Genomic DNA, 57,671 nt, shown 5'->3' on the forward strand with positions numbered 1-57,671 from the left:
CAGTATTAATGTTTCGTTTCTATTTGTAATTTATTCTGTCTGTTCTAAGTCAATGCTCCTCTAGTTAAGGTATATAAAATCAAATTCAAGATGCTTATGCACGAATTCAAGTATAGACAGTGCATATTCAAATATACTTCAATAATCATATCGAATAGCTTTAGTTTTGAATCGAAATTAAATTTAAAACTTAAATTATGACATTCAAGATGAGAAGCTTAGTGGTTATTTGTGTATTGTGTCTTTCTGCTGCGTTTGCATCAGCACAAGAATCAAAATTTATGGCCGGTGGTGGTTTAACTTACGCCACAGAAATTAAAAATGTAGGTATTAATGTAAAAGGATTATATCTATTTAATGATAAATGGGAAGCGGATGGAGGATTTACTTACTTCTTTAAAAAAGACTATACTACTTGGTCGGCACTTGATTTTAATGGACATTATGTTTTAGCTAGCGCTGAAGGTAAAACCTTATATGCCTTAGCTGGTTTAAATATGACTTTTTATAAGATTGATCTGGATGATGCTGTTGGTGACGCATTGGGTAGTTTAGGTGAAGAGTTGGACGGAATGATGGAAGAATATGGAAGTGAGTATAACCCTTATGGAGATTCGTATAGTTCAATGGGAGGTTTCGATGATTCTGGTAGCGAAATCGGTATTAATATTGGTATTGGAGGTAGAATGCCTATTTCATCTAAGCTTAACTTAACTGGAGAACTAAAATACACTTTAGGAGGTGCTGATTATTTAAGCCTCGCGGTAGGTGTAATGTATGCTTTTTAATATTTGTAGATAGCGAAAATAAGTGATTTGAGACAAGCGATTACCCTCGGGTTAAATAATGATGATTAAGGTTAGGGTAATTTTGGCTTCCTCTTTTTTAAGAGGAAGCTTTTTATTTTCAACCAAATGAGGCTAATATCTGAACACAAATAATTAATAAAACCATGGCTACTGGATAAACCGTAGCATAAGCAATGGAGGGAGCATTAGTTTCAGTCATAGGGTCAACGGCTGCTAATCCTGGAGTACTAGTCATTGAGCCCGTTAAAGCTCCTAACATAGAAAGTACATTCACCTTAAATATCCAACGCGCTACAGCTGCTCCTAAAATCATTGGAATTAAAGTTAAACATCCGCCAACTAAAAATAGAGTAAAGCCATATTCGTTAAAAGTACTTACAATGTGCGCTCCTGCTTTTGTACCTACACCAGCTAAAAAGAACATTAACCCTAAAGTTCGTAGTAATTGGTTGGCACCACCTGACATAGACCAAATAATAGGTCCTGTTTTACCAATTCTACTTAAAATCATAGCAACAGTTAAAACGCCTCCTGTTAAACCTAAAGAAAAGGTAAAAGAATGACCAAAGTTGAGTGAGAATTTACCCAAGAAAAATCCTAATACAATACCTGCTGCAATAGGGAAAAAGTTAGTATCAGAAAGCTTCTTACTATTTCCACCAAAAATCTTGGTCACCATTTGCATATGTGCTTTGCTACATGAAATTTTTATTTTATCACCCATCTGTAATCGTAAGTTTGGAGTAGGTGTAATATCTATACCCGAACGTCTTACTCTGGTGATAGTGACATTATATGTGGCTGTCCATTGATAAATTTCCTTAATGGTCTTATTCATCACATTGGCATTAGAAACTAAGATAGATTGTATCTCATAACCTTCCTTTAAAGGAATTTCTTCCTTTGTTTCGCTTCCTATTAATAGTTCTACTTTATTTAAAGCATCCTCTGTTCCTACTGCCTTAATAATATCGCCTTGATTAAGCACGGTATTGGAAGAAGGAACCTGAGGTTCTCCTTTGGTTTTAACGCGTGAAATAACACCCTGTGTCATGGTTCTAACCCTAAGTTCTCCAATAGTTTTGCCTGCAACATTATCGTTTTCTACCACAAAGTGTTTAAAGGAAATTTCAGGAAAACTTTCTTCTGATGATTTTTCGTACTCCTCTTCTGCTTTTTTCAGATTAATTCGTGTAAACTTTGGGTATAATCGTACAAATAGAATAACACCAATAACACCAAAAGGGTAGGCAATACCATAACCAATAGAAACACCAGTAGAGCCAGTGCTCTCAATGGCTGCAGCTAGACCTGGTGTACTAGTGAGAGCTCCTGTTAGTAAACCAATGGCTACTGGTACTTCAATGTTAAAAAGTACAATAGCTAAATAGGTTAAGATGGATGCCGATATAATAACAACAGTTGCCATTACTACTAAAGTACGTCCCTGCTTTTTAAAGGAGTCAAAAAATCCAGGACCAGCCTGAATACCAATTGTATATACGAATAAAATTAAGCCAATTTTTTCAATGATAGAAGGCATAACCACGCCATAATGACCAAATACTAAAGCCACAAATATAATAGCCGAAATATCTAGGGATATTCCTTTTATTTTAGCATTTCCGATGATGTATCCCAAACATATTATAACAAATAAAGCGAAGTAACCTTGTTGTAAGTATTCCATGAGTATTTTAGATTAGGCTTGCAAATATAACTATTTATCAGGCTTTTATAATTGATGAAATGAAATTGTAGTGTTTATTAACATTAGTTAAAAGTTGAACATTGTAACATTTGAAACTATGTGCATATGTTGCATACGTTTGTAATAAATAATCATTCAGTAAGTTGAGCTGCTTGCAATGTCTCATATTTACAATTCTACGTGTTAGGGGTGCTTACGGCAATTGCTAATTAATGTTAATAATTTGATGGTGCGATAACACTTAGGAGCTTTACGCCTTACATTTGCCGCATATTGTAAGAAACACCTATAATCTAGTTACAAAATGAACTTCTTAAAATTAATGACGCTATGTTTAGCGTTAGTTTTTGGTGCCGAAATGTCGGCACAGCATGAGGATGTACAACATCATGAACATGGCTCATCGAATCATCACGCTATAGAAAAACACGAACATGGCAAGCACAAGCTGGCTTTTTATTCGGGTTTTACACATGTTGCAGCGGCTTTTTATGAGCACGAAACACATGAAGAAAGCACCGGAAAATGGATTCCGACTTTGGGAGCAGAGTATTATTATACGCTATCTAAAAAGTTTGATATTGGTTTAATTGCTGATATTGAGCTGGATGAATATTATATTCGTGAAAAGAATGAGGATGAGTTATTAAGAAATAATATTGTTATTGCAGCTGCAGTAGCTAGATATAAACCTATACCTAGATTGGGTATTTTTGCAGGGCCTGGATTTGAAACTGAATTTATTGAGAATGAAGATTCTAAATCCTTTATGGTTATTAAAGTAGGAATTGACTATGAGGTAGAGATAGAAAATGGATGGGAACTTACACCTATATTCTCTTACGATTGTAAAGAGGAGTATTCCTCATATTCCTTTGGTATTTCTATAGGGAAGAGATTTTAAAACACAATATTACAAGATAATCACAAAAAGCATCCTAAATATCTAAGGGTGCTTTTTTTAATTCAACAAATCGGCTTATTTCTTCGGTTTCGAAACCAAAGGATTTAATCCAATGAAGAGCTTCGTTTTCCGATTTAAAAACTCTTGTGTTTACATGAATATTGCGCAGATAAAATGAAAAGACATAGGCTTTCATAACATCAAAAAACTTTGAATTAACTACAATAGCATTACACTTATAATTAACCGTGTTAGCAATACGTTTTATGGTTTTATTAATCTCAAAGGCAGCCTGATGCTCTGATAATACCATTTCTTTAAAGTTGCACAAAGTAGCAAATTGAGAATGGTTATATTCGTTCAGCATTTGTTTAGCAATGTTATCAAAATAAAGTGCTTCCTCTTTACCATGATGCCCCATGGTTTTAAAGTATGCTAAATCATGATACATACGTATGCAAAAGTGTGAGTTGTCAATCTCAATAGTCATAGGCCTGATTTTAAAAATTGAACTTATTCCTCAAGTTCGGAAAAAGAATTCAATTATTTAATAATTAAGCCAATAAAATTTCAGAAGTGGTGTTTTAAGTTATCCTCGGTATTTCTTTTGCAGACCAAAACAAAATTTTCTAAGTATTTGGTCTTTACAAACTCTAAATTTATCCTGCGTTGGTTTTCTGAAGAAGGCGCTTAATTCACCTTTACTAATGCTAAAGTCTGCCAAGGCAAGAATATTAATAATATCCTCATCTTTAAGCTGCAAAGCAATTTTTAGTTTACGTAGTATAATGTTGTTGTTCAAACGCTTTTCATTAACAGGAGGCTCACCTTCTTTTACACCTCTTTTGTGTGCGATAAATCCGTTTAAGAAAGCAGAAAAATATTGGTCTACAATGGTTTTGTAAGCATCATCATCTTCTTTTTTTAACCAGTTGCTCACCTCTTCTCGCGTAACTTTTACTTGAGCCAAAGAAAACAACTTGATCATAGCGCTGTCATTCAAATCAAAGGTATATCGTATGTTTCTTAAAACGTCGTTATTGTTCATTTTATATGTACTTTGTTAATGGACGGCAAGATAAAACAAAACCTCCAATATAAAGCTGATATTGGAGGTTTAAAATATTTTTACGACTAAGGATGTTTAGCTATTGGCCAGTTCAATTAGTTGTTTTTTAATCACTTCTTCCGATGATGGTCTGTCTGCGTTTGCATTTACTAAGTTTCCATTTTTATCGATTAAGATAAAACGAGGAATGCCTTTAATGGCGTAGTTTGTGATGATGTCAGATTTCCATTCGCCTTCTGCAAAAAGTTGATACCCTTTCAGTTCTTTTTTGGCTACCATCTTTTCCCAAGCGTCTTTGTCGCCATCAATAGAAATGCTTACAAAGGCAATGTCTTTATTATGAAGTTCTTCTTCCAAAGCTTTAAGATGAGGAATCTCTCTCATGCATGGTCCGCACCAAGTAGCCCAAACGTCAATGTATATAACTTTACCTTTTAAATCTTCCGAGTTAATTAATTCTCCATTAATGTCTGTGTAAGCAAAAGTAGGTGCTTTGTTTCCTGGTTTTAAGGCGTCAAGCTTTGCTAATAAAGTTTTAAATTCAGCAATATATTCTTCGTTTTTAATCAATTCTGCATATCTACTCTCATAAACCTCTTTAACTTCGTCGTTAGCGTAAGTGTATGACGAGATCATTTGATTTCCTAATTCATCTTTTATTTCTTGCGTTGCGGCAAGCGCTGTTAAATAGTCAAACTTTTTATTAGCAGCTGCTGCGGATTCTACATCTAATTCTTCATCCTCAATAGCTTGATTTATTTTAGCATCATACTTTTTAAGCACAAAATACTTATAGGTGTTCAGTTCTTTATATAAAGCTTCGTTATCTAAAGCAATATCATCACCCACTGTTTTAAAACTCGCTGGAATAGGTAAAGAGTCTTGAGGTGCTAAGCGCTTATGATACATGGTGTAATACATGTATTTTTCGCTTTTTTCAATATTTTTGATTAGTTCAATCCTGTCAAAAAAGTGTTGGTCTGCAACGCCAGTTTGTTTAAATGAATCAATAGAACTAATTATACTTGTATGGTAGGTATTAATCAGGTTTTCAAAACTATCAGAAGGAAGCATGAGGGTATTTCTAAAGTCTTTCATGATAGCACTGTGCTTTTCATTTAACGAAAGCGCAAATTTGCTCTCTTCAAATTCTTTACCGCTTAATTCAAGGCTTGTATAGTTACCTTGTTTTAGCTGATCAATATCAAAGTTAATAGTGATATCGGCACCTGGCTTTAGGTAAAGCATAAATCCAAATTTACCATTTTTAAGGTAATAGGTACCTGCTTGTTCAACTGTTAAGCTAGCAATAAAGGCTCCGTCGGTAATTTTTAAAGTATCTGATGAATCTAATAGTTGATTTGATATAACGATTTCATCAGCTGCCTGATTCTGAATTGTTCCACTTATTTTTGCAATAGGTTGGGGGTTACATGCAAAAAGTAAAACGGCAATTCCTAAATAAATAAAGTTTTTCATTTTTGTAATTGGTTTATATTTAAAAACATAGCGAATATAAATAAATGTCGTAATTATTTCCTCAAAACGCATATTAATTAATTTCTCACAATTTATTGTAGGCTATCTAAAACAATTATTAAAAGGGTATTATGCATTTGTTCTTTTTTCTATCTTTATGGCCAATTATATCATGAAAAAGAAAGATAGTCAACAAACACAACGGCAGCTCCGTAACTCCTATTTTACTACTGTAATTAGTATTGCATTGGTATTATTTTTACTGGGAGCAGTAGGTTATTTAATGCTAAACGCCCAACGCCTATCCAATTATGTGAAGGAAAACATAGGATTTAATATTGTTTTAAAGGACAATGTTAGAGAGGTAGAGGTGCGTCGATTACAAAAATATTTAGATGCATCCTCTTATGTAAAGGCTACCGAATACATTGATAAAGATAGAGCTGCCAAAGAACTTCAGGAAGAGTTGGGAGAGGATTTTGTTGATTTTTTAGGTTATAACCCATTGTTATCGTCTATTGAGGTAAAGCTCTTCGCTGAATATGCTAATCCAGATAGCATTAAAAATGTTGAAGAGATATTTAATTCTTTTCCGCAAGTTAAAGAGGTTTTCTATCAAAAAAATCTCATTCAAAAAGTAAATGAAAACGTGAATAAAATTAGTTTGGTTTTACTAACGTTTACCTTTTTGCTTTTAATGATTGCTACTGCATTAATAAATAATACCATAAGACTTTCTATATATTCTAAACGATTTTTAATTAACACCATGCAGTTGGTTGGAGCTACCAAAGGTTTTATACGACAGCCATTTGTAAGCACCAGCATTATACATGGTTTGCTGGGTGCATTATTGGCCAACGGAATGTTAGCTGGAGGCATTTATGTTTTGCACCATGAACTGGGAGGTTTTATTGGTTTTGATAATATTGAATTGATTGGAGTTTTATTTATTTTGGTGGTAGTACTAGGAATATTTCTTTCGTTAGTGTCCACCTTTTTTGCAGTAAATAAATATTTAAGGTTAAAAACAGATCAGTTATACTTTTAACGTAACGCTATGTCGAGTAACAAACAAGAAAAGAAATTTGAATTCGCCCTTTCTAAAGAAAACTACATATTAATGGCTATTGGTTTTGCCATCGTAATTCTAGGTTTTATACTCATGATTGGAGGAAGAAGTGAAGATCCTAATGTGTTTAATGAAGAAATTTACGGATTTCAACGCATTACATTAGCGCCAATGTTGGTGTTAGTCGGTTTTGCTTTTGAGGTTTATGCCATTATGAAAAAGCCAAAAGAGAAGAAATAAAACTTAAAATATCTAAATCAATATTTCGTTTTAGTGAGTTAGAGCTTACATTGATTTTGCCTGTCAAACTAATGACTGAAGACTAACGAGCTATTAAACATTATCCTAATTTATTATGAGTGTAATTGAAGCTTTAATTCTTGGAATTATTCAGGGATTAACGGAATTTTTGCCTGTGAGTAGTAGTGGGCATCTTGAAATTGGAAAACATTTATTGGGAGTGGAGGCTACTGATAATTTAACTTTTACAGTAGTAGTGCATGGTGCTACAGTGTTAAGTACCATTGTTGTTTTCAGAAAGGATATTGCCCATCTTATTAAGGGTTTGTTCGCTTTTAAATGGAATGAGGAAACACAGTATCTTTTTAAAATTGCCGTTAGTATGATACCGATTGGTATTGTGGGAGTATTCTTTAAAGATTACGTTGAAGAGTTATTTAATACAGAAAAAATTATGCTGCTGGTTGGGTGTATGCTACTAATCACAGCTACGTTATTAGCCTTTACATTTTATGCTAAGTCTAAAGATAAAGAAGTTTCTTTTAAGGATGCATTTATCATCGGTATAGCCCAAACTATAGCAGTTCTGCCAGGTATTTCAAGATCTGGTTCAACCATTGCAACAGGTTTATTACTGGGTAATAAAAGAGAGGCTGTAGCTCGATTTTCGTTTTTAATGGTTTTGATACCTATACTAGGCGAAAATGTTCTTAGTTTTTTAAAGGATGACTTTACCGCTTCTGGTTCTATTGGAGCTATGCCCTTGTTGGTAGGTTTTATAGGGGCGTTTGTTGCAGGTTTGTTGGCTTGTAAGGCCATGATCAGTTTAGTTAAAAAAGGTAAGTTAATATACTTTGCTATCTACTGTGCCGCAGCAGGTGCAATTGCAATTATCTTTGCTTAAAGAGATATAAACTAATAAAATACGATTGCCAAGGGATATCTTTCTCTTGGCAATTGTTTGTATATAATAGATTTGAAAATGGAAGTTGAAAACATTAAACCCGGTGGGTATGACTTTAAAGAAGGAGAAGTTTTATTGTTTGATAAACCATATGAGTGGACCTCCTTTGATGTAGTGAATAAGGTGCGTTGGTTAGTACGTAGAGCCTTGGGGGTAAAAAAAATAAAAGTTGGTCATGCGGGTACTTTAGATCCTTTGGCTACTGGCTTGCTTATTATTTGCACAGGAAAAGCAACTAAAACCATAGATAATTACCAAGCGGAAGAAAAAGAGTATGTAGCCACACTAAAGTTAGGAGCTACAACGCCATCATTCGATTTAGAATCAGAAATTGATGAAACATTTCCGACCGACCATATTGATAGAAAATTAATAGATGAAACCTTAAAGGATTTTATCGGAGAACTAGAGCAGATACCTCCAGCATTTTCCGCTGTATGGGTAGATGGTAAAAGAGCCTATGAATTGGCACGACAAGGAAAAGACCCGAAGCTAAAGGCTAAGAAGCTAGTTATTACAGAAATTGAAGTAATAGATTTTAAAAATGATGAACTTGTTTTAAGAATTGTGTGCAGCAAAGGAACATATATTCGTGGATTAGCCAGAGATATTGGGAAAGCATTAAATAGTGGGGCTCATTTAATGGCCCTAAAAAGAACGCGTATCGGCCAGTATATCAATGAAAATAGCATGAATATCGAAACGTTTGAAAAAAAGTTAAAATAATTTGCAACCTTTGCAAAAACCTTACGTATAAGGTTGCTCTTGTACACACATACGCTAAGTTACACAATTACAATTACATAAATTAAATTTAAGCTGTTTGGGCTAATGTAAAATTATCATTGGTGTGAACTTAATGTGTACATACCGAGTTTATTAGTGAGAATATTTCAGTAGTTGATAAAATATAAAGTAAACGCAAAATGAAGTTATCAAAGTTTAAGTACAACCTTCCTGAAGAATTAATAGCCTTACATCCAACGCATAATCGCGATGAATCAAGATTACTTGTTTTGGATAAAAAAACAGGTGCTATTGAGCATAAAATCTTCAAGGATGTGGTTGATTATTTTACTGATCAAGATGTTATGGTCTTCAATAATACCAAGGTTTTTCCTGCCAGATTGTATGGTAATAAAGAAAAAACGGGTGCAGAAATTGAAGTATTTTTGTTACGCGAGCTTAATCACGAACAAAAATTGTGGGATGTTTTGGTAGATCCTGCTCGTAAAATTAGAATTGGTAATAAACTTTACTTTGGCGAGAACGATGAGATGGTGGCTGAGGTGATTGATAATACTACTTCAAGAGGAAGAACTTTACGATTCTTATATGATGGTCCTTACGATGAGTTTAAAAAAGCTTTATTTGCATTAGGAGAAACTCCGCTTCCAAAAATCATCGATCGTAAGGTTGAGCCAGAAGATAGAGAGAGATTTCAAACTATTTATGCTAAGCACGAAGGAGCAGTTGCTGCACCTACAGCAGGTATGCATTTTAGCCGTGAGTTAATGAAACGTTTAGAAATCAATGGAATTAACTTTGCAGAAGTTACGTTACATGTTGGTTTGGGTAACTTCCGCTCGGTGGATGTGGAGGACTTAACCAAGCATAAAATGGATTCTGAGCAGATTTACATTACAGATGAAGCTTGTAATATCATTAATAAAGGTAAAGAGGAGCGTAGACGTATTTGTGGAGTAGGAACAACAGTGATGAGAACCATCGAAACTTCGGTTTCTACATTTGGTCATGTAAAACCTTTTGAAGGATGGACTAATAAATTTATTTTCCCTCCATACGAATTTAAGGTGGCAGATTCAATGATCTCAAACTTTCACCTACCATTATCTACTTTAATGATGATGTCAGCGGCATTTGCAGGTTATGATAACTTAATGAATGCTTATGATGTAGCCGTTAAAGAAAAATACCGTTTTGGTACTTATGGTGATGCTATGTTAATTATCTAATTAAGGATATTCTAAAAATATATAATGCCGTATACTTTATAGTGTACGGCATTTTTTATTTGATAATAGCCGTTTTGTAAGTCGAAATAGCTCTTTCTCTGGCCGTTTTATGATCTACCATTGGTTTGGGGTATTGATTTGTTCCATATTCGGGTATCCACTTTTTAATATATTCAAAAGTAGGGTCAAATCTTTTTTGCTGTAATTCTGGATTAAATATTCTGAAATAAGGAACTGCATCGCAACCAGTACTGGCTGCCCATTGCCAATTGCCAATATTGGATGAAAGTTCATAATCCAATAACTTAGATGCAAAATAAGTTTCGCCCCAACGCCAGTCGATAAGTAAATGCTTGCATAAGAAGGACGCAGTTATCATACGAACTCTATTGTGCATATATCCCGTTGAGTTCAATTGGCGCATTCCAGCGTCAACCATTGGGAAACCCGTTTTTCCTTCGCACCAAAGCTTAAAATCATTCTCGTTATTATGCCAAGGAATAAATTTATATTGAGGTTTAAAGCTTTCGGTAATGCTATGTGGAAAATGAAACATGATTTGCATAAAGAATTCACGCCAGATAAGCTCGTTTAAAAATATTTTGCTGTGCTCAGAAGCAGCTTTGGCTATTTGCCTAATGCTAACGGTCCCAAATCGCAGATGAGGTCCAATATAGCTACCAATGTCTTTTATAGGGTAGTCTCGCTGTTCTTCATAGACCCCTAAACAATCTAAATTGTAATCTTTCACCAAATGTCTTCCAGCTTTAAAACCTAAAGAGGTCAAACTTGGAAAATGAAAATTTTCATTTATATATTCCGCCTTAATATCGTATTCTTCGTCTAGAATTTGTACTTCAAAATTATTTAACCATTGATTTTTGTATGGTGTATAAACCGTATAAGGAGATTGGTCTTTCTTTACTATTTCAGACTTAGCGAATATTACTTGATCCTTGAATAGATGCAGTTTCGAATTAAAAGAAATTGATAATTCACTTATCTCATTATCTCTTTTAATGGCATAGGGTTCGTAATCTTCGTTCGCAAAAATAGAAGGTACATTGTATTCCTGCAGTAAACAGCTGATGATATCTAAAGGATTCCCTTTTTTAATAAGTAGTGATCTATTCTGTGATCTTAGTTCTAAATGAATTCTTTCTAGTTGTTGGTAGATAAAACTAATCCTGCTGTCATTTTCGGGAAGTTGATTAACAATGTTTTCGTCAAATATAAACAGTAATAATACAGGTAGTTTTTCTCTGGCAGCTTGCTTTAAGGCAGTGTTGTGCACTAATCGCAAATCTCGGCGTAACCAGACTATATTTACTTTCTTTTTTGTCATACATCTTCAATTATTAGAATAAAACAGATTGTATACCAATGTGTTTATTTTTTAATAACTTTATACAAGCACATATTTTAAAAATTACCATTTCATTATGATTAAATTTTTGATTCCTGTAAACTTTGCTCCTTATACCATCAATTCCATTAAGTACTGTGCAGCATTAGCTCATCACCTTAAAGGAGAAATTACTATGGTGTATTGTTATACACACTTATTGAGTAATGAAGGTAAAGAAGATGAAGGAAATTTTATATCATCTTATGATGATGCCTTAAAAGGGTTGAAAAAATTGAAATCAGAAGTTTTAGAGGATTTCGAAAGCATAGATAAAGACCATGTTAAGCTAGAAGTGTTAGAGGGGTATCCCGAGGATATTATTCCTGAATTTTGTGAAAGTTATGCACCTGATTTAGTAGTGATGGGTACTAAAAGCAAAGGCGAAACCATTAAGGAATTATTAGGAAGTGTAACTTTAGATGTTATCACAAAAGTGCAAAATCCAGTAATGGCAGTGCCTAATAATTACGAATTTGTGTTAGATAAACTAACGAATATTTTATTTGTAACCGATTTCGAGAAATGTCAATATACTAGTTTGCATAAATTAGTGAACCTAGTTGGAGCCTTTGATACCAAAATTCATAATGTTCAGTATTGTCCTCATGGTAAAGATAAAGCGGTTGTTGAAAAGCTCACAGAATATAGTGATTACTGCAAATCTACTTACCGTAATCAACCAATGGTATGCGATTATATCGAAGGAGCTAATATTATAGATTCTACAGAAGAATACATTACTGCAAATAATATTGATATGTTGGCAATTACCCGACGAAAAAGAAATGCAATTTCACAGTTGTTACAACCAAGCAGGACTAAAAAAATTCTTTTTAATGCCGAAATTCCAACGCTCTTCTTTCATCAATAGGCTATTTACTTCCTAAAGAGGGATTTTTAAATTAAATTTACGCTTCAATAATTTTTGGCGATTAACTGTAAAGTGTAATAATCGTTTGGCTTTTTGATGTTTTACTGCATCATATCTAAAAAAACAGAAATAATGAAAATAGGAATATTATCAGCAGGAGGTGACTGTCCTGGTATAAATGCAGCGATTAGAGGAGTTGGAAAAACTGCTATCGTTCAATATGGAATGGAAGTAATTGGAATTTCTAATGGCTTTAGTGGGCTGATAGATATGAATACAGAAGAATTAACCGAAGATAAACTTTCTGGTATATTAACCCTAGGAGGAACCATATTGGGAACTTCAAGGATGAAGCCATTTAAGCCACAAGCTGGTGATACCGTAGAAGATAAGCCTCAGGTAATTAAAGAGAACTACCAAAAATTAGGTTTAGATGCTTTGGTTTGTATTGGAGGTAATGGTACGCAGCGCACCGCTAACTTACTGGCTAAAGAAGGTTTAAATATTGTTGGTCTTCCTAAAACCATTGATAATGATGTTTGGGGTACAGATGTTACTTTTGGATTTGATTCTGCCGTAAATATTGCTACTGATGCTATTGATAGACTGCATACCACAGCTAACTCCCACAAAAGGGTAATGGTGATTGAGGTTATGGGGCACAATGCAGGTTGGATAGCCTTACATTCTGGTGTTGCAGGTGGAGGTGATATTGTGTTGCTACCAGAAATAGAGTACGATATGGAGGTAGTCGCCAATACGTTAATTACAAGAGCTGAACGTGGAAAACCATATTCAATTGTTGTGGTAGGTGAGGGTATTAAAGTGCCGAACAAAAAAAATGCTGCCAGGTATATTGCTAAACAAATTCAAGAACGCACCGACCTTGAAACACGTGAAACTATTTTAGGTTATGTGCAAAGAGGAGGTACGCCTTCGCCAGCAGATAGAGTTTTAGCTACTCGTTATGGAGCTTATGCTGCCAAATTAATCAACAATAAAGAGTTTGGCACTATGGTTTGTGTCAGAAACAATGAAATTTCGTCAGTACCTTTAGAAGAGGTTGGTGGCAAAACAAAACTTATACAAGCTAACGATAGACTTGTGGATAAAGCCCGAAATATGGGTGTTTGCTTCGGCGACAAGATATAAGATTGGTTAATTTTTAGTTAAAATGCCAACTTCAAAACTAATTGCGGTTGTTTGGTGTTATTTTTGAAACATCATCAGCCGCATTTTTAAGCTTAAATAATAATGACAAAAGAACAGATAGTTGCCTTGAATGAGCAACTGGCAGGAGCTAGTCCAACAGAAGTAATTCGCTTTTTCGTAGAGAAGTATCAAGATAAAATAGCTTTGGCTTCGAGCCTTGGTGCAGAAGACCAGGTTTTAACACAAATGTTAACTTCGGTAACTGATAATGCGCTTATTTTCACTTTAGATACAGGCCGTTTGTTTTCTGAAACATACGAGTTAATTGATAGAACATCTAAAAAGTATAAATCAAATCTTAAGGTATACTCTCCTAAAGCAGAGGCTGTTCAGAATATGGTTCAAGCCAAAGGGATAAATTTGTTTTACGATAGCATCGAGAATAGGAAAGAGTGTTGTTATAACAGAAAGTTGGAACCATTGAAACGTGCCTTTGAAGGATTGGATGCCTGGATTTGTGGATTACGAGCAGAGCAATCGGTAACTAGAACAGATATTCAGGTAGTTGAATGGGACGAAAACAATAACATTTTAAAGATTAATCCTTTAGCCAATTGGAGCGAGAAAGAGGTGTGGGATTATATCAAAGAAAATGGTATTCCTTATAATCCATTGCATGACAAAGGTTATCCTAGTATTGGTTGTCAGCCTTGTACCAGAGCCATTATGGAAGGGGAGGATATTAGAGCTGGTCGTTGGTATTGGGAAAATCCAGATACCAAAGAATGTGGATTACACAAAAAGTAATAGAATTTAATGGGAGGGTGTGCCATCATTCAGAAAGGTTTATCATCTCCGAATAAAATATAATTATGAAGATATTCAATAAACAAAGCCGACTAAAGTGGATTAGTGGAACACTGGTTTTATTAGTTGTTTCAATTGGTTTAGTAGGTTTTAATAATGATGATAAGAGAAACTTTTCCATCGTTAAAAACCTAGACATTTTTTATACGCTTTTTCGTGAGTTAAACAGTTACTATGTGGATGAAACAAATCCAGAAGAGCTGATTAAAAAAGGTATTGATGAAATGTTAGAGTCGTTAGACCCTTATACCACCTACATCCCTGAGGATGATATGGAGGATTTTAAATTCATGACAACAGGAGAATATGGTGGCATGGGTTCCTTGATTTCGCGCAATGGAGAACATGTGGTTATTGCTGAGCCATACGAAGGTTTTCCTGCTCAAAAGGCAGGTCTTAAAGCAGGTGATAAACTCATCGAAATCAATGGCGAAAATGTAGTAGGTAAATCTACTTCCGACGTTAGTGATAAACTAAAAGGTCCTGCTAATACACCTTTAAAGTTAAAGCTTGATAGGCCAGGAGAAGATAAACCATTGACTATTGAATTAATTCGTAGAAAAATATCTATCAATCCAGTTCCTTATTATGGTATGGTGTCGGATAAAACGGGACTTATCATCTTAAATAACTTTACGCAAAACTGCTCTAAAGAAGTAGCTAAAGCGATGAAGGATTTAAAAGATAACCAAGGAGCAGAGAGTTTTGTACTTGACCTGAGAGGTAACCCTGGTGGGCTTTTAGATGATGCCGTTAAAATCGTAAACTTATTTATTAAAAAGGGGAGCGAAGTAGTTTCTACTAAAGGTAAAGTGAGTCAGTGGGATAAAGTATATAGAGCAACATCAGAGCCAATTGATACCATTAGTCCAGTATCTGTATTAATCAGTAGAGGTTCAGCTTCTGCATCAGAGATTGTTGCCGGTAGCCTTCAGGATATGGATAGAGCCGTTTTAATCGGTCAACGCTCATTTGGTAAGGGATTGGTTCAAACTACACGTCCGTTGTCTTACGATGCCAAATTAAAGGTAACTACAGCCAAGTATTATATACCTAGTGGTAGATGTATTCAAGCGGTGGATTATAGCAACCGTAACGAAGATGGTAGTGTTGGTTTAATTCCTGATTCATTAATTACAGAGTTTAAAACCTTTGGCGGCCGTTCGGTATTTGATGGAGGAGGTGTTTCGCCAGATATCACTTTAGACCGCAAAAAATATGGAAACATTGCCTATGCCTTAGTAGCTCAAAGTATGTTTTTTAATTATGCTACCGACTTTGCTATTCAGCATAAAGAGATTGCGTCTCCTGAAGAGTTTAAAATTTCGGATGAGACTTTTGAAGAATTTAAGGCTTTTGTAAAAGCTAAAGAGGACTTTACTTATAAATCGGCAACACAAGATGCTTTAAAGAAATTGCTTAAAACAGCGAAACAAGAGGATTATTATACCAAAGCTAAGGCTGAATTTGAAGAGCTTGAAAAACTACTTACCTTGGATGTGGAGAAGGATTTAAACATCTTTAAAGAGGAGGTTAGTGAGTTGTTAGCCAATGAAATTATAAAACGATACTACTACCAAAAAGGGGCCATTAGATTATCGTTACAGGATGATGATGAACTTAAAAAGGCTATTGAAGTGCTTAATGACCCTGCAGAATATAATGGTATTTTAAACGGTACAGTTTTAAGCCATGCAGGTGATAAAAGAGGGGTGAAGTAAGGTATCGCAAAAGCAATAAATAATATAAAACTCGGGGTGTAATTTTTAAATTTACGCCCCGAGTTTTTTTGTGTTTAAAAAAATCTAAACGGGAAATAATGATTTTCCATTAATATATGTAAGTAATTGGAAATGACACCTGCCGATCATTTGGAGCGTATTCCTGCCGTATTTAAAAAGGGCCCGTATACCTTTAAGCGAGTTACAAACTAAGGTGTATTAATAAGATTACTAATGGCTGCTTTTGTTATTTTAAAGAGTAGCCATTTTTTAGATTTATTTTCAATATCGATGAATTCTTTTATTGATATTCAATCCCGCTGGGATTGTATTGATGGGGTTGGTTTTCAAATTCTATAAACATTTAACTTCTCTGAAGTTATTTTAATATCCCCAGAGCGGATACATATTTATAGAAGTGGAATTTATATTTCAGTACAACTCCAGAGGAGTTGAATAAAATAAATAAAAATATTTTTGACGGTCACTAATGATTTATTTTATGGAATATTAATAAGGTGTGCATCTTAGGTGTATGATACACCGCATTCGCATTTAAAGATTATCATTTATTTATTGCCTCCTGTCACCCTTTTATTCCCTAAAGGAATCCGAGCGCAAGGACTCCTTTAGGAGATTAAGAGGTGTGCGATGGGATTCTTGGTTTAAATGCAATTGCCCCGGAGTATGATATAATAAAAGGCTTCTATGAAAAATATATGTATTAGTTTAATATTGGGGTTTCTAGCTATAGGGAATATGACAGCACAGGAACTAATTGAATACCCTGAAAGTAAAACCCAAACGGGAGAGTTGATTTATCTTGGTGCTGATAGTATCGAGTACAGTAAATATTTAGATTACATTCAGGATTGGTGTAGAGAGTTAGAAGGTTCCTGGAAAGCATTGGAAGATGCTGAATTTAAGTTTAATTTAACATTTCATGAAAAGCCGGTTTAATAGTATAATTGGTATTATAATCAGGAATAGCACAGATAGCGTTTAATCTTTCTTAGATTCCAAAGTGATTCTTGTTTTAGGTAAACTTTCCGGATAGTTATTTTGTATAAACTCAATCATCTTTTCTCGAATATAAACGCGCAGGTCCCATGCGGTAGGAGAGTTTTTTGCACTTACTAGAATTCTTATTTCTACCGAATGTTCCTTTGAATCGGTCACTTGAAGTACATTTACTTCTTTATCCCACAAATCGGTACTATTTAATAATCTGCTTAATTCATTTCTTAATGCTTCAAACGAAATGTTATAATCTGTATAAAGAAAGATAGTGCCTATAATATCAGCATTTGAACGTGTCCAATTTTGAAAAGGCTTTTCAAGAAAATAGGTTGAAGGCAATACTAAGCGTCTTTTGTCCCAAAGCCTAATAACCACATAAGTTAGGTTGATTTCTTCAATCCACCCCCACTCGTTCTCAACTACAACGGCATCATCAATTCTAAAGGGCTGTGCAATGGCAATTTGAATGCCTGCTAACAAAGCGCCTACCACTTTTTGTGCGGACAAACCAATGATTATACCTGCTAAACCAGCTGAAGCAAAAATTCCAATTCCTATTTTTCTAATGTTCTCAAACGATAGTAGAATCAGTCCAATAGCAATAAGGATTATTATTACGATGGTAACTTTTTCTAGAATATTAATTTGTGTATGTAATTTTCGCGATAATAAGTTATCCTCTTTTGTAATGTCATATCGCCTTAGTGTATAGTGTTTTAGTTTTTTTAGAAGAATGATGATCAGCCACGAAAAACTGGCAATAATTAAATTATCTTTTTGCGTCATTAATCCATAAAAATCAAACCCTGTGAGTTCAGAAATATAGTTTGATATGGGCTCAATAGCTGTAAAAACAAAAATAAGTAGAATGCTAAAAACGAGTTGATAGTTGCGCTTCATATAATATCGTTTAAATGATTTTTATACTAGAATTAAAAATCAATTACCTGAAGTGTAGCTTGATTTTAATTCAATATAATGAATAGAGGCATTTTTACCTAAGTTTGTTAAAATTATAGTATTCTGCAGTAGCATTGTATGCTAAAATACAGCTATTTTTAAATTAGAAGTAATATTTATAAGTAGCAGTCAATAAAAAAGCTCAACTGTTTCCAATTGAGCTTTTGTAATATTTTAATGTGAGTTATCTATATCAAATCGGAATAGATTGCCTGCGGTAATTCACGTAAGTTATACTGATTGGCCATCACCTCGCCATAAGCTCCTGCCGAACGGATTGCCATTAAATCGCCTCTTCCTGTTTTAGGAAGGGTAACAGCTTTACCAAAGCAATCGGATGATTCGCAAATAGGCCCTACTACATCATATTTATCTTCTTCAAGTGTAGAAGTCAGGTTTTCTATTTTATGATAGGCTTGGTATAAAGCTGGTCGAATTAAATCGCTCATACCTGCATCAATAATGGCAAAGTGCGTGCTAACACCTTCTTTTACGTATAACACTTTACTCATTAAAGTACCACACTGACATACTACCGAACGTCCTAATTCAAAGTGAACTTCCTGTCCTTCTTGTAATTCTAAAAATTCATCAAAAATGGCAAAGAATTTCTCAAAATCAGGCATGGGATTATCATCTGGATTATCGTAATCGATACCTAAACCACCGCCAACATTTACAATTTTGGGAATGGCTCTGCGCTTGATAAAAATATCTTGCTGCAGCTCGTTTACTCTTGTACATAGCTGCTTAAAAGAATCTAAATCGTTTATTTGAGATCCGATATGAAAATGAATGCCGACAAAATTAACGTTGTTCAGTTCTTCAATTTTATCCAGTACTTTTTCAATATCCCAAATATAAATTCCGAATTTATTTTCTTCTAAACCCGTTGTGATGTACTTATGCGTATTGGCTTTTACGTTAGGGTTAATTCTTAGGGCTATATTGGCTGTTTTTCCCATGCGCTCAGCTATCTCGTTGATAACTTCTAGTTCTGGGATGGATTCTACGTTAAAACACGCAATATCATTCTCTAAACCCGTAATTATCTCTTTGTCGGCTTTGCCTACTCCTGCAAATACTACCTTGTCATTTGTAAACCCAGCTGCCAAAGAAGCGGTCACTTCATTACCGCTTACGCAATCGGCTCCAAAACCAAAAGAGTTTACTCTTTCCAGAATCCGTTTGTTAGCATTGGCCTTTACAGCATAATGAATATGGTAATTGTATTTATTAGCCTCAGTTTGAATTACACTTAATGTGTCATCCAACAACTGCATATTATAATAGTAAAAAGGTGTTTCCACCTCGTTTAATTTCTGAATTGGAAATTGACTACTCATCTGCACTATCCATTAAAAAAGGTTATCATTTAAGACGTTGAGCGCCTCTTTTTTATATTTCTCGTCAATTAAAATTGATACGTTGTAATTGCTACCTCCGTACGAAATCATACGGATAGGAATATTGTTAAGCGCATTAAAAATTTTATCGGCATAACCTTTTGTTTCTGCAATTAAATCTCCTACCACACAAATAATTACCTGCTTGGTATCAACATCAACAGTACCAAACTTTTTTAGGTCGTCAACAATATCGTTTAGGTGTTTATCCTCGTCAATGGTTACCGAAACTCCCACCTCTGAGGTTGTAATCATATCAATAGGTGTTTTATAGGTTTCAAAAATTTCAAATACCTTACGCAAGAAACCGTAAGCCAATAGCATTCTGCCCGACTTAATTTTAATGGCCGTAATATTGTCTTTAGCTGCTATAGCTGTAATTCTATTTTTTTCTTGCTTGGCAGATATTAATGTGCCTGGAGATTTAGGCTCCATGGTATTTAATAACCTGACTGGGATGCCACCTATTTTGGCTGGTAGAACACAAGTAGGATGCAAAATTTTCGCTCCAAAATAAGCCAATTCCGCTGCTTCATCATACGAAAGATTCGCAATAGAATGGGTTTTTTCAACAAAACGAGGGTCGTTGTTATGCATGCCATCAATATCGGTCCAAATCTGAATTTCATCTGAACTTATAGCAGCACCAATCAAGCTAGCCGTATAATCACTTCCTCCACGTTGCAAATTATCAATCTCACCAAAAGCATTTCGGCAGATATAACCTTGCGTTACATAAATATCAAAGCCTTCTTTCTCTTTTAATGTTTTCACCGTATTTTCCTTGATATAAGGAAGGTCTGGCTCATTTTGCTTGTCAATACGCATAAAGTCAAGCGCTGATAAAAGTGTCGACTTAGTACCGCTTTCTTCTAAAAAGTAGTGGAACATAGCGGTTGAAATCAACTCACCCTGTGCCAAAATAGCTTTTTCTTCAAAAGCTGTAAACATATCAATGGTGAAAGATTTAATGTAATCGAAGTGATACTCTATCAACTCTTTACCCTTCTGTTTATACTCATCTGTAGAATATAAACTGTCTACTTCACCATAATACTTTTGCTCTAACTTTGAGATTAACTCATTGGCACCTTCATGGTTTTGTTTATACAGGTAATTAGCAATTTCTACCAAGCTATTGGTAGTTCCCGACATAGCAGAAAGCACAACTATATTCTGTTGTCCGTTACATACTAACTCGGCTACTTCTTTCATTCGGGTGGCTGAACCAACCGAGGTTCCTCCAAACTTTAATACTTTCATTTTATTGAGATATGAGACTTAGCAATAAATATTTGCAAGTCTAATTTACGTATGCAAACTTAAAATATTCTTTTTAATTAACGATAGAAGTAATTGAATACAACAACAAAATAACAAATTGTTAAAATATTAACAAATAGTGAAATTTATTACATAAAGGAATCAAAAAAACGCCCGATACAAAGTACCGAGCGTTTGAGTTATGGAATTATAAAATCTTTATACTTCTTTAATGTAAACCTCTAACAATTTAGCTTCACCCTTAGGTTCTACTTTCACATTATCAATAGCGGCTGGAATTAATATAGTTTCTCCTTTAACTATAGTTTCACTTTCTCCGTTAGCACAGATAATCTTTGCACTTCCTTCTACGCACATATATACTACAAACGAATTGAGTAAATAAACATCTCTATCAAAAGCTTCAGTTAAATCCAATATGTTGGTAACAAAGTAAGGGCAAGCTGCAAGGTTTACTGCCTCGTCTTTAGTTCTATTATAAGCTATCTTATCATTGGTGTCTTTAAAATCGATAGCATCTAAAGCTAAGTCGGTGTGCAACTCACGTGTATTACCTGCATCGTCTTTTCTGTCGTAATCGTAAATACGATAAGTTATATCAGAGGTCTGTTGAATTTCGGCTAATAAAACGCCAGCTCCAATAGCATGAATATCGCCCGCAGGAATAAAGAAAGTATCACCTTCTTTTACTTCGTGCGATTTTAATAGCGACATAAGTTTGCCATTATTAAAGGCTTCGAGATACTCTTTTTTGCTCGATGGTTTTACAAAACCAGAAACCAACTGACTTTTATCTTCTGCTTGAAGTACATACCACATTTCGGTTTTTCCGTAGGCATTGTGTCGTTCTTTCGATAGCACATCGTCAGGATGCACCTGAATTGAAAGGTCGTCGTTGGCATCTATAAATTTAAACAACAACGGAAATTCGGTTCCAAACTTTTGGTACACCTTTTCGCCTACCATATCGGCCATGTAAACCTCTATGATTTCTTCTAAATCGTTGCCTGCTAAAAATCCATTAGCCACCACAGAAATATTACCTTCAACACTTGATAGTTCCCAGGATTCGCCAAGGTTGTTAAGATTACTCTCCTTGTTTAAAATAGACTTTAACTTATTGCCTCCCCAAATCTTATCTTTTAAGATGGGGTTAAACTTAATAGGATATAATTGTGCACTCATGATCGTTTTTTGTTTTAGATCTGCAAATTAAGAAAAAACTAGTTGTTTAGTTATGCCATTATGATAGCAATTACTGATACTTTTATGTAATGAACAATAGTTTTTACAAAAAGATGTAATTAAGCTATAATTACTCGTTTAAACTTAATGATTTTGTATTGTCATCATAGACTCTATCAATTAATAACATCCGTGGATCGATGGCCGCTTTGGCGGGAATAGTATCTACTTCAAAAGTAAATGTCATTTGAGGTTGATTAATTTTAACCCGCTTTTGAAACATTAATTCTTCCTCATCCGAATCGGCAAAAACACCAATGTCTATCCAATCGTTCATATCAACTTTAGTTTCATTTCCTATGGTGTCGGCTTTAATTTTATAAGATTCTACATCCATTGATACCAGATATTTTCCATTGTCTTGAAGAGAATAATTGGCCCTTTTTACACGATTGTCATATAGTGTTATCTCTTTAAACCAATCGTTTATTAGATATGTTAGAGAATCTGGCACTTGTGGTTCTAGATATTTTAAGAAATCTAATGAAGTTGGATACGGAGGCTTCTCATATCTGTATTCTTCCAAGAAAGCTCGCATGGCTGTATTCACTTTATTCTCCCCTATATAATCTTGCAATGCATAAAGAATTACACTTCCTTTCCCGTAATGAATATACATTTGGTTTTCTACTTTGTATAGCGGTAGTTCTTTTTCTGTTTCAGAACCTCTTCCACGTAAATAACGATTATGATCATACTTAATGAAATCACGCATTTTCATGGGAGTTTTTGCAATTGACTTCATGGTCATTAACGATGAATACTCGGCGAAACTTTCACTCATCATGGTGGATCCTTGCATTTCAGCACCAATTACTTGATGAGCCCACCATTGGTGGGCAATTTCATGCGCAATAACCGCATCAATAATATTATTATCATTTTCATCTTCTAAGTTGATGATGAATCCCATAGATTCCGAATAAGGCATGGTTCCAGGAAAAGCCTGTGCGAAAGAAGCATATCGGGGAAATTCGATAATACGACATTGATTGTGATAGTAAGGTCCAAATTCTTTGGTATAGTATGCCAAAGAACGTTCAACAGCATCTAACATCATATCTACATTTACCTTATGCTTTTCGTCGTAGTAAACCTCTATGTCAACATCATTCCATTTACGTTTGGCTACTTCAAATGTAGCAGAAGTAAATGAGAAAAAGTTCTGGGAAGGATGATCTACCTTGTAATGAAAGTAGTTTCTTCCATTTTCTTTCCATTCTTTCATTAACGAACCTGGCGCTATGGCTATTTGGTCGGGCGATGTTGAAATAATGGTTTCTACGTTTAAAAAATCTGAACTTCCATCGGTTAGATAGTTGGCCATGCAGCTACAAGAGCATTCTTGCTGTAATTCAGGCATTCTATCTTTAGGCTTTAGCCCATGTTTCTTACGATCGTTTTTGTCGTTTAGCTCTTTCGATTTATTGTAACCTAGAGATGGTAATATTTCAAAATTGTTTAAAAAAGTGCCATTGTTTACAATATTAGTATTGCCAGTATTATTTTTAAACCCTTTGGTAATATATTTAGTTTTAATTTCAATATCAATGGTATCGCCAGGTCTCATTGGTACATCCAATTTGTAAATTAGATATTCTAATTTTTTATCTTCAAGTACCAATGTAGCATTAGGTATATCGAACTCAGGTTGCCACTTACTATCAATATTAAAATGGATAGAATCAATGGCCTGATTCGTTTGGTTATTGATTTTAAAATTAGCTTTCACGAATACATCCCTTTTGTATGGATATATATCGATAAAGTATTTAGCATCGATAATTTTTGGTAAAGGAACTTTTTCATACTTTTTGTACGTTTTTTCGTACTCCACTTGTATATCTTCACTCTGGTCACTTGTTTTGTATGTGTTTAGTATCTGTGTGTTGTAAAAAACAAAACCTGCCAATATTAACCAAACAGCTAGTGTGGCCCAAATTGCACTTGCATAACCTTTAGTTAGTTGTTGATTGATGTGTTTGATACGATTCAATATAGAGCTTCCCGCCCCTCTGTTATAAAGTGCTCCTGCTAATAATAAACAAATGAGGGCTATTAGTATCCAATATGCATTAAACCAGTGTGCTCCCATTTCTGCAGGGCCAAAGCCATTCATGTCGGAGTAAGTTACGTTAGGCCCACCGCCAATAGCTAGCATGTTTGATTGAATATCAAGTGCTAACATGATTAAGCTCCAAATAAAAATTATTAGGATAGAAGCAAAATAACCGAGGTATTTATTATTAACCAAGGTTTGAATAAGTACCATTATACCACTCCAAACAATGTAATTCGGTAAATTAAAATATATAAAGTCTAATATATAAAGACTTATTTCAATTCTGGTAAAACCATTTCCTAGTTGATAAAGGATACCCACAATAACAAACGAAAAATGTATTAACGTAGTAATGCTAATAAGAGAAAGTGCTTTGGCCGATAGAGAAATAAATGTTGCATGTGAAGTTGCATCAATCACCTCATTTATTTTGCTCTCCCGATCTCTCCATATTAGTTCACCGCTAAAAAACACCAAAATAATTAATATAAATATGGTACTTCCTGCAATTAGGTCTATCATTTTATAGGTAAGAGGGTAGGCTTGAAGACCAAAATATTCGAACCCACCTACCAAGTCTGTTATTAATAAAATAGCCGCAAACAGAAACAATATTTTAAAGGTAACACTCTTGGTAATACTAAAAAAGTTAATGCGGAAAAAGCTTTTAAATTGTACCCAGTTGGTTGCTGAGTTAAAAGATGCTTGAAACTCGGGTAGCTTAAACGTAATTGATTTTTCTACCTTATCCTTTTTATCCTTTTTTGCTCTTTTATTTTTCTCTTGAAATGAAAAACTCAGATAAGATATTGCTAAAATTACTACGGCAACTAATATCCATATAATGCGATTAATCAATAATAAGCCACTAAATGTTGGGCTTAAGGTATTTTTTTCAATAGGCGTAAAATATTTAGCGTATAAAGAATAGGTTCTTATACCAAATACGTCACTTATTGCGGCAATAGTCTCACTTTCAAGGTCAGACATTAACTCTCCTGAAACAATGTACCCGATAATGATTATTAATGCCCCTACAAAAGCCACTACAGTATTTTTCCATTTGGCCGATAATGAGAATATTATAGAACCTGCAATAAACATATTGGGCAGTATAAATAAGCAGTAGTTATTTATAAAAGTGGCTAAATAGAATGAACCAAATCTATCTGCATCAACCCAACCAAAAGCAGGGCCTAACACGGAGCCCATCAGAACGCCAAGAAAAACTCCTAACAAAGGGATTGTTGCAAGAAATAAGGCACCAAAAAATCTTCCAAAGAAAAATCCAGATTTATTTATGGGAGTTGAGAATAGTATTTCATTAAAACCATTATTAAAGTCTCTTAAGGCAGCGTTGTTGAAAAATGCTGTTGCCATTAACAAACCAAAAATGGTTAATACAGTTGTAAAAATGGTTATTACATGTGGTGCGTTGCGGTATACGTTTCCTACAGCACCTCCAATTTGGATATTATCGCTTACGGTAGCACCAAACACAAGTAAAGTAAACAAGATGAAGAATATATACACCATAGGTTGCCTAAGTGCATATCTTATTTCGGAAAATAAAAATATTTTAAACATAAAATGTTAGGCTTACGGGTTAAACAAGAACTGCTGAAGTATTTATCTTTGAGAAGAATACATCTTCTAAATTCGGTGTTACTTCTTCAAAACCATTGTTTAGAGTAGTTTCACTCAATACATGTATTAAGGGTTGTCCACCTACCATTTTGTTAGAGATAATAGTATAGTTTTCTGCATATTGAGGCAGTTCTTCTCTTGCAACAGCTTTCTGAAATACTCTTCCACGTAAGTCACTTATAGCATCTTGAGGAGCTCCATGGTAAATAATCTCACCTAGATTCATAATAGCCATTTTCGTACAAAGTTCACGAACATCATCAACAATATGTGTTGATAATATAACAATGACTTCATTACCAACATCTGCTAGTAAATTATAGAATCGGTTTCTTTCGCCTGGGTCTAGGCCTGCTGTAGGTTCATCTACAATTATTAGTTTAGGGTTTCCAATTAAAGCTTGGGCGATACCGATACGTTGTTTCATACCGCCGGAGAAACCTTTTACACTTTTATTTCTTTTATCGTACAAGTTAACCTTATTCAATAGGTAATCAACTAGTTCTTTTCGTTCTTTATTTTTTGAAACTCCCTTTAATATGCAAAGGTGGTCAAGTAGTTGTGCTGCAGTAATTTTTGGATAAACTCCAAACTCCTGAGGTAGGTAACCTAACACTTTACGTAGTTCGCTAGGTTGATTATAAATATCAATATCGTTTAACAAGGCTGAGCCAGAGTCTGCCTGTTGCAAAGTAGCAAGTGTTCGCATTAAGGATGATTTACCTGCTCCGTTTGGACCTAGTAAGCCAAACATTCCGTTTTCAATTTCAATACTAACATTGGCAAGCGCTTTTACTCCGTTGGCGTAGGTTTTAGATAAACCATTAATTTGTAATTTATTCATATTTTGGTTAGGGTTTATGATAAGTAAGCAAAGATTGCAAAAAAAATTAGAATCGCACTTATTTACCAGTTTATTTTAATATTAAAGTCTCGTTATTTGTACTTATCCTTAAATACTTGCTGATTTATTGTGTTTGAAACACTTGTAAACGTAACTTTGCAAAAAAAAATGAAAATAAATAAGGCTGAGTTTCTTACTTCTAGTTCAAAGCCCAATCAATGTCCAGAAGCCAAGTGGCCTGAATATGCATTTATTGGAAGATCTAATGTGGGTAAATCTTCGTTAATAAATATGTTGTGTGATAAAAATTCGCTGGCAAAAACATCTTCAACGCCAGGGAAAACACAATTGGTTAATCATTTTACCATTAATGATAGCTGGTACTTGGTTGATTTACCTGGTTATGGTTACGCCAAAGTATCTAAAACGCAACGTAAAGAGTTTAAGTTATTAATCGATAACTATCTTCGTCATCGTTCTAACTTAATGTGTCTTTTTATTTTGGTTGACTCAAGGCATAAACCGCAAAGTGTAGACCTAGAATTTATGCATCAAATGGGAGTTTGGGGCATTCCGTTTGTTATTGTATTTACCAAGTTCGATAAATTAAAGCCTTCGGAAAAAGAAAAAAATATTGAGGATTATAAAGCCGCTCTTTTAAAAGACTGGGAAGAACTACCCCAAATTTTTGTTACCTCTGCCGAAAAAGGAGATGGTAAGAACGAAATACTCTCATTTATTGAGCACGTGAACGAACAATGGTAGTTTAGTTTTGTATTTGAGTATAGCTAACGCAGATTTAATAATAAGGAAACATTTTAAATAAGCGTAATGCCACTATAAAACAGCGACGATTTTTTTATCTTTGCAGCATATTTTAATAAAAAACAGAAAAACAACTATTTACGATGCCACCAAAAGCGCCGATTAAAATTTTTTCAGGAACTACAACCCGTTACCTAGCCGAAAAGATTAGTCACTATTCTGGAAGAGATCTTGGGAACATTAAAAAGTTAAACTTTAGCGATGGCGAATTTGCTGTGGCCTTTCAAGAAACCATTCGTGGTTCGCACGTGTTCTTGATTCAATCGACTTATCCTCCTGCTGATAATTTGATGGAATTGTTAATGATGATTGATGCTGCCAAAAGAGCTTCGGCTTACAAGGTAGTAGCTGTGATTCCTTATTTTGGACTTGCTCGTCAGGACAGAAAAGATCAACCACGTGTTTCTATTGGAGCTAAATTAGCAGCTGATATGCTTACCGCAGCAGGTATCGATAGGTTAATTACCATGGACTTACATGCCGATCAGATTCAAGGTTTCTTTAACCTTCCAGTGGATCACTTGTATGCCTCGTCTATTTTCTTGCCGCATATAAAAAGCATGAATTTAGATAATTTGGTTATTGCTTCTCCTGATGTTGGAGGTAGTAAAAGAGCCAATACATATGCTAAGTTTTTAGGTGCGCCAATGGTTATTTGTCATAAATCAAGAGCAAAAGCAAATGTGGTGAGTGAGATGCGAATTATTGGAGATGTAAAAGGTAAAAATGTAATCATTGTGGATGATATGATTGATACTGCAGGTACATTAACCAAAGCTGCTGATATGATGAAAGCAGAAGGAGCAACTAGTGTAAGAGCTTTTGCTACACATCCAGTATTATCAGGATCAGCTTACGATAATATCAATAATTCATCTTTGGAAGAGTTATTTGTAACGGATTCAATTCCTTTGCGAGGTGAGTCTGACAAAATTAAAGTATTATCTATTGCTGAGCTATTAGCTGATACAATTGAAAAAGTATACTATTACAAATCAATTAGTAATCAGTTCTTAATATAAAAAATAAGGTTTAGGCCTATTTAAATATACTTGAAAGCCCGTTTTACCAGTTAAAGCGGGCTTTTTGTTTTATTACTGTCAGATAGTAAACTACTTAGTGCATATTATTTTTCTTTGTTTTTTTGAATATTAGATAAATAAATTTATTTATCTTTGCACCGCCTTTTGGCAAAAACGTGTGATGGGGAATAAACCTATTCATTATCAGGAATTTATTTTGAGTAGCACAAAAAATTAAAAAGATGAAAAAGATTGAATTAAAAGGTTCTAAAAGAACTGAGATCGGTAAAAAAGCAACCAAAGAGCTTCGTAAAGAAGACAAAGTACCTGGAGTACTTTATGGTGGTGAAGAGGTTAAGCACTTCGTAATTGAAGAAAAGCAATTAAAAGCTTTAGTATATACACCAAATGTATATATCATTAGCCTTGATATTGAAGGAGACAAAGTAGAAGCGATTCTACAAGACATTCAGTATCACCCAGTAAGTGACAGAATTTTGCATTTAGATTTATTGCAAATTGCTGATGATAAGCCTGTTATTATTGAAATTCCAGTTGCATTAAATGGTTTTGCAGAAGGTGTTAGAGCAGGGGGTCAATTGTCTCTTGAGCAACGCAAATTACGTGTAAAAGCATTACCTGTTAACTTACCAGATACTTTAGATATTAATATCGATCACCTTAAATTAGGTGACTCTGTACAAGTTGGTGGTTTAGCTTTTGATAATATTGAATTATTGAATGCTAAAAATTCAGTAGTAGCTGCTGTTAAATTAACTCGTGCTGCTCGTGCTGCACAAGGAGCAGGAGGAGATGCTGAAGCTGCAAGCGAATAATAAACCATTCGTAAATTATAAAATGGCCTCCATATTTTTGCAATATGGAGGCTTTTTGTATTATTGCTATGGCTTATTATAAAGCAATAGTATGATGTTAAAAAAGATATTTAATTGGAGCAGGTCTCCTAAAGTTGATCCGATGAAATACTTAATTGTAGGACTGGGAAATATTGGTTCTGAGTATGAAGATACGCGTCATAATATAGGTTTTAATGTATTAGATGAGCTGGCTAAGCAGGAGGGTTTAAAGTTTGAGAACCTTCGATATGGTGCGGTATGTGAATATAGGTTTAAGGGTAAGACTTTAGTTTTGTTGAAACCAAGTACATATATGAATCTTAGTGGGAAGGCTATTAGGTACTGGATGCAGCAGGAAAAAATAAAACCCGAAAACTTGTTGGTTGTTGTGGATGATTTGGCTTTGCCGTTTGAATCGATACGTATGCGCCAAAAAGGAAGTGATGCAGGTCACAATGGCTTAAAAAATATTCAAGAAATATTTGGGCATAGCAACTATTCCAGGATAAGATATGGAATTGGAGATAACTTCTCCCGAGGAAAGCAAATTGATTATGTGTTAGGTAAATGGAGTAGTGATGAAATGGCAGCTTTGCCAGAAGGCATTGATCATGCCATTACGATGATAAAGGGTTTTGCAACAATTGGTCCAGCTCGAACCATGAACCAATACAACAAAAAGTAATACGATGGACGATAGTGTAAGAGTAGATAAATACTTATGGGCCATTAGGATATTTAAAACCAGAGGTGTAGCTGCTGAGGCTATTAAAAAAGGTCGTGTATTAATTGGTGGTTTACCCGTGAAAAATTCTAGGTTGGTTAAGGTAGGCATTGTCATAGATGTTAAGTTTCCACCGATAACGCGTTCTTTTAAAGTTTTGGCTATCACAGGTAAAAGGATGGGCGCTAAATTAGTGCCTGACTTTATGAAAGAAGTAACTGCCGAAGATCAAATCGAACTACTTGAGTTAACTCGTATAGCCAACTCGATGGGACGAAGAAAGGGATTAGGTCGCCCAACAAAAAAAGACCGTAGAGACATTGAAAAAATGGACGAAGTTGACGATTGGGACTTTTAGTTGACGTGAGTATTCGCGTGTAGATGGCTTTATAGTAATGAAATGTGATATTATACACCAATTGATAACTGATAATAGACACTGAAAAGATGATTGTAGCAAAAGAAAAAAGACAAAGTAATATCATTGAGTATATTCTTTATATGTGGCAGGTTGAGGATTTAATTCGTGCTTATCAGTTCGATATTGAAGCCATTAAAAAGAATGTGATTCCTCAATACAATTTAAGTGGCGATATTTTAAAGGAAACCACGGATTGGTACGATAACCTTATTGAGATGATGACACTGGAGCAGATCAAAGAAAAAGGGCATATGCAGGTTATCTCAAACTTGGTAAACGATTTGGATAGGTTGCATCGTGAATTATTGAAAGAGCCTAAGGAAATTGCATATCGTCATATATACAATGCTACTTTGCCTTTTATAAATGAGTTTGATGAAAAAACGGGTAAAACATTGAGTAACGAAATAGAGCTTTGTTTTACGGGTATTTATAGCAGATTTCTACTAAAACTTCAAGGTAAAGATGTTTCGAAAGGAACCGAAGAGGCTATTAAGGCTTTTAGTGGTTTTTTAGCCTTTATAGGAGGTAAATTTCATGAAGAGCAAGAAGCGGAAAAAACACAAGCTCCAGAGTAAAGATATAAATTAAAGCCTTCAAATTAGTTTTACTATCCTAATTTGAAGGCTTTTGTATTTTATAAATCTGCAGGATCAATTTTGGGTTTAACCAATATAATATCTACTCTTCGGTCGATATGTATTAAACCTTCCTTTTGTTTTTTACCATCTGTGCTTAATTGCTCTTCGTCACCTTTGGCGCTTACTTCAATCAATTCCTCTGCAATATTATAATGATCAATTAAATAACGCTTCACAGTTTCGGCGCGCTTTTGGCTTATGAACTTTGGATTTTCTTCCGTAGCATCCGCATGGCCAGCTAATTCTAACTTCCAATTAGGATGTTTACGCAATAGCACGGCAATAGAGGCCATGGTTATTTGATTTTCATAATCCTTAAATGTGGCTCCTCCAGGCATAAAGTAGATCGGGAATATATTATCAGCAGAATATATTTTGGTGTTCTTTTCTTCTGTATGAACAGAGTCAATCTGCAGACGCAAGATACCAGCCTGTTGCTGAACCATTCTTTCAAACTTATTCACTTCGTCTTCTAAAGGATCTTTTCGTTTTCTACCAAATACGTTAAAACCGTATGTTCTGTATGTCCACTTGCTATGGCGTTTGTCTTTCTTACCAATTTTATAGCTTAAGTTAAAAGTGGTGTGCCAGTAGCTGTCGTTAGTGGCTCCTAGTAAAATACCATCTAAATTATCTTCCAACCCATTGTGAATAGTGGTTTCTACGCCAATGTCAAAACTACGATTGATGCGATATAAAGCTCCTACACCAATGGGCAAAACCAGTTCTTTTTGGCGACTAATCTTTTTGTTATGATCTTCGGTATCGTAACCTAAAACAAAATATCCTTCGTAGCTACTCCCTTCAATATCATCACCATGTACAACTTGGTCTGTTTCGTTGAAATATATCTTATTTCTAAAGGCTTGCATACCTAAACCAATATTTACATAAAAATTCCATTTATCCTTTACTGGTCCAGGGTTAGGAAGCATCTGATTTACGTAAAACCTAACGTTACCTGTAAACTGCATTAAATCTCCATCAAAATAATGATCGATGCCTTGCCCATATAAGTCGCTTTGTAAATATCTTAAATCAAAAGACATGGCAGGAGCTAGCTGATAACTGAGTGCTACCGAAGGGCTAAAATTCCACTTGTGGTCAGGGAAAAGCATGTATTGAGTAAAGTCGGTAAATAATATATTAGGACCATAGCCTACCATAATATCCCAACGATTAAAGGTCTTTTCTTGAGAATAGCGCATGTGCTCTTCTATCAAGCGACCATCTGTGCTAAACTGGCTATAAGATGTCCCAAACCAACTTAAAAGCAAAAGTGTAAACAGAATGCTCTTTTGTCTCTTTATCATGATGCCTAGTTTATTCTTCATTTACAATCATTAATAAATCAACCCGTCTGTTAGCCATATGTAGTCCTTTCGAACTCATGTTTTGTGTATCTGAAAGAAGCTCGGACTCGCCTTTAGGATCGGTTCTAAACCTAGATCGATCAATACCAAAGTCGTTCACCATAGCTTCCAATACAGAGTTACATCTGCGTTCGCTGAGTTTTAGATTGTATTCATAACTTCCTCTATCGTCACAATATCCTGAGATAACCATTTCAATAGTCTTGTCTCTTTTTAGTGCTCTGGCTACTCTAGCTAACTGGCGGTGTTCGCTCTTCTTAACATCGCTTCTGTCATAGTCGAAGAAAACGGAAGCAGAAATACCTTCTTCATATACCACTTTTTCAAATTTCTGATACGATTTAGTAGTAATGATAGAATCAAGTCCTGCGAGTCTATCCAGCTCGCTCTTTAAAGAATCTAAGCGAATAGCAAGCGGATCGGAAGCTCTTTGTGATTCGTAAGCTAGATTAAAATCTTTGTAAGTCCAACGAGCATGGCGTTTGTTCTTTTTGCCAATTTTATAACTAACAGAAAACCCAACGTGCATATAAGAGTCGTTGTCGGCTCCAGATAGGTTTACATCCAAATTGTCGGCTGTAAGGTTACGCATGGTTATTTCAGCACCAAGATCAAAATTTTTGTTGATACGATATCTAACACCAGCGCCAATAGGAACAACAAGCTCTGTCTGGCGTTTTATTTCTTCTTCGGGATCTTGTTTATTGTAACCCATTACCAGATAATCATCGTCTTCCCAACCGGGAGGATTTGGATATCCACCAAGGTTATCGTGTACATCTTTAACTTGCATAAAGCTATCGTCATCCAAGCGACGTAATCGGCTTCTAAAGGCTGTTACACCTAATCCAACTTTACCGTAAATATCCCACTTGTCTGCTAAGGGGCCAAAAGCAACCAATTGGTTGATACTAAAGCGAACATTCATGGTATAATCCATAAAGTCTCCCTCAAAGTATCTGTTGTTCTTTTGACCATACATATCGCCCATTAAAAACTGAGCATCCAGTCCCCAAGAACGGCCCAGTTGCTTAGAAACAATTATAGAAGGCGCTAACTTAATATTTTCTTTAGGAAAAAGCGTGTAGTCAATAACATCGGTGTAATATACCAATGGGCCGTATCCTATATTAACCGACCATGTGTTGTATTTATTATGTTTACGATAAATTTGTTCATCGGTTAAATTGCTAAAATCAATTTGAGCAAAGGAATAAGTGCATGAAAGCACCATGATGAACAAGGTTGAAACGGAATATTTATAAAGGCTCATATTTGTATATATACATATTATATCCAATGTATAAAACTAGGATAAATTGAACTAATAGACCTTCTAAGTTTTACAAAAGGTTGCTTTTTTTAGATAAGTATAGTAAAAAAGTGGATGTGTGATTATTTATTTAGGAGGAGAGAGCGAAATGTTGATAAATTGGAGAGGAAAGAAAATAGAATAGGGTTGCCTTGAAATCCCAATAAAAGGCAACCCTTTAAAAGACACGTTTGTCTTTCCAAAACAACAATCTTATATTTCTTCAGGCATAAGCCTTATCAATAATCGTGTTTTAACTTATGCAGTATTGCTACAAAATGATTTGTGGATTTGAACCGAAATGAAAGAACAATAACGTTCATTATTAGAATAAACGTAGGTATTGATAATATTCACTTAGCTGTTTTCCGTCTTTATATAAAGCAATTGCTGTGCCAATTGAATAGGCTTGAGTATTTGTTTTAATTAAATATTGGATAAGTCGCATATAATCAGCGCTTATTCTCGTTAGTATTATTGTAAAGAATATATTATTGAATTTTACAGCGCTGTGCAGAAGTGAACAAGTGTTCCAAATGGAACGGTCGGATTGAGTCGGTCGGACCAAAGGGGACGTTACTTTGAGAAAAATGAATTAAAGTTTTCGCAGCCTACTTCTAAGTGCACTTCGTGAAATACCCAGATAGTCTGCTACTTTTGTTTTGTTGCCGTCGAACATTTTTAGGGCTTTAGAAACAATCTCTGATTCAAGATCTTCAATGGAGATGTTTTCCTCAGGTAATATGATGCTTCCGCTTTTTAACAGATACCCACCTGAAGTTGGCTGAATATCTGGTCTGTCTTCTAATAGGTATAATAAATGTTGCCCTCTTAACATTTCGTCATTATACAATAAAACAGCTCTTTCAATAACATTTTGTAATTCTCTTACATTACCAGGCCATTCGTAATTACACAATATATGACGTGCTTCTTCTTCAATAAATTGAAAAGCCTTTTTGCGTTTGTGGGCAAATCGTTCTAAAAACATTTGTGCCAAAGGAATGATTTCATCCTTTCGTTCGCATAATGGAGGAATGGAAATCTGTCCTACGTTTAAGCGATAAAATAAATCGCTTCGGAATTCATTTTTATGTACTAACTGGCTGAGATTTCGGTTAGTCGCAAAAATAAATCTGACATCTAGTTGAATAAGCTTGTCACCACCAATACGATAAATTTCACGTTCTTGTAATGCTCGTAGTAATTTAGGTTGAAATTCGAGAGGCATTTCACCAATTTCATCCATAAAGATAGTACCTCCTTGAGCCAGTTCAAGTTTACCAATACCACCGTTTTTTCTTGCTCCTGTAAAAGCGCCCTCTTCGTAACCAAATAATTCGCTTTCAAAAAGATGCGTAGGTATAGCAGCACAGTTTACAGGAATAAATGGCCTGTCGCTTACTTCTCTAGAGTTATTGTGTACTATTTGAGCCAGCACTTCTTTTCCTGTTCCTGTGTCTCCTTGTATCAAAATTGGAACATCGCGCTCTTTATGGTAGTTATCGCAAAGGGAAACTATGTTTCTCATCACACTAGAAAACACGCCGATATTACTAGAGTGTCTAAACTGCTCCAACGTAGTATGTAAAGAATGAAGTTTGGCTTCGCTTGTTTTAATCTTTTCGTTGCTATCTTCTATGCTGTCTTTAAGTTGGTGATTTTCTTTTCTCAGTTTTTGATAATTTTCGATGCGTTCAAGGGTAAGAGCAAGTTGCTCTATGTTAACGGGTTTTAAAATGTAATCGCAGGCCCCTGATCGCAGCGCTTCTATGGAGGATTGCATATCTCCAAACCCAGTTAATATGATAACCTCTGTTTCAGGTGCCATTTCTTTGATGACTTGAAGCAGCTTTATGCCACTAATTCCAGGCATTTTCATGTCGGTAATTACCACCGGAACAGGGTTCTGTTTAAATACCTGTATAGCGGACTCGCCATCATTGGCTGTAATTACTTCGTAGCTTAAGTGCTCTGCTAAAAACTGCTCTATAGAAAACCGACTTAGTTCATCGTCGTCAACAACTAAAATTTTCACTATAATGTTGTGTTTTGTGTTTTGTTAATTGATATATAAAACGATACGCCCCCTTGCTTATTGTTCTCGTATCGAATACTTGCGCCTATTTTGTCAACAATTGTTTTTACAATGGCCAAGCCTAAACCTTTTTTACTATCCATTTTTCCCGAGTAAAAAGGGTCGTAAATGTTGTTTCCAATTTCGGGTAAAATTCCAGTTGCGTTATCGCTCACCACAATAACAGCATCGTTAATATTATTTACAAGCCTAACTGTAATTTGCTTTGTGGGATTGGTAACAGTTTTAAAAGCCTGAATGGAATTCAATACAAAGTTAATGATTATTTGTTCTATTTGAATACTGTTTACCTGAACCATGATAGTCTGTTCTGGAACAATAAGTTTGCTGGTAATAAAGTTATCTTGAATTTGCCATTGTATTAATGAAAATGCATTGGTAACCGCTTTATTTAACGAAATTTCATTATCACTATTTAATTGTGATTCAGAAATCCAAAATTTTCGCATATGGCTGATAATATTATCAATGCGATTAATTCCTTTCGAGAGTACGCCTAATTTATTGCTAACTACCTCAGGAATGGCTTCCTTATTTTTAGATTTTAGGAGTTTTAGACTATCCACACTTATTCTAAGTGCATTTAGAGGTTGGTTTATTTCGTGTGTTATACCCGATGCAATAACTCCAATAGATGCTAAGCGTGATGATTTTTCTAACATTAAGTTTGCCTTTAGGTTTTGCTTCTCTGCCCAAAGGTGTTTATTCATCTGAATATTTCGTTCCCAGGAATTGGCTATCAGGCTAACTACGGTTGATAGTTCTTGTGTCTGTCCAGCATTCCAGTTGTGTGCCTCACTATAGCTAAAAGCTGCAACACCCAAGGTATCCTTTCCCATACGAATTGGAAAAATAGCAAAGGCACCAACGCGGTATTTCTGTAAGATATTTTGTTCCTGCTCAGATATATTAGATAGATCATTTGATAATAAATAATCATGATCCTTAATAATACTTAGGATAGTCTTTAATCGAGGTATTTCTGTTCTATGAAATTGGTTTAGGTCAATGTCCGAAAAAATGGTCCTATTGTAAATTAGTTGATCCAGGCTTTTCTTTTCGTCAATACTAAAAATAGAAACCTGACTAAAGCTATAATGAGCCAATATTAAATCTAGGATATTTTCAATAACACTTGTAAAATCGTTGGTAGAGTTGAGTTGAGACACCAGCTTAGCATTCATCTTCTGAAACTTAATCCTATGATTTAAAACGTCTTGCTTTTCAAGCAGTAACACCTCTGCTTTTTTTCGTTTGCTTACATTGTAGGAAAGAAATACTATAATGATGAATGATAATAATAATAGTATTGAAACAGTAATAATTATTTTTTGGTTAGCTCTAAGATATCCCACTGGTTTATTTAAAATAGTTGAGTTTTCAGGAAGCTCACTTTCTTTGATGTTAAATTTACTTAGCACCTCGTGTGTAAAAACATAATTACTTAAACTGGTATTATTTATTGGGATATTTTGAATATCTGTACCTAAAAGAATTTTCATAGCTTTTGTTCCGGCTCTGTATCCTTGATCCTCTCCTGATATTACTTTGCCTCCTACTACAGGTCCTTGAATAAAGAACTGCCATGGGGCATAAACAGGTTGCTTTATGTTTTTAGGAATTAACGCGTGTAGTTGTTTGTATGATATAAAGTTATTGTATTTATCTTTATTAAAAGTTAAAAGAAGTATAGCGTCAGTATTATGCAGTTTTTTTAACTTTTGAGTGATTTCTGCTCCAGTATAATTTTCCCAATATTCAAAAGTCATTACTCCCTTGTAGTCAGACTCAAACGACTTAACTATTTTTTTGTTTTCAATGGCGGTTGTTGTTTTGTTATCATTAATAATACAAAGCCTATTTACTTGAGGGTGATATTTGTTTATTAAGTCTATTGTAGAGCGTAAATCAGGACTTTCAACAACACCTGTAATGTTGCTGTTGCCTAATAACATATCTTCGCTAAAATTATTTACTCCGCAGAAAACGATAGGTGGTTGTCCCATAAAATTAGCTCTGTTTTTTAAGGCAAATTCTAAGGCATAATTATCGCAAGTAATAATTACGTCCACAGCGATTTCTTTTAATTTAATTTCATAAAGTTTTTCTATTTGCTCCCGATATGATTTTCCGTGGTTTCGCTTAATATCCAAAAATTCGTAGAATACATCTATGTTTTCGCGATTATTAGCAAAGGCCTTCTCGATGCCTGCGCTTACATGGTCAGTCCATTCTAAACCCGTGTGGTAGGAGTGTAATACCATCACTTTATGGTTTTTCCCATTACACGGAAAAAAAACCAATAGAACAAGTAGGACTAATAGGTATTTTACTTTAAACATAGGTTTGTTTTATCTTTGGGGATGAGTAAAAGTACTGTTTTAAAGCTATAAATGAATCATATGGCTCAGAAAATATTGATACGTCCTCATAGAATAATATAGACTTTGACATTTTGTGCATTTCTATTTTGTTTATATTCGGCATGATGAAAATTATGGAACCAGCCAGTTTTTATAGCTATTTTAAAGACTGTTATAAATTAGATTATAAGGAGTTTACCGTTGACAATATTTTGTCGGTTAAATATAAATACAAGTGGTTTGTTAGTTACACCGAAGAATTGTTTAACGATAACGTCCCAATCATCCCATACAATAATCATAAAATTAATGAATTAGAAAAAGACATTGAGTTATATAAACTCGAGAAGAAGTTATTTTATGCTTGTTTCTTCGTATTAGGTACTTCCGATAATCCCTTGGTAAAGGATAAAAGAGTTTGTGCACCCTTAATTTTATTTCCAGCTAATATTAAAAAGAAAGATGAGTTTAGTTATCTTGAAATAGAACGCGAGTCATTCATTATAAATCGAACTATTTTATCTAAACTGAATTTAAAAGATGACAATCTTGGTAAGGAACTTTTTATAAAGGAACTTACGGATTTAATTGATCATCCATCTGTTAATTATATGGCCTTGAAAGCCTTGATGGATAAGTATTTTGCTAATGTGGATACCGATGAGTTATTGTTGAATCCACAGGTATGGTCGGCGCCAAAGGTTAGAGCGTATTATGGTAAAAATGAATTAGATTCGGATAGTTTTAAAATCGTTCCTTCAGCGTGTACCATTTTAGTAGATAAGTCGCAGTCTTCGTTAAGGGTTTTAAACGATTTAAATCAAATAGCAGAAAGAAACTCTTACAATTCTAGTTTGGAGGAACTGCTTTTTAGGGATGTTGAAAGTAACACATATGATTTTAGTTATTTTAAATCGAGGTTAAATGTTCAGCAATTTAAAGCCTTACAAAATGCTAATGCTTATGCTAACTCTGTTTTAGTGGGGCCGCCAGGTACAGGAAAGTCCTACACTATAACATCTATGGTAGCTGATGCGGTGGTAAATGGAAAGTCTGTTTTGGTGGTTTCTAAAACAAAACAAGCGGTAGAGGTTATACGAACGATGCTGCAAAGTGATTATCGTTTAAAGGATTATTTAATCCATACCACTGGTAATAAATACAAACTCAGCCTGAAATCTAAAATCAAAAACTACCTAAGTGGCATATCCGTTAGAACGGATAATCATTTTAATAGCAACAATATAGCTTCTTTGTATGATGAATTAAGCAGAGTTGAAGCAGATTTTAAAGAGTTTATAGGCAAAGAACTAAAGTGGTCGGATTTAGAGTTTGCACAAGATTCAAGGTTTTTTGATGGCATTCGTAAGATGTTCATTAAAATTGGAATGGGTGGAGGAGATAAACTATGGGATTTATTTGGCAAGCTAAACCACTTAAACGTTAGGTTAGACCAATCTTTGAAGTTATTTTGTAAAAAGAAAATACAGAAGAATATATTCGATAATTCAAAAACGTTTAGGAAGGATATTTCCTTGTACTTCGATTCTTTAGATGCAGCCAGTTTTACTGAAAGCAAAAGAATCTTAAAGCAAGTTAATCATGAAAATGTATTAAAAGTATTTCCTATCTGGTTGGCCAACCTTTCCGATTTGAATTCAGTTATTCCGTTACAAAAAGATTTATTTGATTTGGTGATTATTGATGAGGCAACGCAATGTGATATAGCATCGGCTTTACCAGCTATTTATAGGGCCAAACAAGTGGTGGTTTCAGGCGATCCGAATCAATTACGTCATTATTCTTTTGTTTCTAAAGCGCAACAAGCAAATCTGCTTAAAAAATATGATTTACCTGTAGATAAAATTTACGATTACAGAAATAGGAGTATTCTTGATTTCTATATTTCAAAGGTTCAGGAACAAGACCAGATAACTTTTTTACGTGAGCACTTTAGGTCAACTCCTTCGCTCATAGAGTTCAGTAATCAGCAGTTTTACGAGGGACAATTAGAGGTTTTAAAATCTACGCCTAAGCATACGCAGTCATCTCAATTAGAATTAATTGAAGTGGATGGAGAGCGGAATAAGAATGGTATTAATGAGTTGGAAGCAAATGCATTGGTGGCAAAGTTAGATGAGCTCATAAAGCAATATATAAACGAGAAAGAAGTTCCTGAAATTGGAGTGATATCATTATTTAGTGCACAGGTCAATCATTTAAATAAGTTGATAAAAGCTAAGTATGATTTAAAAACCATCAAGAAATTTAATTTGTTATGTGGTACGCCATATAATTTTCAGGGTTCAGAGCGAGAAATTGTACTTATCTCATTTGCCTTATGCGATAAAACTCATCATTCGGCTTTTATACACGCCAATAAACCTGAAGTGTTAAATGTGGCTATTACCCGAGCTAAGTCCTATCAATATGTATTTAAATCAGTATCTGACGAGAAACTGAAAAATGAAACCTTAATTGGGCAATACTTTGCTTTTGTTAAGGCTTTTACGCATTATCAGGAAGAGGATGTAAATCAGGATATTTTTCAGAAAGAAGTGGTGGATGAATTAGCAAAGAAAGGATTAACTAACGTTAAGTGTGCATACCCTATTGGAGGTTGCCTCTTAGATATTTTTGTAGAACACGATGGGCATAATTATTTCATTGATTTAATAGGATATCCTGGTCAGTTTAAAGAGGCATTTACTTTAGAACGTTATAAAACACTGGGTAGAATGGGCATAAAAACTATCCCTTTAAATTATAGCTATTGGAAAGAGAATAGAGCTGAGATGACAAAAAAGCTGATACGTGAATTAAAATAACAATAAAGGGTTACTCGTAATGAATAACCCTTTTAGTATGCTGTAAATTCTCTAATTAATCTTCCGCTTCTGGGGATAAATACTTATAAACTACACCAGCTAAAATAGCTCCAATGATAGGCGCTACCCAAAACAGCCATAACTGTTGCAATGCAGCTCCTCCAGCAAATAAAGCCTGACTTGTACTACGTGCAGGGTTTACTGAAGTGTTGGTAACTGGAATACTGATGAGGTGAATAAGTACTAAGCCTAAACCAATTGCTAAACCTGCGAATCCTGCAGGAGCTTTAGAATGGGTTGAACCAAGAATAATGATTAAAAATAAGAAAGTCATTACAATTTCGCAGACTAAGGCTGCCAGCATGCTATAGCCTCCTGGAGAATATTCCCCATAACCGTTGGAAGCAAAACCGCCAATTTCAAAACCTGATTTACCACTGGCAATCAAGTATAAAATTCCAGCTCCAGCTATACCGCCTAATACCTGAGCAATAATGTAAGGAACTAATTCTTTAGAGTTGAAACGGCCGCCAATCCATAAACCAATAGATACAGCCGGATTTAAGTGACAACCAGAAATATGCCCAATAGCATAAGCCATAGTTACAACGGTTAATCCAAAGGCCAGAGAAACGCCCATAAAGCCAATTCCTAACTCGGGAAATGCAGCAGCTAATACAGCGCTACCGCAACCACCAAGCACTAGCCAAAGGGTCCCGATAAATTCAGCAACAAGTTTTTTCATGATAATAGTGTTAATGATTAGATTAAATTATAAAGAGTTCTAGTATAGGCAAGTTAATAATTTCTTTTGTCAGCTCCCCACATTAATTTATTTCTTAGCGTAGAATTAAAGTTAATGCCTGGTAGATCTATTACTTTTATCTTAAAATCGGCCTTTTTAATATTCAACTCCAGGCCATCGTCAAAAATTTGACTTCTAGAATCCAAAGTGGCTAAATACTTGTCGGCTCTTCCTTCTACCTTTAAAGTGATATTCATATCGTTGGGAACAACAATAGGGCGAACCGTTAAATTATGTGGGGCTATAGGAGTAATCACCAAACTTTGCGATTTAGGATGAATGATAGGGCCACCTACACTTAAAGAGTATGCTGTTGAACCCACAGCTGTAGCCACAATAAGTCCATCAGCCCAATAGGAGTTTAAGAATTCGCCATTGAGGTAAGCATGAATGGTTATCATAGAAGCACTATCTCTACGATGAACGGCCAACTCATTAAGCGCAAAATTCATATCGCCAAATAAGTTATTTTCGGTATGTAATTGAAGTAAGTCTAAAGTGCTGGTTTTGTAGTTGCCTTTAAAAATGTGGTCAATGGCACTGTCAATTTCCTCTTTAGATATATCAGCAAGAAACCCCAATCGCCCACTGTTTATACCCACAATTGGAATGCTTGAGTCTCGCACAAAAGTAACTGCTTCAAGGATGGTTCCATCACCCCCAATACTTAAAAATAGGTCAATATCCTTTAGGTCTTCTTTACGTTCAAAAAAACCATCAGCCTTAGGTTTTACATCAATATTACCAACCAAGAATTCGTAAAATGGTTTGTATATGATAATTTCTGTATCGTGTTGATGTAGTTTTCTGAATAAGTTACTGCAGCTATTTCTGAATACATCAGAAAACTGTTTTCCAAAGATGGCTATCCTCATGGTATTGATTCTTGTTTATAACGCAAATGTACTTACTCAAACCAAGCTAAGCAAAAGATTGTTTAATGGGAGGGCATTGTAAATTGCACTTATTGGGTGAATATGTAAAAGCCACTCATATTCACCCAAGTTCCATGGTTTGTACTATAATTTAAATTCTATGCCTTGAGCCAATGGTAAATTTTTACTCCAGTTAATGGTATTGGTTTGTCTGCGCATATAGGCTTTCCATGCATCGGAACCTGATTCACGACCACCGCCTGTTTCCTTTTCTCCTCCAAAGGCACCACCAATCTCTGCACCGGATGTACCAATATTTACATTAGCTATTCCGCAATCGCTTCCAAAGCCGGAGATAAATTCTTCACATTCTTGCACGTTTAAACTAAAGATAGATGAAGATAAACCTTGTGGTACAGCGTTATGTATTTCAATGGCTTCGTTGAAGTTCTCATATTTCATTACATATAAAACAGGCACAAATGATTCGTGCTGAACGATTGGTAAATGGTTTTGCGCTTCTATAATTGTTGGTAATACGTAATGTCCCTGATCGGGAATACCTTTTGTAATGACTTGGTTACCAAATAATATATTACAACCCTGTTCTTGTGCTGATTGAATGGTGTTTTTATAAATCTCCACCGCGCCATCATCAATTAGTGGACCTACTAACGTATCGTCATCAATAGGATGACCAATTTTTATTTGTACCTGTTTGTAGGCCGATTTAAGTTTTTCGATGACTTTATCGTAAACAGATGTGTGAATAATTAAGCGTCGTGTTGAGGTGCAGCGTTGCCCAGTTGTTCCTACTGATCCGAAAACGATGGCAGGAATGGCCAGTTGTAAATCGGCCGTTTCTGAAACAATAATGGCATTATTGCCACCCAATTCTGCTATGGTTCTGCCCAAACGATTACCAACTTTTTCGCTTACGCGTTTACCAATCTGAGTTGATCCAGTTATAGATACCAATGGTATTCTTTTATCTTCTGCCATTAAATCGCCAATTTCTGAAGATGGAGCAATAATCAGGTTTAACACGCCTTCGGGTACTTCGTTTTCAGCCAATACCTTTTCAATAACTTTATGCACTGCAATGGCACATAACGGAACTTTGGAGCTCGGTTTCCATATGCAAACATCGCCACAGACCATTGCAATCATGGCATTCCAAGCCCAAACCGCCATCGGAAAGTTAAAGGCAGAGATAATACCAACAATTCCTAAGGGATGATATTGATCCATCAATCGATGTCCAGGTCGCTCACTTTGCATGGTAAACCCGTATAACTGACGTGAAAGACCCACTGCGAAATCACAGATATCAATCATCTCTTGCACCTCGCCCAAGCCTTCTTGATAAATTTTCCCCATCTCTAAAGAAATTAACTTACCCAAGTTTTCCTTTTCATCACGAAGGGCATTTCCAATTTGTCGCACGACTTCGCCACGCTGAGGAGCTGGTATTTGGCGCCATTGTTTAAAAGCCAATAACGCATCGTCAACCATATTAATGTAATCGCCTTTGGTAGCTTGATGCACTTTACCAATAGGATGACCATCAATAGGAGAGTGGGAGGTAAGCTGTTTCCCTTCTGTGTCTTTCCATTGTGTTCCTGAACATAGCCCAAGATTGTTTCCACTAAGGCCGAGCGCTTTAATCATTTCAGGAACTCCATGATCCATATCGTGATGGGTGCGGTACTTTAAATAAAACTGTGGCATGGTATTTTGTTTTTGTTGATAATAGTTCATTCAATTTACGGCTTTTTTGCAAACTCTGACCTAACACAAAAGGCGTTATTTTATGATTTTTGTCTTTTTGTTTGTCATATGGTATTGTTATTCTTGCACTTTAAAAATTAGTTCATCGGTTTTTAATCATTTGGTATTGCGATGAATCATCAACTGTTGGAATTAAAAGATTAATCTAATGAGTAATATTACAAGGAGATTTTCTCCTGCTTTCTGGACAGCTAACTTTGCGGAGTTATTAGAGCGTGCAGCCTATTATGGGGTGTTTATTGTTATCACCCTTTACCTATCAAGGATTTTGGCTTTTGATGATATTGAAGCAGCGGCCATTGCAGGAACATTCTCTGCTATGTTGTACTTGCTACCTACTTTTGCAGGAGCTTACGCCGATAAAATTGGATTTAAAAAGTCGCTTTTATTTGCCTTTACTTTACTCACTTTGGGTTATTTAGGCCTGGGTTTATTACCAACATTTATTCAAGGGGCTGGTTTAGCAGAATATGGTGTTGAAACCACTTTTCTGGGATTAGAAGAAAGTAACTTTAGATATGCGATTTTGCCAGTAATGGCTTTAATCATATTAGGAGGTAGTTTTATTAAGTCTGTAATAACCGGAACAGTATCCTTAGAAACCAGTGAAGAAAATAGGGCTACTGGTTTTTCTATCTTTTATACCATTGTAAATATTGGAGCCTTCTCAGGTAAAACCATCGTTAAACCATTGCGTGACGCCATGGGTAATGTGGGATTAATTAATATCAGTTTCTTTTCGGCTGGGATGACTTTATTGGCCTTGGTTGCTGTATTCTTTTTCTTTAAACCATCGGTTCAAAAGCGCGAAGGAAAATCATTTAATGAAATTTGGCATGCCTTTATTAAAGTGTTAGGTAATGCTCGATTAATAATTCTGATTTTAATTGTAACGGGTTTTTGGTTAGTACAGCACCAGCTATATGCTACTATGCCAAAGTATGTATTACGTATGGCTGGCGAAAGCGCCTCACCAAGTTGGTATGCCAATGTGAATCCATTAATTGTATTTAGTACTGTAGGAATAGTTACCTCTTTAATGAGAAGAAGAAGCGCATTATACTCCATGACTGTGGGTATGTTTATTATGCCTGTGTCGGCATTTTGTATGGCAGCAGGAAACCTATTTGATGGAGGCGCAGAAATGTTAGGCATGCACCCCATCGCATTTATGATGATTGTAGGTATTGCTTTTCAAGGTTTAGCAGAGTCGTTTATATCACCACGTTTCTTAGAGTATTTCTCCTTTCAAGCACCAAAAGGTGAAGAAGGCTTATATTTAGGATTTAGCCACTTACATTCATTTTTATCGAGTATACTCGGATTTTTAATGTCGGGGTTTTTATTAGATAAATATTGTCCCGATCCAGTTAAGTTTGGAGGAAGAACTGCAGAGTGGGTGGAAGCCAGCTCACATGCGCATTATATTTGGTACTATTTTGGAGCTATTGCCACGGTATCGGCCATTGCCTTAATAGTATATGGTAGAGTATATAAATCCGATCCACAAGATATTAAAGGAGCGTAAATCCACTTACACAACTCCTGAAAGCCGAAAAGCATCCCACCGTTTTTCGGCTTTTTTATGCCCTAAAGTTTAAACAGTTTCTGAAATGTTGTGCAAGGTTTAACGATGGTTGTTAATCCACCTTTTGGCAGCTTCTAATGTTGAAAAAGTAGAGTAAAAGTAATTGTCTAAACTAGCAGCGAGGCTACCAAACATAAAGCTGAGTGCAGTATTGGTTGGGTCGTCTACTATATCTGCCATACATACCATTTTATAAGCTCTAAGCTTGGTTCTCAGAAGTTCTAAAATAGTGGGATAATCCTCTTTATTAAATAAAGATTTAGAACCTCTAATATCTTCAATAATATATACTTTATCCATATGACCATACAAGGAATCCAACTCTACCGTTGACTCAAGTATTTGCTGTATGCTAACCGTTCCTTCGCGTTTAACGTAAACAATTTCTTCTTTTTCGTTGTATGAACTGCTAATCATTTCTTAAACTTTACAAGTTGATTAAGCTTGATCCTCCGCATACCATTCGGCATAGGAATTGGCTGTTTCGTTCAGCCTTAAGCTATGTAACAGAATTCCTTCTGGCAATCTGCCACCTATACTTTCAGCCATTTCATGAAGCATGTTTTCACAAGTAGGTTGGTAATCGGTTAATATTACCCTTTCGCCCATTTGTGGCAAGCTTAATAAAGCCTGGTGTTCCGAAGCTCTGTTTAGCACCACTGCATGATCTAAGCGGTCAACAACCTCTTGATTTACAATATTTTTTAACTGGCCAAAATCCATCACCATACCAAATTTCGGACTTTTTTCATCGGCAATAGGTTCGCCAATAACAGTGACTTTTAAAATATATGAATGTCCATGAAAATGCTTGCACAGTCCATCGTAATTCCATAAGGCATGCGCCATTTCAAACCTAAACTCTTTGGTTAGTCTAATCTTTCTCCCCATTACTATCTGTCAACAAAAAATCATAAAATTACCTTAAACCCTTTCTATGACTAAAAAGTTTAAGGCATATAGAATTATTTTCACTTTTATAAATTAACGGTGCACTTACTTACACAGTTAACAATGTTTTGAAGGCTTTCGTGTTTTAAAGAGTAAAAGGTGTTTTTACCTTCGCGTTGCGAAACAAGCACCCCTTTATCCTTTAATATACCTAGATGGTGAGAAGTAGTGGATTGTTCTATATCTAATAACTTATGAATCTCGGTAACAGTTAGCCTTTTCCCCTCTTCTAAATGGCTTAAAATAGCTATGCGCATAGGATGAGCAATAGCCTTAAGCATGCTTGCCGCTCTTTCTAACTGAGCCGAATCTAAATCTTGAATCTTCATTTCTTTTACAAATTCCTTCATGGCAGACCTATTAATTTGGTGGTCTCTATATAATTACAAATGCAAATATATGAATATGTAACAAACCAACCTTAACATATCGACGATATTTACATATTTAGATTTGTTTTAGTGACGAAGGACTACTTTATGCATTGTATATACATCCCCGAAGGGCCATAGCATAAGCATAGAGCAAGCCTCTATGAGCCTAGTCGTGTATAGTTTTGCTCTGAAAGAGCTAGGGCAATTCATTTGGCAAATATAATAAATGCCAGTGTTGCGCTGGAGCGATGACTTAGCTATACTCATTTTCCCGGAGTGATGCCCCGGGCAAGCACTAAAAGAAGAGCTGGTTGGATATGTCTTATATCTTTTATCTTATATCTTTTGTCATATATCTATCTATGATTGTATATTTGGCCATCAAGAAATAAAACCATGGCAAGCACCGATTTTAAAGAACAGAGTTACAGTGCTCACGAGCAACATTATAAAGGCAATGAAAAGGTTTTTCGTCGTTTAGAAAACAAAAATAGCATTGACTTTTGGCGACATGAGCGCATGTACAAAACACTTACTCCTTTTATTCAAACCAAGCAGGATAAATGGTTAACGGTAGGTGATGGTGTGGGTACTGATGCCTATTGGTTGCAAAGTCAGGGTTTAGATGTGGTGGCTTCAGATATTTCGGATGTGGTTTTAACTGAAGCGCAAAAACGGGGTTATATCAATACTTTTAGCAAGGAAAATGCAGAGCAACTTAGCTATGGTGACGACAGCTTTGATTATATTTTTTGTAAGGAGGCTTATCATCATTTTCCGCGCCCTTATATTGCGCTTTATGATATGCTAAGAGTAGCTTCAAAAGCAGTGATCCTCATTGAACCCGAAGATATTGGCATACAGATGCCCTTGATTATTTTCTTGAAGAATATATTGGATCGTTTCTCTCCTAACTTAATAAATAAGGTGTGGAAGAACCGTTTTTCCTTTGAGTCGGTAGGTAACTTTGTGTATAAAGTTTCGGAGCGTGAATTTGAAAAGGTGGCTATGGGTATCAACCTACCATGTGTGGCCTTTAAAGGCATCAACGACTATTATACTACTCAACTGGATTTATCGCAGCCTACCACTAATAAAAAGATCCTAAATAAAGTAAAAGCAAAAATCAGTAAGCGTAATCTATTGTGTAAATTGGGTATTATTCCTTACGAACTGAAAACCTGCGTTATCTTTAAAACTATGCCTACACAAGTGGTAAAAGAAAGCATGGAGGCTGAAGGATATAAGTTTGTGGAGATGGCCAAGAATCCTTATTTGTAGAGACAAAAGGGTACAAAGGTGCATGGTTAAAAGGGTGCTTTATAAAGAGCCTACACCAAACATTTTAAATACCACAAAACCAATTCTTCTTTTCCAAATTATTAGTTCAGTTGGGGTAGAAAAGCGCAGCATTTTAAATTGGTACCCTATTTTGTAATTTAGGCTTGTGATGTTAACTTTACTCAATGCAAATTTTAGCTGTGAGAAAAATGAATAATTGGAGGACGTATTTTGTCTCGATGAGACTTATATATGCCCTTATCTTTATGGCTCTTTTATTCTCAACGATTACTCTTCAAGCACAAGATGTAGTCCAGGATTCTATTTCCTTTCAAGATTTGTTAACCATGAATTTGGATGATTTGTTAAATGTACGTGCATCCATTGCTTCCAAAACAGAACAAAGTATCGAAGAGGCTCCATCTGTGGTTTCTGTAATAACACATGCTGAGATAAAAGCCATGGGAGCTCGTGAATTGGCCGATGTTCTTCAGTTAGTGCCAGGGTTTGAAACTCATAAAAATGTATCAGTTACTAATTTAACAGGCGTGCGTGGTTTAAAAGATCCGCGTTTTGCATGTAAAATATTATTATTGCTTGATGGTAGGCCAATTAACGATGTTTTCTATTCGTCTTACAGTGCATATTCTTATTTGTTTGACATGGAAAATATCGAGCGAATTGAGATTATTCGCGGACCAGGTTCTGCAATGTACGGACGTAATGCTTTTTCTGGGGTGATAAATATTATATCAAAAACGGGGAATGAGGAATCTGGTATATCTGTTGAATGTGGTAGTGGTAATTATAATACATCTATACAGCGCGTTGCCATTGGTAATAAAAACAAAAAGATTAATTTTCATGTGGCTGGGAGTTATATACGAACAGATGGAAGTGATGCTATAGATCCAAATACAAATCAACGATGGACCTCAGAAGCCAATAATGGAACCATTAATGCGAGTGTTGAGTATAAGGATTTTAGTTTTAATGCGAGGTATTTAAGTGCTAATGTAGGGAATTGGCAAAATGGCATGGAGCTGTATAAAAGTGCTGCAGATTATATGCTTGCCTATAAAAATGCATTATCGGATAAGGTTAAGGTAAGGGCACAAATTTATGGTTTAAATTCGCGTCATATAGAAGATATTCAGCTTCAAGAACCAGGAGAAGTTAGTCCACTTGGTTTATATGTAACACCTAGTTTTAATGAATACCTTTACGGGGCACAGTTTGAAATGGGCGTGCACTTCTCAGAAAAGCATAATTCTAGTATTGGTATGCAGGCAGAAGCATTTGGAGTTACCAATGCTATTATTAAATCCAATTTTTTACCCGTGGATGAAATGTCGGTTTACGAGGGAAGAGGGCATTATAACCAGATATTATTTGAAGATGGTTGGGTAGTGAATGATGGTAAGGATTACACCAATTGGGCACTTTATGGACAACATATATGGAAACCAATTAATCGATTAGCATTAACGCTTGGGGCACGTTTGGATCATGAAAGTGAAATAGGTTTGGTGTTTAATCCTAGGTTTGGTTTAGTGTGGGATGTATTTCCAAAGGCTACATTTAAAATGATGTATGGCTCGGCATATCGATCACCTAATGCAAGTCAGCAGTACCAAACGCAAGGTTTTGCCATGGGTAATCCTGACTTAAGGCCAGAGAAGATTAAAACTTTTGAATCAGCGTTTATTTATAGTTGGCCAAAAATGACCACTCAGGTAAATGTGTTTCATAATTTTGTTGAAGACATGATATATGCCTCTATGTACATTACTCCTGATGTTAGTCAAACTCCAGCGAACCGTAATATGGGTAAGAATGTAGCCACGGGAATTGAGTTTGAAAATAAGGTATTCTTTGGAGAGCGTATTTATTCGTTTTTGAATTACGCTTATACCGTATCTAAAAATACAGATACTTTTGGGGATGATTCAGAGATTACCTACGATCATGTTGATGTTGCTCCTCATAAATTTAATGCAGGTGTTAATGTGGCATTTATGAAAAACTTCAACCTGAACTCTACCTTGATGTACCGTAGTAAAATGAAGAAGTTTTTTAATCTAGATGAGCAAGGTAATCATGTGGATGTTTCTACAGACCCTATTGGTAATTATGCCATTGTAAATGCCACCTTTCGTTACATAGGAACAGGACTCCTCAAAGGCTTTGATACAGGTGTTTCTGTTTATAATTTATTTAATACAAAATACTATGCACAAGAAGCTTTTGTGGCTCAAGCACCAGAACAGGGACGTCGTCAAATTATTTTTAGGGCGAGTTATTTAATTCCTGCATTTAAGAAGTAGTAGTTTTATGTGTCAAGATAAGTATAAGAGGTTTGAAGGTAAAAGGGTGCTTTATAAATAAAAATGCAACAACCATATTTGGTCTTTTATAGAAGCAATTACAATGTTGTTGTATACTGACGAATTACAAAATTAACGCTGCTTTTATCTGGGTGTAATATCCTTTGCTCGAAATTACTTTTGATTGAACAACATCCTCCATTTTAAATACAAAGCGATTGCTAAAGTATTTTTGTATTTCTTTAATCTCGTTGGTATTAATAATGTACGACCTGTGGATTCTCATAAAATAGGATGGGAGTTTATCTTCTAAATTTTTTAAACTCTGATCCATTAAGTGAGTCTCTCCCTGGCGTGTATGTATTTCAATATATTTTTCAGAAGCTTGTAAATAAATAACTTCCGATAGTTTTTGAAAGATGATTTTATCCCCGGTTTTTATGGGTAGCGTTGTGGCTTCTTCTTTTTTATTGGAATGCATCAGCTGTTTAACCATGGCGAGTAATTCGTCTTTATCTGATGGATCCGACATTTCGTTTAGTTTGTCCATTGCTTTATGCAATCGCTCTGGCCTAACCGGTTTTACCAGGTAATCTATACTTTTAGTTTCAAATGCCTTTAAAGCATATTCATCGTATGCGGTGCAAAAGATAACATATGGCGAGTGAGTTATTTTTTCAAGTACTTCAAAACCATTTAATCCGGGCATTTTAATATCCAAGAATATTAGATTGGGTTGGTATTGATTAATTTTCTTTACCGCTTCAATTCCATTTTCAGCTTCGCATATAATTTCAATATTCTCATACCTAGATAAAAGCTCGCGTAATCGTATTAAAGCTGGTTGTTCATCATCAATAATAATTGTTTTATAGGTGTTCATAGTTTATTAGATAGTATGTGTAAGAAAAGTCTATGTTTTAAAGTCTTTGATAAGAAGGCTCAAAATACAAGGCTCGTGAAGCTAGAAAAAACTTAGTTTAACTTGTGTAAATGAGTATTTTTCTAGCAAGCATAACGCAGTAGTTTGAGTTTTCTTGCAAAGACTAAATAGGTAGTTTAATTGCTATGTTCTTATTGGGTTGATTAGTCCAGTTGATTGACGCTTTCCCTTTATAATGAATTTCAAGTTTATCGTAAATACTTTGCAAGCCAAAACCAAAAATAGGAGTTTCCGGGAAATCAGAGCCATTATCCGATATTCGAATAGATAATAGATTCTCTGATTTTGTGATATCAACACAGATACTTCCTGCTTCAACTAAGCTAGAGGTTCCGTGTTTAATGGCATTTTCAACTAAGGGTTGAAGCATAAAGCGTGGTATTTTACACTCCTTAATTTCAGCATCGCAGTTTAGCTCGTAGTTTAATTTATCGCCAAAGCGTATTTTTTCTATGGTAAGATAGTTTTGAATGACTTCCAATTCTTCTTCTACCATTGCAAAATCCTTATCCTTTTTATTAATAGCATATCTACAGAAATCGGATAAAGCTAATGCCATTTGCTCTGTTTTATATGGTTCTGCTTTTGCAAGGCTGGCAATAGAGTTTAAGGAGTTATACAAAAAATGAGGATTAATACGAGAATGAATGGCTTGCAACTCGCTTTGCTGTTGCAGGTTTTGAATGCGCATCAATTCCAAATCCTTTTCTTTAACCGCATTTTCTACTTTATAATTCATAAAATGAAGCATAGCTCTTACTGCTACTATAATAAAGATAAATAGAAACTTGCTTGTCACGAACTCTTCGAGATTGATTGCATGTATAAACAGAAACAGAAAAGGGATTGAAACGACCAAAGTAATAATAATCTCGAGTAAGATTTTATGGGAGATATTACTGATTCTCTTTACGGTAATATTTTCTATATCATAAATGATATTGCCAATAAAATAAACAGATAAAAAGCCCATTAAGAATGGAACAAATGGATGCCAGAACCCTTTCAAGTCAAAGATATCATTTTGCCAAAGGTTAAACAGCATTATCATTATTCCATAACTAATAGCTATGGGCAATAATTGCTTATTGAATTGACTCCTATTATTATAAGCTTTAAACTTCCCTTTTTTTAATGCTCGAGATAATATAAGAGCAATGATAATATAGGTAAACAGTAGGTAAGCATAGCGAATTCGAGGATTGTATTTATTTTTTAATACACGCACATAGTGATGTGGGTCATTTATAAAGAGTTGTTTCTCCCAGTTATTAGCAAATACTTTTTTAATGATGCCTTTATCAAAATCAGAAAGAGTGCTTTGTGAATATTTATTGTTGAATAAAATACTATTGCCGTATCGGTATTTATATCTATTGTAATCCTCAATACCACCAATAAGTCTTATCTGCAAGAACTCTTTTATAAAATTATGACGTATAAAGTTTTTACGTTCAACCTGTGTTAGCGTATCACTTAAATAAAAATTGGATTTAATTCTATTTATATCTCCAGGAGAACCAAACGGAGAGAAACGGCCGGGATTTAAAGACCATACTGTATGAGGATTTCTGCCAACTTCAACATTCAAAGGTAATTCGGTAGGGTTAATAAAATTAAGACGAATTGTAATATCCGCAGCATCAAAGTAGTCAACTATTTTTACCCGTTCCATCAGTTGATTTAGTTCAGCATATAGCTGAATAGTACAAGCACTGTCTGCTGCATTAAAATCGCCATCTAATACTACACGAAGAGTTGCGGTTTCTGGTAATTTAAGGTCTTTTTTTATAAAATAATATTTGCTAATAAAATCCCATTGATCCTTTTCAAACTCCTCTTTAGAGATGTCTTTAGCAAAAGAAGTTTGGGCAATGATAAATGTAAACAGTAGATAAGAAATTAGATTTCGCATAACAGGTTGTTTTAGTATTTGCTACAAATGAACAAACACAATGCGAATTACTAAATAATTTTCTGATAAATGGAATAGGATAGCAGATAAATGGCTTGATACATGGAGTTGATGAAAACGTATCAGCATAGTATGCTAATTTTTTAGTATTTAATAAGGCATAAACCAATTACAAATTCTCTCCAAGATTTCTCGTATTTAAGGCTCGTAAATTGTCTCTCTCCTGGTTATTGTAATACTTGTATACATTACAACATCAACTCTTTTTATCTGATGATAGAAGCAACATAATTGAACTCGATGAATAATAACTCCTTCCTAGTTAACATTCTATTATGCATAAGGAGTGTCTGGTCATCGTATGAAGCATATTAGTCAATTAATTAAACATGTTAGTCATATGTCGTTATGTTTAAATTAAAGTATTTTGCTAAATTAATTCTTCATAAAAAAGGTGGTTCGCCCCCGAAATTCCGCCGGCAAGCAAGAGTATCTGGGGCGAATCCACCCATTATTAACAGTGTAAATCTAATTAATAAATGAAAAACAATCATGAAATCTCAATTCCTAAGGAAATTTTGGATGAGGCATTAAACAAACTAAAGGAAGTAAATGACAGTTTAGCGCCCTATCTAAGCACTCTAACTAATGATGAAAGAAGATCATTACCTAAGATGGGAGACAAAACACTCTCCTTTGTAACAAAGTCGTACGAATTTAGCAATCAACATCCTGAGCTTCGTCCTTCATTTACCACGCAAGAGGACTTTACCATTGATGTGGCTGATGCAACTGGCTTGTTACCTGTTACGGATATACTTTCAAAATTAATTAGTCAGGTTGAAGATACGGCCATGTTATCGGGTAGCGAGGCATACAACCATTCTTTGTTGTTTTATAACAATGCTAAAATGGCCGCTAAAAATAGCGTACCGGGAGCAAAAGAAATTTATAACGAATTAAAAAACCGTTTCCCTAGCCGACGAAGAAAGGTTACTGAGCAAGAAATGTAGAGATATTACAATTAAAGGCTGATTGATGATAACCTAAGTGTCTTTATCCAATAAAGATGCTTAGGTTTTTTAATAGCTCCAAACGTTAAGCTATTTACTTCAAACGCCTAGCTATACTTATTGAATCACTAAGTAATTTGCACCAAATTTTAAGCTTTTTGCTCAACAAGCAAAGTGCATCTGCTCCTTAAGCAAAGTTATTTGCTCAGCATTTTAAGCTTTTTGCTTAAAAATTAAAGCAATTAACTAAGGTATCGGAGTCAGTTTGCCTGAGGGTTGGAGCTATTTGCTTAAAGCCCGAAGAAAAAAAGAGCGCTTTAAAGCTTACAATAAAAAAGCAACATGTAGGTTAATATAACTACCTGTGTAATGCGATACGTTTTATATAAAATCTACTCTGAATAAACTATGGCACAATCTAAACCTAAACGAAAAAAGAGACCCTCAAAAGCAAACAACTTTAGTTTTAAAAAGGCAATTGCTACTAATAAGCGGCGTTTAATCGAACTTTGTAAAGGGGTAGGCTGCGATATAACTGATAGGCTAAGTGAAAGCCATTTTTTTGATATATACATTTATACTTATCAATTTGGCGGTGTAAAGTGTCACCCTGATCATGACATATCAAACGATATTATTACTCATTATAAAAACACCATAAAATCAACCTTATTTACTAAACACCATACCCCATTAAAACAAACTGATTTTAAAATTTCTTTTGATGATATAGATGTAATAGAAGGCCTTATGGCATATGTAGAACGTCGCATTGAAGTAGATGAAATAAGCAAGAATATTTTATTGAACGATATAAGGCAGCTTGAACAATATTATGGCAATAGGGTAGAGCAGTTGATGATGAGAAGGGCGATATTATGGAATATGCAAAAAAATATCAGTGTTATATCACGAAGCTTTTATTCCTTGCATCGCGAGTTTATAGGGCACAAAAGTAATTTAAGGTGCTCCATTGTTTATTTTCTTAAAAAGCATCATCCAGTTAAAGAGTATCTTAAAATTAATCATCAAAGCCGTCCTGTTTATAAAGTACAAATACCTTCCATGTATATGGACTCGTCTGACGAAGGATTTTTGGATTGTATGGTGGAAACTAACATGCTTAAAGGGGCTTATCATGGAACACTAAAAAAAATGCCTGTTTATATACAGTCGCATGCACTGGAGCGAATATGCCAGAGGTTATACCCAATGAAAATTTCAATCCTTACCCAGATAATGAATAATAGTTTATTTGATCATATACAAGTACAATATTTTAATCAACGTATACTTATTACAGTAGATTTTATGTCGCTTAAGCTTGGGTATTTTGTAGGCGAAATCATAGGAGAGAAGTTGGTGATTAAAACCTTTTTGCTTTTATCCAATAATTCAACTCCCGAAGGAACCATATTTAAGCGTTTAACAGGCTTTAGTAAGCATGATGTAGGTTATTGGGATATCGATTCTTTTCCAACTTTTATTAATAACTCCATGGAACAGGACAATCATTTATACCCTTATTTTGAGCAATCGGGACTCTTACACTTATTTGTCTTTACTCCAGACTTATTTAAAGGAATTAGTCCTGAATATCAATTTAAAGGAGAGCTTAATTGGAATAAAATGGAAGACTATATGAACCAAACGGCGGATAAACAAGAGTTATCCCATGCCGAATTCGAAGGTATTGATTTTAGCCAGATGATGAAGTAGGTGAAAAAGAGGTCGTTAGGATAGTGATTTCTTAGTTGTACTAATAACCTATTAGTTTAGTAATCTACGTTGTAAGCAACAATTTCACTCCATCTAAAGCCTTTTTCATCAGCACACTAACCTCCTTTGCTTTTTACAACTTGCATGACAACAGCAGGGTTAACCACAATAATTTGGGTTTTAGTTTTAAAAATGGGGGATAAATTTGGGTACGGCTGCGCGTGCTTCATTTTATTTTACGAGCGCAACCCTTTGTTTTAGAGGGTTGTGCTCGTAAAATAAAAAACCCCTTCAATTAACCTGATTTTTTGCCACCTTAAATACATTCAAACAGATACTTTGTAATCGCTTAAAGAATAAACCTATTAGTTATTGATTTGAATCTTGGGGCGTGATTTAGCCGCATGATTTGTAAGTAATTCTAATAAGTATTCATCTAATAGCGTGTTGAATTAATCAGCCAGCATGCTATAAAATTACGAAGTCTACAATGAAAAAAATCTCTACACTTGGCATTGCCATGATTGTTATGATCGTAGCTACGCCTCTTTTTTCGCAAACAAATGTTACCATTAGTCCCAAGGTACAACGCTATGTTGGAGGCGTAAGCAGCCTTGACCGTTCAAAATTTTTTACTATTCACTCCACGGGCGACGATGCCCAGCACACTGCTTTGTATAACGATTACGATGTGTATAAAGGCCGTGGTTTTTGGGGGGCATTTTCATATGCCAAAAGTAAAACGGGTAGTGTTGGCTCTTATCCTGCATACAAAACTGGAGGTACAGCTGTAAGAGGCGTATCTGATGGTATCCAAACCGAACATCCCAGTAGTATATTTGCGGATGGAATAGATAAAACTAAAGCTGCCAACTGGGCGGTGGAGTATTACAAAGATTATGTGGCGGATGGTG

48 protein-coding genes (1 of these 48 running past the window's edge) are annotated in these 57,671 nt (G+C 35.0%); 25 read left to right on the forward strand and 23 right to left on the reverse strand.

Annotated features, from left to right (window positions below):
- The first annotated feature begins 197 nt into the window (after window positions 1-197).
- A complete protein-coding gene (locus A8L32_RS10220; protein WP_066630389.1) occupies window positions 198-788 on the forward strand; it encodes an outer membrane beta-barrel protein in 591 nt (196 codons plus the stop codon).
- A 118-nt stretch (window positions 789-906) separates the two neighbouring features.
- Here the strand turns inward: A8L32_RS10220 and A8L32_RS10225 are convergent, their stop codons facing one another.
- Window positions 907-2,499, reverse strand: coding sequence for an aspartate:alanine exchanger family transporter (locus A8L32_RS10225; RefSeq protein WP_066630392.1), 1,593 nt, complete (start codon window positions 2,497-2,499; stop codon window positions 907-909).
- Window positions 2,500-2,824: 325 nt separating this feature from the next.
- On the opposite strand from A8L32_RS10225, the gene A8L32_RS10230 reads away from it, so the two are divergent.
- A complete protein-coding gene (locus tag A8L32_RS10230; protein ID WP_066630395.1) occupies window positions 2,825-3,424 on the forward strand; it encodes a hypothetical protein in 600 nt (199 codons plus the stop codon).
- Window positions 3,425-3,458: 34 nt separating this feature from the next.
- On the opposite strand, the gene A8L32_RS10235 is transcribed toward A8L32_RS10230, so the two are convergent.
- From A8L32_RS10235 to A8L32_RS10245, 3 genes are all read right to left on the reverse strand, one after another.
- A complete protein-coding gene (locus A8L32_RS10235; protein ID WP_075590485.1) occupies window positions 3,459-3,914 on the reverse strand; it encodes a hypothetical protein in 456 nt (151 codons plus the stop codon).
- A gap of 99 nt (window positions 3,915-4,013) precedes the next feature.
- Window positions 4,014-4,472: a YehS family protein gene (locus A8L32_RS10240; protein ID WP_066630399.1), complete on the reverse strand. Its 459-nt coding sequence runs from the start codon at window positions 4,470-4,472 to the stop codon at window positions 4,014-4,016.
- A 96-nt stretch (window positions 4,473-4,568) separates the two neighbouring features.
- Entirely contained in the window at window positions 4,569-5,972 is a 1,404-nt protein-coding gene (locus A8L32_RS10245; protein WP_158027224.1) for a TlpA disulfide reductase family protein, read from the reverse strand.
- 172 nt (window positions 5,973-6,144) lie between these two features.
- Between A8L32_RS10245 and A8L32_RS10250 the strand changes: the two genes are divergently transcribed.
- The 5 genes from A8L32_RS10250 to queA all read left to right on the forward strand — a co-directional run bounded on the left by A8L32_RS10250 (window position 6,145) and on the right by queA (window position 10,224).
- Window positions 6,145-7,023 carry a cell division protein FtsX gene (locus A8L32_RS10250; RefSeq protein WP_066630531.1) on the forward strand — a complete coding sequence of 293 codons (879 nt, stop codon included), beginning with the start codon at window positions 6,145-6,147 and terminating at the stop codon, window positions 7,021-7,023.
- Between the two features lie 9 nt (window positions 7,024-7,032).
- Entirely contained in the window at window positions 7,033-7,284 is a 252-nt protein-coding gene (locus A8L32_RS10255) for a DUF3098 domain-containing protein (RefSeq protein ID WP_066630405.1), read from the forward strand.
- 115 nt (window positions 7,285-7,399) lie between these two features.
- The gene (locus A8L32_RS10260) at window positions 7,400-8,188 is read left to right on the forward strand and encodes an undecaprenyl-diphosphate phosphatase (RefSeq protein ID WP_066630406.1); all 789 of its coding nucleotides are present in this window, start codon (window positions 7,400-7,402) and stop codon (window positions 8,186-8,188) included.
- 78 nt (window positions 8,189-8,266) lie between these two features.
- Window positions 8,267-8,974 (forward strand): tRNA pseudouridine(55) synthase TruB, encoded by a 708-nt coding sequence (truB, locus tag A8L32_RS10265; protein ID WP_066630407.1) that lies wholly within the window; start codon window positions 8,267-8,269, stop codon window positions 8,972-8,974.
- 200 nt (window positions 8,975-9,174) lie between these two features.
- Window positions 9,175-10,224, forward strand: coding sequence for a tRNA preQ1(34) S-adenosylmethionine ribosyltransferase-isomerase QueA (gene queA / locus A8L32_RS10270; RefSeq protein ID WP_066630408.1), 1,050 nt, complete (start codon window positions 9,175-9,177; stop codon window positions 10,222-10,224).
- Window positions 10,225-10,279: 55 nt separating this feature from the next.
- On the opposite strand, the gene A8L32_RS10275 is transcribed toward queA, so the two are convergent.
- On the reverse strand, window positions 10,280-11,569 hold the full coding sequence (locus A8L32_RS10275) for a cryptochrome/photolyase family protein (RefSeq protein WP_066630410.1): 1,290 nt from the start codon (window positions 11,567-11,569) through the stop codon (window positions 10,280-10,282).
- Window positions 11,570-11,666: 97 nt separating this feature from the next.
- Here A8L32_RS10275 and A8L32_RS10280 point away from each other — a divergent pair, with 97 nt between their 5' ends.
- From A8L32_RS10280 to A8L32_RS10300, 5 genes are all read left to right on the forward strand, one after another.
- A complete protein-coding gene (locus A8L32_RS10280) occupies window positions 11,667-12,503 on the forward strand; it encodes a universal stress protein (protein WP_066630412.1) in 837 nt (278 codons plus the stop codon).
- A 132-nt stretch (window positions 12,504-12,635) separates the two neighbouring features.
- Window positions 12,636-13,655 (forward strand): 6-phosphofructokinase, encoded by a 1,020-nt coding sequence (locus A8L32_RS10285; RefSeq protein ID WP_066630414.1) that lies wholly within the window; start codon window positions 12,636-12,638, stop codon window positions 13,653-13,655.
- 102 nt (window positions 13,656-13,757) lie between these two features.
- The gene (locus tag A8L32_RS10290) at window positions 13,758-14,462 is read left to right on the forward strand and encodes a phosphoadenylyl-sulfate reductase (protein WP_066630416.1); all 705 of its coding nucleotides are present in this window, start codon (window positions 13,758-13,760) and stop codon (window positions 14,460-14,462) included.
- 65 nt (window positions 14,463-14,527) lie between these two features.
- Window positions 14,528-16,243, forward strand: coding sequence for a S41 family peptidase (locus tag A8L32_RS10295; protein ID WP_066630418.1), 1,716 nt, complete (start codon window positions 14,528-14,530; stop codon window positions 16,241-16,243).
- A 708-nt stretch (window positions 16,244-16,951) separates the two neighbouring features.
- Window positions 16,952-17,203: a hypothetical protein gene (locus tag A8L32_RS10300; protein WP_075590486.1), complete on the forward strand. Its 252-nt coding sequence runs from the start codon at window positions 16,952-16,954 to the stop codon at window positions 17,201-17,203.
- 42 nt (window positions 17,204-17,245) lie between these two features.
- Here A8L32_RS10300 and A8L32_RS10305 read toward each other — a convergent pair whose 3' ends face one another.
- The 6 genes from A8L32_RS10305 to A8L32_RS10330 form a co-directional block, all read right to left on the reverse strand.
- The gene (locus tag A8L32_RS10305; RefSeq protein ID WP_066630422.1) at window positions 17,246-18,163 is read right to left on the reverse strand and encodes a mechanosensitive ion channel family protein; all 918 of its coding nucleotides are present in this window, start codon (window positions 18,161-18,163) and stop codon (window positions 17,246-17,248) included.
- A gap of 248 nt (window positions 18,164-18,411) precedes the next feature.
- Entirely contained in the window at window positions 18,412-19,569 is a 1,158-nt protein-coding gene (gene lysA / locus A8L32_RS10310; protein ID WP_066630424.1) for a diaminopimelate decarboxylase, read from the reverse strand.
- Between the two features lie 12 nt (window positions 19,570-19,581).
- The gene (locus A8L32_RS10315; RefSeq protein ID WP_066630425.1) at window positions 19,582-20,892 is read right to left on the reverse strand and encodes an aspartate kinase; all 1,311 of its coding nucleotides are present in this window, start codon (window positions 20,890-20,892) and stop codon (window positions 19,582-19,584) included.
- Between the two features lie 219 nt (window positions 20,893-21,111).
- Window positions 21,112-22,098: a type I phosphomannose isomerase catalytic subunit gene (locus A8L32_RS10320; protein WP_066630427.1), complete on the reverse strand. Its 987-nt coding sequence runs from the start codon at window positions 22,096-22,098 to the stop codon at window positions 21,112-21,114.
- Between the two features lie 130 nt (window positions 22,099-22,228).
- The gene (locus tag A8L32_RS10325) at window positions 22,229-25,807 is read right to left on the reverse strand and encodes an ABC transporter permease/M1 family aminopeptidase (protein ID WP_066630429.1); all 3,579 of its coding nucleotides are present in this window, start codon (window positions 25,805-25,807) and stop codon (window positions 22,229-22,231) included.
- Between the two features lie 19 nt (window positions 25,808-25,826).
- Entirely contained in the window at window positions 25,827-26,711 is an 885-nt protein-coding gene (locus A8L32_RS10330; protein WP_066630431.1) for an ABC transporter ATP-binding protein, read from the reverse strand.
- Between the two features lie 168 nt (window positions 26,712-26,879).
- On the opposite strand from A8L32_RS10330, the gene yihA reads away from it, so the two are divergent.
- The 6 genes from yihA to A8L32_RS10360 all read left to right on the forward strand — a co-directional run bounded on the left by yihA (window position 26,880) and on the right by A8L32_RS10360 (window position 31,138).
- Window positions 26,880-27,476 carry a ribosome biogenesis GTP-binding protein YihA/YsxC gene (gene yihA / locus A8L32_RS10335; protein ID WP_066630533.1) on the forward strand — a complete coding sequence of 199 codons (597 nt, stop codon included), beginning with the start codon at window positions 26,880-26,882 and terminating at the stop codon, window positions 27,474-27,476.
- Between the two features lie 143 nt (window positions 27,477-27,619).
- Window positions 27,620-28,558 carry a ribose-phosphate pyrophosphokinase gene (locus A8L32_RS10340; RefSeq protein WP_066630432.1) on the forward strand — a complete coding sequence of 313 codons (939 nt, stop codon included), beginning with the start codon at window positions 27,620-27,622 and terminating at the stop codon, window positions 28,556-28,558.
- Window positions 28,559-28,800: 242 nt separating this feature from the next.
- Window positions 28,801-29,394 carry a 50S ribosomal protein L25/general stress protein Ctc gene (locus A8L32_RS10345; protein ID WP_066630433.1) on the forward strand — a complete coding sequence of 198 codons (594 nt, stop codon included), beginning with the start codon at window positions 28,801-28,803 and terminating at the stop codon, window positions 29,392-29,394.
- Window positions 29,395-29,485: 91 nt separating this feature from the next.
- Entirely contained in the window at window positions 29,486-30,100 is a 615-nt protein-coding gene (gene pth, locus A8L32_RS10350) for an aminoacyl-tRNA hydrolase (RefSeq protein ID WP_066630434.1), read from the forward strand.
- 4 nt (window positions 30,101-30,104) lie between these two features.
- Window positions 30,105-30,497, forward strand: coding sequence for an RNA-binding S4 domain-containing protein (locus tag A8L32_RS10355; protein ID WP_066630436.1), 393 nt, complete (start codon window positions 30,105-30,107; stop codon window positions 30,495-30,497).
- Between the two features lie 89 nt (window positions 30,498-30,586).
- A complete protein-coding gene (locus A8L32_RS10360) occupies window positions 30,587-31,138 on the forward strand; it encodes a DUF4924 family protein (protein ID WP_066630438.1) in 552 nt (183 codons plus the stop codon).
- Window positions 31,139-31,197: 59 nt separating this feature from the next.
- On the opposite strand, the gene A8L32_RS10365 is transcribed toward A8L32_RS10360, so the two are convergent.
- From A8L32_RS10365 to A8L32_RS10380, 4 genes are all read right to left on the reverse strand, one after another.
- Window positions 31,198-32,535, reverse strand: a complete 1,338-nt coding sequence (locus tag A8L32_RS10365) for an OmpA family protein (protein ID WP_066630440.1) — start codon at window positions 32,533-32,535, stop codon at window positions 31,198-31,200.
- Window positions 32,525-33,847 (reverse strand): OmpA family protein, encoded by a 1,323-nt coding sequence (locus A8L32_RS10370; protein ID WP_066630442.1) that lies wholly within the window; start codon window positions 33,845-33,847, stop codon window positions 32,525-32,527. Before A8L32_RS10370 ends, A8L32_RS10365 begins: the two co-directional genes overlap by 11 nt.
- Window positions 33,848-34,481: 634 nt before the next feature.
- Window positions 34,482-35,924 (reverse strand): sigma-54-dependent transcriptional regulator, encoded by a 1,443-nt coding sequence (locus A8L32_RS10375; RefSeq protein ID WP_066630444.1) that lies wholly within the window; start codon window positions 35,922-35,924, stop codon window positions 34,482-34,484.
- Window positions 35,924-38,248 (reverse strand): sensor histidine kinase, encoded by a 2,325-nt coding sequence (locus tag A8L32_RS10380; RefSeq protein WP_066630446.1) that lies wholly within the window; start codon window positions 38,246-38,248, stop codon window positions 35,924-35,926. Before A8L32_RS10380 ends, A8L32_RS10375 begins: the two co-directional genes overlap by 1 nt.
- A gap of 224 nt (window positions 38,249-38,472) precedes the next feature.
- Between A8L32_RS10380 and A8L32_RS10385 the strand changes: the two genes are divergently transcribed.
- The gene (locus A8L32_RS10385) at window positions 38,473-41,175 is read left to right on the forward strand and encodes a DEAD/DEAH box helicase (RefSeq protein WP_066630448.1); all 2,703 of its coding nucleotides are present in this window, start codon (window positions 38,473-38,475) and stop codon (window positions 41,173-41,175) included.
- Between the two features lie 55 nt (window positions 41,176-41,230).
- On the opposite strand, the gene aqpZ is transcribed toward A8L32_RS10385, so the two are convergent.
- The 3 genes from aqpZ to amaB form a co-directional block, all read right to left on the reverse strand.
- Window positions 41,231-41,920, reverse strand: coding sequence for an aquaporin Z (gene aqpZ / locus A8L32_RS10390; RefSeq protein WP_066630452.1), 690 nt, complete (start codon window positions 41,918-41,920; stop codon window positions 41,231-41,233).
- A gap of 53 nt (window positions 41,921-41,973) precedes the next feature.
- Entirely contained in the window at window positions 41,974-42,855 is an 882-nt protein-coding gene (locus A8L32_RS10395) for an NAD kinase (protein WP_066630454.1), read from the reverse strand.
- A gap of 144 nt (window positions 42,856-42,999) precedes the next feature.
- A complete protein-coding gene (gene amaB, locus A8L32_RS10400; protein ID WP_066630535.1) occupies window positions 43,000-44,586 on the reverse strand; it encodes an L-piperidine-6-carboxylate dehydrogenase in 1,587 nt (528 codons plus the stop codon).
- A gap of 208 nt (window positions 44,587-44,794) precedes the next feature.
- Between amaB and A8L32_RS10405 the strand changes: the two genes are divergently transcribed.
- A complete protein-coding gene (locus A8L32_RS10405) occupies window positions 44,795-46,174 on the forward strand; it encodes an MFS transporter (protein ID WP_066630455.1) in 1,380 nt (459 codons plus the stop codon).
- Window positions 46,175-46,273: 99 nt separating this feature from the next.
- On the opposite strand, the gene A8L32_RS10410 is transcribed toward A8L32_RS10405, so the two are convergent.
- The 3 genes from A8L32_RS10410 to A8L32_RS10420 form a co-directional block, all read right to left on the reverse strand.
- Complete coding sequence (locus tag A8L32_RS10410) at window positions 46,274-46,651, reverse strand: hypothetical protein (RefSeq protein WP_066630456.1); 378 nt, start codon at window positions 46,649-46,651, stop codon at window positions 46,274-46,276.
- 21 nt (window positions 46,652-46,672) lie between these two features.
- Window positions 46,673-47,125 (reverse strand): 6-pyruvoyl trahydropterin synthase family protein, encoded by a 453-nt coding sequence (locus tag A8L32_RS10415; protein ID WP_066630458.1) that lies wholly within the window; start codon window positions 47,123-47,125, stop codon window positions 46,673-46,675.
- An 86-nt stretch (window positions 47,126-47,211) separates the two neighbouring features.
- On the reverse strand, window positions 47,212-47,535 hold the full coding sequence (locus A8L32_RS10420) for an ArsR/SmtB family transcription factor (protein WP_066630460.1): 324 nt from the start codon (window positions 47,533-47,535) through the stop codon (window positions 47,212-47,214).
- 420 nt (window positions 47,536-47,955) lie between these two features.
- Here A8L32_RS10420 and A8L32_RS10425 point away from each other — a divergent pair, with 420 nt between their 5' ends.
- Together A8L32_RS10425 and A8L32_RS10430 are read left to right on the forward strand one after the other, a co-directional pair.
- The gene (locus A8L32_RS10425; RefSeq protein WP_066630462.1) at window positions 47,956-48,840 is read left to right on the forward strand and encodes a class I SAM-dependent methyltransferase; all 885 of its coding nucleotides are present in this window, start codon (window positions 47,956-47,958) and stop codon (window positions 48,838-48,840) included.
- Between the two features lie 239 nt (window positions 48,841-49,079).
- On the forward strand, window positions 49,080-51,167 hold the full coding sequence (locus tag A8L32_RS10430) for a TonB-dependent receptor plug domain-containing protein (protein WP_075590489.1): 2,088 nt from the start codon (window positions 49,080-49,082) through the stop codon (window positions 51,165-51,167).
- 124 nt (window positions 51,168-51,291) lie between these two features.
- Here the strand turns inward: A8L32_RS10430 and A8L32_RS10435 are convergent, their stop codons facing one another.
- Both A8L32_RS10435 and A8L32_RS10440 read right to left on the reverse strand, forming a co-directional pair.
- Window positions 51,292-52,050: a LytR/AlgR family response regulator transcription factor gene (locus tag A8L32_RS10435; RefSeq protein WP_066630464.1), complete on the reverse strand. Its 759-nt coding sequence runs from the start codon at window positions 52,048-52,050 to the stop codon at window positions 51,292-51,294.
- 163 nt (window positions 52,051-52,213) lie between these two features.
- Entirely contained in the window at window positions 52,214-54,025 is a 1,812-nt protein-coding gene (locus tag A8L32_RS10440) for a sensor histidine kinase (RefSeq protein WP_066630465.1), read from the reverse strand.
- Window positions 54,026-54,564: 539 nt separating this feature from the next.
- Here A8L32_RS10440 and A8L32_RS10445 point away from each other — a divergent pair.
- The 3 genes from A8L32_RS10445 to A8L32_RS10455 form a co-directional block, all read left to right on the forward strand.
- Complete coding sequence (locus A8L32_RS10445; protein ID WP_066630467.1) at window positions 54,565-55,038, forward strand: hypothetical protein; 474 nt, start codon at window positions 54,565-54,567, stop codon at window positions 55,036-55,038.
- 408 nt (window positions 55,039-55,446) lie between these two features.
- Window positions 55,447-56,757 carry a hypothetical protein gene (locus tag A8L32_RS10450; protein WP_066630469.1) on the forward strand — a complete coding sequence of 437 codons (1,311 nt, stop codon included), beginning with the start codon at window positions 55,447-55,449 and terminating at the stop codon, window positions 56,755-56,757.
- A gap of 490 nt (window positions 56,758-57,247) precedes the next feature.
- Window positions 57,248-57,671, forward strand: the start of a protein-coding gene (locus tag A8L32_RS10455; protein WP_066630472.1) for a carbohydrate-binding protein. The gene runs 2,837 nt beyond the window's last position; 424 of the gene's 3,261 nt are visible here — the first part of the coding sequence; the start codon lies at window positions 57,248-57,250; its stop codon lies beyond the right edge, outside the window.

It is taken from the genome of Labilibacter marinus, assembly GCF_001659685.2.
GTDB lineage: Bacteria > Bacteroidota > Bacteroidia > Bacteroidales > Marinilabiliaceae > Saccharicrinis > Saccharicrinis marinus.

Excerpts from the sequence above, each read along its gene's own strand:
- A8L32_RS10220 (WP_066630389.1), top strand. The coding sequence starts at position 198 with ATGACATTCAAGATGAGAAGCTTAGTGGTTATTTGTGTATTGTGTCTT.
- A8L32_RS10225 (WP_066630392.1), bottom strand. The coding sequence starts at position 2,499 with ATGGAATACTTACAACAAGGTTACTTCGCTTTATTTGTTATAATATGT.
- A8L32_RS10230 (WP_066630395.1), top strand. The coding sequence starts at position 2,825 with ATGAACTTCTTAAAATTAATGACGCTATGTTTAGCGTTAGTTTTTGGT.
- A8L32_RS10235 (WP_075590485.1), bottom strand. The coding sequence starts at position 3,914 with ATGACTATTGAGATTGACAACTCACACTTTTGCATACGTATGTATCAT.
- A8L32_RS10240 (WP_066630399.1), bottom strand. The coding sequence starts at position 4,472 with ATGAACAATAACGACGTTTTAAGAAACATACGATATACCTTTGATTTG.
- A8L32_RS10245 (WP_158027224.1), bottom strand. The coding sequence starts at position 5,972 with ATGAAAAACTTTATTTATTTAGGAATTGCCGTTTTACTTTTTGCATGT.
- A8L32_RS10250 (WP_066630531.1), top strand. The coding sequence starts at position 6,145 with ATGAAAAAGAAAGATAGTCAACAAACACAACGGCAGCTCCGTAACTCC.
- A8L32_RS10255 (WP_066630405.1), top strand. The coding sequence starts at position 7,033 with ATGTCGAGTAACAAACAAGAAAAGAAATTTGAATTCGCCCTTTCTAAA.
- A8L32_RS10260 (WP_066630406.1), top strand. The coding sequence starts at position 7,400 with ATGAGTGTAATTGAAGCTTTAATTCTTGGAATTATTCAGGGATTAACG.
- truB (WP_066630407.1), top strand. The coding sequence starts at position 8,267 with ATGGAAGTTGAAAACATTAAACCCGGTGGGTATGACTTTAAAGAAGGA.
- queA (WP_066630408.1), top strand. The coding sequence starts at position 9,175 with ATGAAGTTATCAAAGTTTAAGTACAACCTTCCTGAAGAATTAATAGCC.
- A8L32_RS10275 (WP_066630410.1), bottom strand. The coding sequence starts at position 11,569 with ATGACAAAAAAGAAAGTAAATATAGTCTGGTTACGCCGAGATTTGCGA.
- A8L32_RS10280 (WP_066630412.1), top strand. The coding sequence starts at position 11,667 with ATGATTAAATTTTTGATTCCTGTAAACTTTGCTCCTTATACCATCAAT.
- A8L32_RS10285 (WP_066630414.1), top strand. The coding sequence starts at position 12,636 with ATGAAAATAGGAATATTATCAGCAGGAGGTGACTGTCCTGGTATAAAT.
- A8L32_RS10290 (WP_066630416.1), top strand. The coding sequence starts at position 13,758 with ATGACAAAAGAACAGATAGTTGCCTTGAATGAGCAACTGGCAGGAGCT.
- A8L32_RS10295 (WP_066630418.1), top strand. The coding sequence starts at position 14,528 with ATGAAGATATTCAATAAACAAAGCCGACTAAAGTGGATTAGTGGAACA.
- A8L32_RS10300 (WP_075590486.1), top strand. The coding sequence starts at position 16,952 with ATGAAAAATATATGTATTAGTTTAATATTGGGGTTTCTAGCTATAGGG.
- A8L32_RS10305 (WP_066630422.1), bottom strand. The coding sequence starts at position 18,163 with ATGAAGCGCAACTATCAACTCGTTTTTAGCATTCTACTTATTTTTGTT.
- lysA (WP_066630424.1), bottom strand. The coding sequence starts at position 19,569 with ATGAGTAGTCAATTTCCAATTCAGAAATTAAACGAGGTGGAAACACCT.
- A8L32_RS10315 (WP_066630425.1), bottom strand. The coding sequence starts at position 20,892 with ATGAAAGTATTAAAGTTTGGAGGAACCTCGGTTGGTTCAGCCACCCGA.
- A8L32_RS10320 (WP_066630427.1), bottom strand. The coding sequence starts at position 22,098 with ATGAGTGCACAATTATATCCTATTAAGTTTAACCCCATCTTAAAAGAT.
- A8L32_RS10325 (WP_066630429.1), bottom strand. The coding sequence starts at position 25,807 with ATGTTTAAAATATTTTTATTTTCCGAAATAAGATATGCACTTAGGCAA.
- A8L32_RS10330 (WP_066630431.1), bottom strand. The coding sequence starts at position 26,711 with ATGAATAAATTACAAATTAATGGTTTATCTAAAACCTACGCCAACGGA.
- yihA (WP_066630533.1), top strand. The coding sequence starts at position 26,880 with ATGAAAATAAATAAGGCTGAGTTTCTTACTTCTAGTTCAAAGCCCAAT.
- A8L32_RS10340 (WP_066630432.1), top strand. The coding sequence starts at position 27,620 with ATGCCACCAAAAGCGCCGATTAAAATTTTTTCAGGAACTACAACCCGT.
- A8L32_RS10345 (WP_066630433.1), top strand. The coding sequence starts at position 28,801 with ATGAAAAAGATTGAATTAAAAGGTTCTAAAAGAACTGAGATCGGTAAA.
- pth (WP_066630434.1), top strand. The coding sequence starts at position 29,486 with ATGATGTTAAAAAAGATATTTAATTGGAGCAGGTCTCCTAAAGTTGAT.
- A8L32_RS10355 (WP_066630436.1), top strand. The coding sequence starts at position 30,105 with ATGGACGATAGTGTAAGAGTAGATAAATACTTATGGGCCATTAGGATA.
- A8L32_RS10360 (WP_066630438.1), top strand. The coding sequence starts at position 30,587 with ATGATTGTAGCAAAAGAAAAAAGACAAAGTAATATCATTGAGTATATT.
- A8L32_RS10365 (WP_066630440.1), bottom strand. The coding sequence starts at position 32,535 with ATGAAGAATAAACTAGGCATCATGATAAAGAGACAAAAGAGCATTCTG.
- A8L32_RS10370 (WP_066630442.1), bottom strand. The coding sequence starts at position 33,847 with ATGAGCCTTTATAAATATTCCGTTTCAACCTTGTTCATCATGGTGCTT.
- A8L32_RS10380 (WP_066630446.1), bottom strand. The coding sequence starts at position 38,248 with ATGGTATTACACTCCTACCACACGGGTTTAGAATGGACTGACCATGTA.
- A8L32_RS10385 (WP_066630448.1), top strand. The coding sequence starts at position 38,473 with ATGAAAATTATGGAACCAGCCAGTTTTTATAGCTATTTTAAAGACTGT.
- aqpZ (WP_066630452.1), bottom strand. The coding sequence starts at position 41,920 with ATGAAAAAACTTGTTGCTGAATTTATCGGGACCCTTTGGCTAGTGCTT.
- A8L32_RS10395 (WP_066630454.1), bottom strand. The coding sequence starts at position 42,855 with ATGAGGATAGCCATCTTTGGAAAACAGTTTTCTGATGTATTCAGAAAT.
- amaB (WP_066630535.1), bottom strand. The coding sequence starts at position 44,586 with ATGCCACAGTTTTATTTAAAGTACCGCACCCATCACGATATGGATCAT.
- A8L32_RS10405 (WP_066630455.1), top strand. The coding sequence starts at position 44,795 with ATGAGTAATATTACAAGGAGATTTTCTCCTGCTTTCTGGACAGCTAAC.
- A8L32_RS10410 (WP_066630456.1), bottom strand. The coding sequence starts at position 46,651 with ATGATTAGCAGTTCATACAACGAAAAAGAAGAAATTGTTTACGTTAAA.
- A8L32_RS10415 (WP_066630458.1), bottom strand. The coding sequence starts at position 47,125 with ATGGGGAGAAAGATTAGACTAACCAAAGAGTTTAGGTTTGAAATGGCG.
- A8L32_RS10420 (WP_066630460.1), bottom strand. The coding sequence starts at position 47,535 with ATGAAGGAATTTGTAAAAGAAATGAAGATTCAAGATTTAGATTCGGCT.
- A8L32_RS10425 (WP_066630462.1), top strand. The coding sequence starts at position 47,956 with ATGGCAAGCACCGATTTTAAAGAACAGAGTTACAGTGCTCACGAGCAA.
- A8L32_RS10430 (WP_075590489.1), top strand. The coding sequence starts at position 49,080 with ATGAGACTTATATATGCCCTTATCTTTATGGCTCTTTTATTCTCAACG.
- A8L32_RS10435 (WP_066630464.1), bottom strand. The coding sequence starts at position 52,050 with ATGAACACCTATAAAACAATTATTATTGATGATGAACAACCAGCTTTA.
- A8L32_RS10440 (WP_066630465.1), bottom strand. The coding sequence starts at position 54,025 with ATGCGAAATCTAATTTCTTATCTACTGTTTACATTTATCATTGCCCAA.
- A8L32_RS10445 (WP_066630467.1), top strand. The coding sequence starts at position 54,565 with ATGAAAAACAATCATGAAATCTCAATTCCTAAGGAAATTTTGGATGAG.
- A8L32_RS10450 (WP_066630469.1), top strand. The coding sequence starts at position 55,447 with ATGGCACAATCTAAACCTAAACGAAAAAAGAGACCCTCAAAAGCAAAC.